We start from the raw sequence: 55,693 nt of genomic DNA on the forward strand, positions 1-55,693 counted from the left end.
CCCGCGGGGCTCGTCTTCCTCTTCGCCCAGCGGCATCTGGTGACCGGCATGTCCGCCGGCGCCGTCAAGGGCTGAGAAGCCGTATGAAGCGGCGGGGGGGGGGGGGGGGCCCCCCCCCCCCCCCCCCCCCCCCCCCCCCCCCCCCGCTCTGTTGCGGACCTTCACAGGTAGAGCTGTCGCTGACAGGCCCGGCAGCAGGTCTTGCCGTCGCGCTTCTCGGTCTGCCGGTGCTCGCACGTCCTGGTCGTGGCGGGAGGTGGTGCGTGAACGGGCACGGCGTACGTCGCAGGTTCCCGCTCGGTGCGGTTCTCGGCCCCGTCGCGGACGTGCGACTGGACGCGCACCATGTGGGCGAGCTCCGCGATGCACGGGCCGCAGGCGTACACATCACCCGTCGCACCGGGGGTGTTCACGGAGCCGACCCACAGCACGCGCACGCCGTCGCGTCGGCAGTCCAGCCAACAGACGCCCGACACCCACGCGTTACCGTCGTCCGTCCGCGCGGCAAGCGGCCACGCATCGCGCCATGGACGCTCGACGACAGGAGGGAACATCACGCTCCACCGCCGTCCGGCGCTACGAGTCCGGCCCGCTCGCCCGGCGGTTGCACGACCGCGTAGTCGCCGAAGTTCCGGCGGTAGCGGCGGTGCCCGGTCTCCTGCGCGTGCCTGCACTGCCACCGTTCCACCGGCCCGGGCGCGCTGTGCGTACCGGACCGGGCCCCGCACTCGGTTTCGTCGCCGGACACGCAACGGGCCTCGTACTCCGGTTCCGCCGTCGCGTCCTGCTGGATGGAGAACGGGACGTAGCGGAACACGCGCCGAGTCACCGCGTCGCCCCCTGCCCGTGCCCCGCGCCCTCGTGCGCCGGCCGGAGCGCGGCGGCGAGTGCGCGGGCCGTCGCCACGTTGCAGCGCCCCAGGTCGATCAGCGCGAGCGGGGCGGACCCGGCGCAGGAGACGGCGTCAAGGGACAGCGACGGCAGCTTCACCCCCGCCGCGTCGAGCGCGTGCCGTAGTTCGTCACGCGCCCGTTCAGCGTCTCTGACCCTGTCCGTAGCCGTCTGCCGCCTGCCTGCCGTCGCCATGTCCGCCGTCTCTCCGTACACTGTTGGTCGTTCTTCCCCGCTTGCTCTGTGTGACTACCCACTCACACCATGGCCTCGGAGTGCGCACGCCCAACAGGTCTGGGGCCATTCCAACGCAAGCGGAATACCGGGGAGTTGAACAGGTGAGCGAGCAGGCTGACCAGGCACAGGAGCCCGCCGACGGTGCTGCGTACTTCGGCGAGGAGACCAAGGCTCTGCGGGAAGCCGTGGGGCTGTCCCAAGAGAGATTCGCGGACCAACTGCACTACCGGCAGGCACAGGTCAGCAAAGTCGAGAACGGCGCCGTGCTGGCGTCAGAAGCCTTCGCGGAGGCCATGGACCGTGTGGCCGGCACGCCCGGCGTGTACGCCCGGCTTCGTGCCAAGCTGAGCAAGCAGGGGCACCCTGAATGGTTCGTGCCGTACATCACCCTCGAGGAGTCCGCGAGCGGGATCACGGACTACTCGTGCACGTTCCTCATGGGCCTGTTGCAGACTCCGGAGTACGCGTCGGCCGTCATCCGTGCTGCCTTCCCTCGCGAGACAGAGGAACAGATCAAGGCGCGCGTGGAGCTGCGCATCAGGCGGCAGGCCGTCATAGAGCATGACGAACCACCCCTCTTGTGGGTCGTGATCCATGAGTCCGTCCTGCGCACCCGCGTCGGTGGCCGGTCCGTCATGATCGGACAACTCGAGCATCTGGCCGCACAGATGACATCGCCCCATGTCACGGTTCAAGTGCTGCCGTACGAAGCGGGTGCCGCGCCCAGCAACCTGCCGTTTACGCTGCTGTCGTTGCACGGCGCACCCCACGCGGTCTACACCGAGACCCCCACCCATGGTGGTCAAGTGGACGAGGCGTCTAGCGTGGTGGCGACAGCCGTCGGCATGTTCGATCGGCTTCGCATGGCGGCACTGTCCGAGCAGGTGTCGCTGTCCCTGGTTCGCAAGATCATGGAGGATCACGCCAAATGAGCAGCACGCCCGGCCCCCAGCCGATGCGGTGGGTCAAGAGCACCTACAGCGGCGGCGAGGGACAGTGCATCGAATGGGCGCCCGAACACGCGCGCGCAACCGGTGAGTTCCTGATCCGCGACAGCAAGAACCCGTACGGCCCGCACCTGACCCTGACCCATGAGGGGTTCGCCGGTCTCGTGGAATTCGCCAAGCACCACCGGTGATCCGCTTCCCTACCGATCCCTCAGCGACCGGCCCCCGCCGCATGACGGGGGTCGTCGTCATGTCGGGGTCGACCTCGTCCGGACCGGAACAGTCGATAGGTTTTCGGGGGCCGGCTTCTGTGACGCCCCAGCGAGGAATGTGACCGATGGACGAGAACGCAGCGCTGCTCGACCGCTTCGAGGAGGACCGGACCCGGCTGCGGGCCATGGCCTACCGGATGCTCGGCTCGGCCGGCGAGGCCGACGACGCCCTACAGGAGGCCTGGCTGCGCGTCAGCCGCGCCGACACCGGCGGCGTCGAGAACCTCGGCGGCTGGCTGACCACGGTGGTGTCGCGGGTCTGTCTGAACATGCTGCGCCAGCGCGAGTCTCGGCGCGAGGACCCGCTCGAGGCACGGCTGCCCCAGCCGGCCACCGGCCCCGAGGGCGGGACCGATCCCGAGGAGGAAGTGCTGCTGGCCGACTCGGTCGGGGTGGCACTGCTGGTGGTGCTCGACACGCTGGCGCCGGCCGAGCGGCTCGCGTTCGTGCTGCACGACCTGTTCGCCGTGCCGTTCGACGAGATCGGCCCGCTGATCGAGCGTTCCCCGACGGCGGCGAGGCAGCTCGCGAGCCGCGCGCGCCGCCGGGTCAAGGGCGGGGGCGCCGCCGCGCCCGACGCCGATCTGGCGCGGCGGCGCCGGGTCGTCGACGCGTTCCTGGCAGCGACGCGGGGCGGGGACTTCAGCGCGCTGCTCGCCCTGCTCCACCCCGACGTGGTGCTGCACGCCGACAAGGCGGTCGTCCCCAGCCCTGAGCCGATCTCGCTCCACGGCGCCCGTCCTGTGGCCCAGAGCGCGGCGTCCGCGATGGCCCGCGCCCAGTACACCGGCGTCGCGCTCGTGGACGGGGCGGTCGGGCTGGTGATGGCGCCGCAGGGTCGGCTGGCCGTGGCGCTCACGTTCACCGTCGTGGACGACCGGATCACAAGGATCGAGATCATCGCGGAGCGGGACCGGCTGGACGCGTTGGAGGTCGCGGTCCTGGACGCGTGACGGGCGGGTTGGGTGCGGGGTGGCTGCCTCTGCGTGGGGCTCGCCCCCTTCCCGAACCGGGGCAGGCCCCGGGCCCCGGTACGCCCTCGCCTCCGAGGCGTCTTGCCTGCCCAACTGCTGTTTCTCAGCTCGTGGTCACACGTTGACCGGCTCCGGCCCCCACGACCAACGGCCCTCTTTTCCGGCCCCCGAGGCGTGCCGGTGGGCGCGGACGACGGTGGAGTCGACCGACACGAGCCAGTCGCTGTCTACCCCCGACGCAGCGACAGCACCTCCGGTGTCGCGAACGTCTCCCCCCGTGGCCGCCCCGCGAAGTACGGCGTCAGGACCTCGTCCAGTTCCGCGTGCGTGAAGACGTCCTTCGCCGTGTCGTACTTCGCCGCCACCCGCGGGCGTTCCATCACCGCCACCATGCCGCCGTGGACCACGAGGAGTTGCCCGTTGACCGCGGCAGCCGCCGGGGAGGCCAGGTAGCCGACCAGAGGAGCCACGTGCTCCGGGGAGAGGGGGTCGACGGCCCCGGCCGGCGGGGGCGAGCCGGCGAAGACGTCCTCCGTCATCCGCGTCCGCGCCCGGGGACAGATGACGTTCGCCGTGACGCCGTACTTGGCCAGTGCCGACGCCGTCGAGGTCGTCAGTCCGACGATTCCGCCCTTGGCCGCCGCGTAGTTCGGCTGACCCGCCGAGCCCGCGAGGAACGCCTCCGAGGAGGTGTTGACGATCCGCCCGTACACCGGACCGCCGCCGTCCGGCGACTTGGCGCGGGCGCGCCAGTGCTCGGCGGCGAAGCGGGTGGTGTTGAAGTGGCCCTTGAGGTGGACGCGGATGACCGCGTCCCATTCGGCCTCGGTCATCGAGAAGACCATCCGGTCCCGCAGGATGCCCGCGTTGTTGACGAGGACGTCCAGCTTGCCGTACTCGCGGACCGCGAGGCCGATCAGTTCCCGTGCCGCGTCGAAGTCGGCGACGTCGCCGTGGTGGGCGATCGCGCGGCCGCCCGCCGCGCGGATCTCCTCGGCGACGGACTCGGCGGGCGTGCCGGACGCCGCGCCGCTGCCTCCCCCATGGCCTTCGGCATGGGAGGTGCCCCCATGCCCCGGCTGCCCGTAGTCGTTGACGACGACCGCCGCGCCGAGCCGGGCCAGCTCCAGCGCCTCGGCCCGGCCGAGACCGCGGCCGGCGCCGGTGACGACCGCGCTGAGACCTTCGAGGGGGAGGCGCATCGCGGGGCTCCTCACAGTTCGACGCAGGTGCGCAGGGCCTCGCCGCTGCGCATCTGCGCCACCGCGTCGTTGATCCCGGCCAGCGGCACCCGGTGGGTGATGAGGCCGGCCAGGTCGATCCGGCCGGCCCGCCACAGGGCGATGGCCCGTTCGTAGGAGCGCAGCACGTCCCCGCCGCCGTACAGGGACGGCAGGATGCGCTTCTCGTCGAAGAACAGCTCGAACATGTTGAGCTGAAGGTGGTCGTCCATGGCGCCGGCGCCGACGACGCACAGGGTCCCGCCGCGCCTGGTCGTCTCGTAGGCGGTGCGGGCGGTCGCGGACCTGCCGACGACCTCGAAGACGTAGTCGAAGCCCTCCCCCGCGGTGACGCGCTGCTTGGTGTCGGCGAGGCCGTCGGGCGCCACCGCTTCCGTTGCGCCGAACCGCAGGGCCGCCTCCCGCCGGGACGCCACGGGGTCGACGGCGACGATCTGCGCCGCGCCCCGGACCTTCGCGCCCTGGATCGCGGAGATGCCGACGCCGCCGCAGCCGATGACGGCGACCGACGAACCGGCCTCCACCTGCGCGGTGTTGATGGCGGCGCCGAGCCCGGTGGTGACGCCGCAGCCGATGAGCGCGGCGATGTCGAAGGGCACGTCGTCGGGGATCGGCACGGCGCAGCCGGCGGCCACGACGACCTCCTCGGTGAAGGTGCCGGTGCCGGCGAAGCCGAAGACGTCGCCGTCGCCCCGGCGGAAGTTGGGGGTGCCGGCGTTCATGAACCCGGCCAGGCAGAGGTGGCTCTGGCCGCGCCGGCACGCGGCGCAGCCACCGCACGCGGGCAGCCAGCACATCAGCACCCGGTCGCCGGCGGCGAGGCCGGTGACGCCGTCGCCGACGTCGAGGATCTCGCCGGCGCCCTCGTGGCCGGGGACGAACGGCGCGGGCTGCGGCAGGACGCCGGTCATCGCGGAGATGTCGGAGTGGCACAGTCCGGTGGCCCGGACACGGATCCGCACCTTGCCGGGGCCGAAGCCCACCGCCTCGACGTCGTCGAGGACTTCGAGTTTGTCCTGGCCGATCTCGTGCACTACGGCTGCGCGCATGACGGGTCCCTTCAGCAGGCGGTCACAGGGTCTCTACGAGGGTGTCGGCGAGTACGGGCGCGTCGCCGCGTTCGACGGCGGTCACCGTCGCCTGGACGCGGCCGTCCCCGTCCGCCCACATCCGGACGCGGAGCGTCTCGCCGGGGAGGACGACGCCGGCGAAGCGTGCGGTGTACGAGCGGACGCGGGTGACGTCCCCGCCGAGGAGCGTGTCCACGACCGCTTTGAGCGTCATGCCGTATGTGCACAGGCCGTGCAGGATCGGCCGCTCGAACCCGGCGCGCTTCGCGAAGTCCGGGTCGGCGTGGAGCGGGTTCCAGTCGCCGGAGAGCCGGTAGAGAAGGGCCGCGTCCTCGCGCACCCCGCGCTCGACGGTCCGGTCGGGCGCCCGGTCCGGGGTCTCCAGGCGCTCGGAGGGTCCGCGTTCGCCGCCGAAGCCGCCTTCGCCGCGTACGAAGAGCTGGGACTCGCTGGTCCACAGCGGCCCGTCGCCGTCGGCCGCCTCCGTGCGCAGGACGAGGACCGCGGCCTTGCCCTTGTCGTACACGGCGGCGACGCGTGAGGTGGACGTGGCCGTGCCCTTCACGGGGAGGGGGCGGTGGAGTTCGACGCGCTGGCCGCCGTGGAGCACGGAGGCGAGGTCGATGTCGAGGCCGGGTGCGGACAGGCCGCCGACGACGCCCGTGCCGGCCCCGGCGACGGTGGCGAAGCTCGGCAGCACCTGCAGCCGGGACTCGAGGGTGTAGCGCAGTTCGCCGGGGTCGGTGGCGGGCCGGCCGGCGCCGAGGCCGAGGTGGTAGAGCTGAACGTCCTTGTGGTCCCAGCTGATGGTGGTGGAGCGGGGTCCGGCGGCGACGGCTTTCGCGGCATCGATGGGCATGGGGCTGCGGCTCCTCGAGGAGGGGAAGACCTCGGCGCGACCTTCCGCACCGTCGGCCGCACCGAGGTCGTACGGGACCGGCCGGGCGAGCCCGTTCTAGAACGCGTTCTAGGCCGATGGCGTCCATGTATAGCGCGGCCTCCGGAAGTTGTGAAGGCGACTGACGGTATGTCAGACATGCCGGTTCCGTGCGAGCCCGGCCCGGGACATTTGTCACCGGCGGGTGAGTACATGCGGATCTGCCGGGGCCCCCGCCCCGGTCCGTAGCGTCGTGGCCATGAACAGCTCCGGGACACTTTCCAAGACGCTCCACGGCGACAGGCCCGTGGCAGTCGGTCCGCCCAGCGGGTTCACGATGCTGCCGTGGCTGCTGATGGGCCTCGGCGCCGTCGCCAACCTCCTCCAGGGCGAGACGCCCACCCCCTGGGTCGGCGGCATCGGGGTGCTGGTCTTCAACTCCCTCTACATCGCCGTCGTCTTCCGCTCCTTCGACGACACCACACGCGACTCGGCCCCGACCCGCTGGGCCCTGGCGGCGCTGACCGCGGTCACCTTCGCCCTCGCCGCCGGCTACGGCGGCAACTGGCTCCTCTTCTTCCCGCTGCTCGGCCTGGCCGTCGGCGCGGCCCTGCGCGGCCCGCGACGGCTGGGATGGGCGGTGGTCCCGCTGTGCGCCGCGGCGGGCGCCGTCGCGATCTGGCGGGACGGCTGGGGCGCGATCGGTGTCGTGTACGGCACCTTCATCTCGACGATGGTGACCGCCGCCGTGCTGGCGCTCTCCGACACCGTCGGCGAACTGCGCGCCACCCGCGCGGAGCTGGCGCGCGGCGCGGTCGAGCAGGAACGGCTCCGGTTCTCCCGCGACCTGCACGACCTGCTCGGCCACACCCTGTCGGTGATCGTGGTCAAGGCGGAGGCCGCCCGCCGCCTCGGCGAGCGCGACATGCCCGAGGCGCTGACCCAGGTCCGGGACATCGAGGCGGTGGGACGCCATGCGCTCACCGAGATCCGCGAGGCGGTCACCGGCTACCGCGAGGGCAGTCTGACGGCGGAACTCGGCCGCGCCCGCGACACCCTGACGACGGCCGGTGTCGAACCGGTCGTGCGGCTGTCGGGCCCGCTGCTGGAACCGGCGGCGGAGGCACTGCTGACCTGGGTGGTACGGGAGTCGGTGACCAACGTCGTACGCCACGCCGGGGCGTCGCGCTGCGAGATCGCCCTGACCGGTACCGCCGAGCACGTCCGCCTCACCGTCACGGACGACGGCCGCGGCCCCCGCCCCGGCCACGGCTCCAGCCCCGGCGATGTGTCCGGTCACGTGTCCGGCAGCGGGCTGCGGGGCCTCACCGAACGACTGGCCGCGGCGGGCGGCACGCTCACCTCGGGCCCCGGCCCGGGCGGCGGGTTCCGCCTGAGCGCCGAACTGCCGGTCCGGTCGTAACCTGAGGCCATGAACGAGATGCCCCGCGAGCACAGGCCCACCAGGTCGGTACGGGTGCTGCTCGCCGAGGACCAGGGCATGATGCGCGGCGCGCTCGCGCTGCTGCTGGGGATGGAGCCGGACCTCGACGTCGTCGCGCAGGTGGGGCGCGGCGACGCCATCGTGGACGCGGCGCTCACCCACCGGCCCGACGTGGCCCTGCTGGACATCGAGCTGCCGGGCCGCAGCGGTCTGGACGCCGCCGCCGATCTGGCGCGGGAGGTCCCGGACTGCCGGGTGCTGATCCTCACCACCTTCGGCCGGCCGGGCTATCTGCGGCGGGCCATGGAGGCGGGGGCGGCGGGCTTCCTCGTCAAGGACGGGCCGGTGGAGGAACTGGCGCAGGCGATCCGCCGGGTGCTGACCGGCGAGACGGTCGTCGACCCGGCGCTCGCGGCGGCCGCGCTCGGCGCCGGTCCCAGCCCGCTCACCGCACGGGAACGGGACGTGCTGAACGCGTCGGTGGACGGGGCGACGGTCGCCGACATCGCGGTGGCGCTGCATCTGTCGGAGTCGACCGTACGGAACTATCTGTCGTCCGCGATCGGCAAGACCGGCACCCGCAACCGCATGGAGGCGATGCGGGCGGCCCGTCAGCAGGGCTGGCTGTAGCCATTGCTGCGGGAGGCGGCCCTACGCCCGGTCCGCCGCCGGTCGCGGCAGGAACAGCAGCATGACCACGGCGGCGGCCAGCAGCACTCCCGTGCCCGTACGGAACGCCAGCGCGTAACCGGCCGTCAGCGACTCGGCGTCGGTGGCACCGCCGGAGCGGGAGGCCGCGACCGTGGTGAGGATCGCCAGGCCCAGCGCGCCGCCCATCGTCCGGGAGGTGTTGATCAGGCCGGAGACCAGACCCCCGTCCTCGGGGGCGGCCCCGGAGGTGGCGAGGGAGGCGAGCGGGGTGGCTACGAGGCCGATGCCGGCCATCATCAGTACGCCGGGGCCGGCGATCGACGTCAGATACGCGCCGTGGGCGTCCATCGTCGACTGCCAGCCGAAGCCGGTCGCCGCGATCAGGGCGCCGAGGGCGGCGACGTTGCGCGCCCCCGCCCTCGCCATCAGCGGCGGCGCGACCTTCGAGCCGACGATGATGCTGACCGAGCTGGGGATGAGCGCGAGCCCCGCCTCGAGGGGTGTGTAACCGAGGACGTTCTGGGCGTAGACCGTCATGAAGAACCACATGGCGAACGAGGCCGAACCGGTCACCAGCATGGCCACGTTGGCGGCCGAGACCGCCCGCGAACGGAATATCTTCAGCGGCATGAGCGGGGCCTTCGCACGGGACTCCACCGCCAGGAACGCGCCGAGCAGCGCGAGTCCGCCGAGCAGCGGCAGCAGGGTCGCGCTCTCGCCCCAGCCCGACTGCTCCGTCTGCACGATGCCGTACGCGACGGCGGCCAGGCCGCCGGTCACGAGGACCGCGCCGGGCAGGTCGAGCCTGCGGCTCCCGCCGGTCCGGCTCTCCGTCAGCCACAGGGCGGCGACCGCCAGCACCAGCACCCCGACGGGCACGTTGATCAGCAGCACCCAGCGCCAGGACAGCAGGTCGGTGAGCACCCCGCCGACGAGTCCGCCGGCCGCGCCGCCCGCCGCGCCGACGGCCGCCCAGGTGGCGATGGCCCGGGTGCGGGCGGGTCCTGGCGGCACGGCCGCGGTGATGATGGTCAGCGTGGCGGGCGCCAGCACGGCGGCTCCCAGCCCCTGCACCCCGCGGGCCGCCAGCAACTGCCAGCCCTCCTGCGCCAGTCCGCCCGCGACGGACGCGGCGGTGAACAGGCTCAGCCCGACCAGGAACATCCGCTTGCGGCCGAACATGTCGGCCGCCCGGCCGCCGAGGAGCATGAAGCCGGCGAACGCGATCGAGTACGCGTTCAGCACCCACTGCAGCCCGGCCGGCGACAGCGCCAGGTCCGCGCGCATCGACGGCAGCGCCACATTGACGACGGACACGTCGAGCACGACGAGGAACTGTCCGGCGCACGCGGCAGCGATCACCGCCCAGGTGCGCGGGGACGGCGTGACGGGCGCGGGCCGGACGGGCTCTTGTGTCTTCGGTGCGGGACGGACCATGGGTGTCATGGTCGCAGCCCGCGGGCGGTCCGTACATGAGGACTTCGACCGGAGCCGCTGAGACCTGGGTCCTAGGACCGCCGCAGCAGCGTGACCACCGCCGCGCCGCCCAGCCCGATGTTGTGCGCCAGGCCGGTCCGGGCGCCGTCGACCTGCCGCGGCCCGGCCTCCCCGCGCAGCTGCCGCACCAGCTCGGCGACCTGCGCGAGCCCGGTCGCGCCCAGCGGATGGCCCTTGGAGATCAGGCCGCCCGACGGGTTGACCACCCACCGCCCGCCGTACGTCGTCGCGCCGCTCTCGATCAGCTTGCCGGACTCCCCGTCCGGGCACATGCCCAGCGCCTCGTACGTCAGCAGTTCGTTGACGGAGAAGCAGTCGTGCAGCTCGACCACGTCCACGTCCTCGATGCCGAGCCCCGACCTCTCGTACACCGCCAGCGCGGCGGCGCGGGACATCGGTCTGCCGACGGCGTCGATGCACGAGCCGGAGGCGAAGGACTCCTCGGTGTCGGTGGTCATCGCCTGGGCGGCGATCTCGACCGCCCTGCCGTGCAGGCCGTGCCCGACGACGAAGCGTTCGGAGACGACGAGGGCGGCGGCCGCGCCGTCGGACGTCGGCGAGCACTGGAGCCTGGTCAGCGGCGGGTGGACCGGCGGGGCGGCGACGATCTCGTCGGCGGAGTACACGTCCTGGAACTGGGCGTCGGGGTTGTCCGCCGAGTGCCGGTGGTTCTTGGCGGCGACGGCGGCGAGCTGCGCCGCCGTCGTCCCGTACCGCTCCATGTGCTCGCGGGCCGCGTTGCCGAAGATCTGCGCGGTGGGCGGGGAAGGGGCGAAGCCGTGCCGCGCTGCCATGACGCCGTAGTGGCGGGCGACGGGCGAGGCCGCGAAGTCGCCCCGGCCCGCCCCGCCGCCGAGCGCGCCGCGGGTCATCTTCTCGAAGCCGAGCGCCAGTACGCAGTCGCCGGCGCCGCCCTCCACGAACTGCCGGGCCAGCATCAGCGCGGTCGCGCCGGTGGCGCAGTTGTTGCTGACGTTGTAGACGGGCACGCCGGTGAGCCCGAGTTCGTACGCGGCCCGCTGCCCGGCGGTGGACGGCTGGAAGCAGTACCCGGCGGCCACCTGGTCGACCTGCCCGTACGCCACGCCGGCGTCGGAGAGCGCGGCGGCGCCGGCCTCCCGCGCCATGTCCCAGTACTGCCAGTCACGGGTCTCGGGCTTCTCGAACTTGGTGGTGCCGACGCCGACGACGTACGCCTTCATCTCCGGCACTCCTTCCGTCGCGCGGACAGGCCGAGAACGCGTGCCAGAGTAGAACATGTTTCAACCTGACGGAAGGTCAGGAGAGACGGGTCTCGTCAGGGAGCCGGGAGCTCCACCCGCACCGGACCGCAGCCGATGCGTTCGGCCTCTGCCGCCACGTAGGCCGGGAGAAGCTCGGCGTGGAGCGTCGAGCCGCCGGAAAGGTCGTGCTCGACCATGAAGACCACCTCTCCGGACGGGCACTTCGCCCAGTACGTCGCCCGGTCGGTGCTCAGCATGCCGGAGCCCTTGGTGCCCTCCAGCCTCGTACCCGGCCCGAACATGCCGGCCCGGTAGATCGCGGTCAGGCCGGCGGCCCGCACCGTCAGCAGCCGCAGCGCGTAGCTGTCGCGGTCCTGGCCCACCTCGCAGACACGGGCGGTGCCGTCACCGCCGCCGAGCCTCGTCCGCCTGTGCGTTTCGCGAAGGTCGGCGGGCAGATCCAGCCCCTTGACCCCGCACACGTCGCCCTTGGTCAGATCCTGCCACTCGGCCACGTCCGGGAACGACTCGGGCACGGTGTACGTGTCGGTGCAGCCCAGTCGGCCCATGACCCCGTTGGCCGCGCGCACCAGTGCGCGGCCGAGCGCGGCGCGGTCCGGCTCCGAGTACTCGGCGTCGGCGAACGCCGCGCCCGTCGCCACGTCCACCACGACGGGGCCCGTGTCCTCCCCCGTCTTTCCGGTGCAGTTCTCGGGCAGAGCCAGCCAGCCGCGCGTCCCCGAGACCTGGCCGGGCAGCCCGCCGCCCAGCTCCACCATCCGCGAGGCCAGGTATTCGCCGGGCCACAGCTTCGTGTCCCGGCCGAAGAGCCCGTCCAACTGGTGCACCCGCAGCCTGAGCTGGCGGCTCGCGTTGTCTCCCCGGTAGCCGGTGATCCGGCAGGACGCCCATGCCCGCGTGACGTAGTCGCGCGGATCCGGCTGCAGCTTCTGCTCCTCGACCTCCAGACGGCGGTCGCCGAAGAAGCCCGTGAGCACCTTGTCGTCCAGCGAGTCCCAGCAGGGCGCCGGCTTCAGGAGCGGCAGCGTGTCCGTCTGCCAGGCCACCGTCCCCGCTCCGAGAAGCACACCGACGACGCCGGCCGCGGCGGCCGCCCGCACGGTGCGGCTGCGCAGAACGCGGCGCAGCCAGGAGCCCCGCGAAGCGGTCTCTCCTTCGCCTTCTCCCGCCGAAGCGCCCGTCCCGCCACGCTCTTCGCTGCCCTCGGTCATCGCCCGCCCCCGCATCACGGCCCCGGTCACAGGGGCACAACACAAACGGACCCGATGCTACGTGCCGGTGCCACGAGACCCGCCGGGTGGGCGGCCGGAGGCGGGTGGCAGCCGCCGCGCAGGCCGTGGGGTGGTGCGCGCGGGAGCTACCGGCGCGTAGGGCACGATGGCCTCCCGTCCGTACGCCCCCGTACGCCCTCCCGGAGGAACCGATGCCCGCCGCCGTCCCCGAGCCGAAGACCCTCGCCGCCTTCGAGGCCGCCAAGGGCTTCATGCCCGTGAAGGAGGGCCTCGCCCTGTACGCCGCCGCCGTCGAGGCGGGTGCGCTCGGGCTGCCGCTGCTGGAGGTGGGGACGTACTGCGGGCGCTCGACGATCCTGCTGGCGGACGCGGCCCGCGCGGCCGGGACGGTCGCGGTGACCGTCGACCACCACCGGGGCAGCGAGGAGCAGCAGCCCGGCTGGGACTACCACGACCCGGAGACCGTGGACCCGGAGATCGGGCTCATGGACACGCTCCCCACCTTCCGCCGCACCCTGCACAGCGCGGGCCTGGAGGACCACGTCGTCGCGATCGTGGGCCGGTCGCCGCAGGTGGCGAAGGTGTGGGCCGGACCGGCCGGGCTGGTCTTCATCGACGGCGGCCACACCGACGAGCACGCGACCAACGACTACGAGGGCTGGGCCCCGCATGTCGCGGAGGGCGGCCTGCTGGCGATCCACGACGTCTTCCCCGACCCGGTCGACGAGTGGACCGGCCAGGCCCCGTACCGCGTCTATCTGCGGGCCCTGGCGTCCGGCGCGTTCACCGAGGTCTCGGCCACGGACTCGCTGCGCGTCCTGCGCCGCACGGGGCAGGGCATCTGAGCGGCGACTGCGGGCCGGGGACCCGGTGGGCGCCTCATGAAGTGCTCGGCACGCGTCGGCGCCGCCGCGCCGGGTCGAGGACGGGCAGTCGGCGGAATCATGCCGCCGGCGTGCGGGTCAGCGGTTGATCATGTCGCGGGTCTGGGCGTACACCGTCGCGTCGGTGAGCAGACCCGTGTGTGAGACGCAGCTGGTCTTGGTGTTGACCGCGCCGGACAGGGACACGGAGCTGTCCGGGTTGATCACCGTGTCGCAGGGCGACCACCAGGTCGCATAGCGGGGCGCGCCCGGGGTTTCGTCACCGGAGTTGAGGGCGGTGAGGAAGCTGGAGCCTATGCGCATCTCGGGGCAGGACGTGTCGAAGCATGCGTTGGCGGAGTCGGTTCCGTGGTTCGGGCCGCCCAGCGACACCCAGGCCTCGGTCTTGGCGGTCCCGTCGAGGTTCTTGAGGTAGTAGCGCGAGGAGAGGCCGCCCATGGAGTGGCTGACGATGTCGACCTGGTCGGCCCCGGTGGCCGCGAGGACACGATCGACCTCGGTGGACAACTGCTGGGCGGTGATGGTGTTCGACTGACGCGAGTCGTAGTTCCACTGGTGCAGGTGGGAGGACGGCCAGCCGTCGGCCCTGAAACGGTCGGCCATGGTGTTCCAGTTGCTGCTGCCACCGTTGTAGCCGTGCACGAACAGGATGGGGTTGCTGTCCAGGGTGAAGCCGGAGGTGCTGGACGCCTGGGCAGGAACCGACGCTTGCACGGCGAGAAGGGCGCCGGCTGCGGCCATGACGGATTTCTTCATGCGGTCCTCGACTCGAAGGGTGGGGGTGGGGAGAAACGCTCGACGGCGCGTCGCGGTGGGGAGCGTGCGCGCTGGGCTCTTCCCGGATCGCAGGAAGCGGTACCTGCGGGCGTGCCGGGCGTGCCGGGCGAAGGATTGGCCGCGGCTTCAAGGGGAGGACACCGGTGTCGTTGCGGGGGTGCGCAGAGCGTACTGACCGGTAGGTGCGCATGGTCAAGAGGTGTGCGCCAAGTTCCTCGACCGTCCGGCCGGGGGCGGCAGCATCGCGGAGCGCGGGCTGCCGGTGATACACGACACCTTCCCGGATACGGGCCCGCACCGGCACCGCAGGCCGGGGATCCGCGCCAGGGCTCCGCTCCATAACCGCGGGACCGGTCGGGTGCTACACCGTCGGCCAGGCCGACCACCGGCCCCGCCGCCCGCTAGCATCGCGACCGTGTCGTACGACGAGAACCAGCACCATGCCCCCCGGCCGCGCCCTTCCCGGCGGGCCCTCGTCGCCGTGGTCGCGGGCGCGGCGCTCATTGCGGGTGGTACGGGCGGATGGCTGGTGTGGCAGGCCGAGGGTTCCGGGAGCGGCGGCGCCCCCACCGGGTCCGCCACCTCCGCGGGCAAGCCGGGCGGCTCCGAGGCCCCGTCCACCTCACCGACCCCGTCCGGGTCCAAGTCGGTCACGCCGCCCGGCTCGTCTCCCTCGGCCTACCAGTCGAAGAAGACCGGCCCGCTCGCGGGCAAGGTCGTCGTCGTGGACCCGGGGCACAATCCCGGCAATTTCTCGCACACCAGCGAGATCAACCGGCAGGTGGACATCGGAACCAATCGCAAGGAATGCGACACGACGGGCACGGCGACCAACGCCGGATACCGGGAAGCCGATTTCACCCTCGATGTTTCACGACGTCTTCGCACACTCCTCGAAAAGCAGGGTGCACGGGTCGAATTCACCCAGGACGCCGATCGTCCGTTCGGTCCGTGCATCGACAAACGGGCACGATTCGGCAACGAAGCAAAGGCCGACGCGGTCGTCTCGGTCCACGCCGACGGCTCCGCGGCCGGCAACCGCGGGTTCCATGTGATCCTCCCCGATCGGGTAAAAGCGGGCGCGGCCGACACCTCGCGGATCGTGGGCCCCTCGCGCGAACTCGGCGAGCGGATCGCGGGCCGGTTCCTCCGCGCCACCGGAAGCTCCCCCTCCAACTACGTGGGCGGCGGCACCGGCCTCGACGTACGCGACGATCTGGGTGGACTCAACCTTTCGACCGTGCCCAAAGTCTTCATCGAATGCGGCAATATGCGGGATCCTGAGGATGTCGCTCTGCTCACCAGCCCGAGCTGGCGGCAGAAGGCAGCCCAGGGAATGGCGGACGGGATCAGCAGCTACCTGACGCGGTGAGTGCGATACCGGGCGGACGTCCGGAACCGTCAGACGATAGATTCACCTCTACGATGGGGAGTCACCCCCGAGCTCCGCGTCAGCGCACACCGCCGACAGGCGGCGGCGAAGACCGCCCCGATGATGAGACGACGACGAAGGATTCTTACGTGAACATCCGCTCCCTCACTCGAGGCGACGGCGTGGTGATCGGAGCAGCGGTGGTGCTGTTCATCGCCTCGTTCCTCAGCTTCACCAGCTACGAATGCCCCGGCGGTGGCGACTGCGGCGCGAGTTACAACGCCTGGGACTCCCTGAGCACGGTGATGTCGATCTACATCGCCGGAATCATCGGCGCCGGGCTGCTGGTGCTCAGTCGCGCCATGCCGGGCCGCAAGGTCGCGGGCCTCGAGCTCGGGCAGTTCGGTGTCGCGCTCACCATCTTCGCGCTCTGGACGATGTTCTGGACGATCATCGACATGAACAGCGCGGGCGCGGGCGCCATCCTCGGACTGCTCGGCACGATCGCCCTCGCGGGCGGCGCCGTCGCCACCCCGCTGGTCCCGGCGCTCAAGGCCCCGCTGGTCGGCGCCCCGAGCCCCGCTCCGATCGCCGGTCAGCAGCCGTACGGCATGCAGCCCCAGCCGCAGGGCGGTTACGGCTACCCGGGCGCCGGCGCGCAGCAGCAGCCGTACGGGGCCCAGCCCCAGCCGGGTCAGCCCCAGCCCTACGGCGCCCAGCAGGGCGTCCCGCAGGCGCACGACGCCGGCCAGCCGGCCGCCGCCGCGGCTCCGGCCGACGCCTCGCAGGGCGGTGCGCCGTCGGACTTCACCCCGTTCTGGTTCGCCGTGCCGGTGGCCCGTCCGCTGTACGGCGAGGACGGTTCGCCGACGCCGATCGCCGAACTGGCGCCCGGCACCTGGTACCTCGCGGTCGAGCAGCGCGGTCCGGGCCTGGTGGCCCAGACGCAGGACGGACGTCGCGGCGTCCTCCAGGACACCACGGGCATTCAGCGCGGCTGACCCCGCCCGTGCACCGCACGGCCCCTCGCCCTTCCGGGCCGGGGGCCGTTGCCGTACCCTGACGCCCCGTCAGTCGGTGGTGTCGGACCACGGGGACCACGGGAGGCAGACGTGCGACTGGGACTCGCCCTCGGCTACTGGGGCCGCGGCCCCGACCCCGGCCATCTCGAACTGGCCCGCGAGGCCGAGCGGCTCGGCTACGACTCGGTGTGGACGGCGGAGGCGTGGGGGTCGGACGCCTTCACCCCGCTCACCTGGATCGCCGCGCACACGTCCCGCATCCGGCTGGGCACGGCCGTGGCGCAAATGGCCGCGCGTACGCCGACGGCCACCGCGATGCACGCGCTCACCCTGGACCATCTCTCCGGCGGCCGGATGACGCTGGGCCTCGGCCTGTCGGGCCCGCAGGTGGTGGAGGGCTGGTACGGCCGCCCGTTCCCGAGGAGCCCGCTCACCGCGACGCGCGAGTACGTCGACGTCGTCCGCCAGGTCCTCGCCCGCGCGGGACCGGTGGAACTGGCGGGGCGCTTCCACTCCCACCCGTACGCGGGCGGCGACGGCACCGGAACCGGCAGGCCGCTCAGGTCCATCACGCACCCGCTCCGGGCGGACCTGCCGCTCCTCCTCGGCGCGGAGGGCCCGAAGAACATCGCGCAGACCACCCGTATCGCCGACGGCTGGCTCCCGCTGTACTGGTCCCCGCTGCGGACCGACGTGTACGCGCCGTCCCTCGCGGACCTCCCGGAAGGCTTCATGGTCGCGCCGATGGCCCGCGCCCGGGTCTGCGACGACGTCGCGGAAGGGCTGCTGCCGGTGAAGGCGATGCTCGGCTTCTACATCGGCGGCATGGGCCACGCGGCCCGCAACTTCCACGCCGGCCTGATGGCCCGGATGGGCTTCGAGGAAGAGGCCCGGCGGATCCAGGAACTGTTCCTGGCGGGCCGCAGGGAGGAGGCCGTACGCGCTGTGCCGGACGCCTTCGCCGACGAGATCTCGCTCGTCGGGCCGCGCGAACGCATCGCGGAACGCCTCGACTTGTGGCGTGCCGGGCCGGTGACGGACCTACTGGTCACGGCGCCGGATCCACGGACGCTGCGGGTGCTGGCCGAGCTGAACGCGTAGCGCGGCGGGCCCCGGGGCGTTTCACGCACGCACAAGCGGTAACACGCCGTACATGACAACACGCGCAAGCACCACCACTACCGCGGCGAGGATCATCGCCGTCGTCGCGGACGTCATCGCCTTCGTCATCGGGCTGTGGATCCTGATGTACCTGCTGGACGCCAACCGCGCGAACGACCTCGTGGAGTTCGTCCGCGCCACGGCCCGATGGCTGGCGGGCTGGTCGCACGACCTGTTCACGTTCGACGAGGAGTGGGCGCGGGTCGTGTCGGGCTACGGCCTGGCGGCGGTCGTCTACCTCTTCCTGGGGCACGCGGGTGCGAGGGCGCTGCGACGCCGCTGACGCGTGTGCGCCGGGACGCGCCCGGCGTCCCGGACCGGGCACCGCGCGGGCCCGTCCACCGCGGCGGGTGACGCCTGCGGCGGGCGTGTTCCCCTACCCGCCCCTCCCCGTAACCGGGGCAAGCCCCGGACCCCGTACGGCCTTCGGCCGTGCCCTCAAGGCCGCCCGGCGATTGAGGGGCAGAGCCCGGGGAACGGACCCGCACCGCAACCCGCCCGCCTCAGCGGGCCCCGCAGCAGTCCGGGGTCAGCCCCCTCGGCAGCCGCTCTCCGCCGAACACCGCCACCGTCGCCTCGTCGCCCCCCAGCGCCGCCACCGCCAGCAGGAGCGAGCCGGCCGTCCAGGTGGTCAGCTCTTCGGGCCAGATCGCGGGCTCACCCTCGAAGACGTAGCCCGTCCAGTACAGGCCGCCCTCGGCGCGCAGGTGCTGGACGGACTGGAGGATCTCCAGGGCGCGGTCGGACTCGCCCATCGCCCAGAGCGCGAGGGCCAGTTCGCAGCTCTCGCCGCCGGTGACCCACGGGTTCGGCAGGACGCAGCGCACCCCGAGACCCGGCACCACGAAGTCGTCCCAGCGTGACTCGATGCGTTCCTTGGCCGCCACGCCGGTCACCGCGCCGCCGAGGACCGGGTAGTACCAGTCCATGGAGTAGCGGTCCTTGTCGAGGAAGCGCTCCGGGTGGTGGCGGACGGCGTGGGCCAGCGCGCCCGCGGCGAGTTCCCAGTCCGGCTGGGGCTCCTCGCGTTCCTCCGCGACGGCCAGCGCGCAGCGCAGCGCGTGGTGGACGGAGGAACTGCCGGTCAGCAGCGCGTCGTCGACCGGCGTGCCGTCCTGCTCGCGCTTCCAGCCGATCTGCCCGCCGGGCTGCTGCAGCGCGAGGACGAACTCGATCGCCGCGTACACGACGGGCCACATCCGGTCGAGGAAGGCCTCGTCGCCGGTGGCGAGGTAGTGGTGCCAGACGCCGACCGCGACGTAGGCGCAGAAGTTGGTCTCGCGGCCGTGGTCGGTCACGGCGTCCGCGTCGCCGTCGTGGTAGGCGGCGTACCAGGAGCCGTCGCCGTTCTGGTGCCGGGCGAGCCACTCGTAGGCGCGGGCCGCGGCGTCGTGTTCGCCGGCGGCGTCGAGGGCCATGGCGGCCTCCGTGTGGTCCCACGGGTCGAGGTGGTGGCCCCGGAACCAGGGGATCGCACCGTCGGCGCGCTGCGCGGCGAGGATGCCGGCGACGGTCTCCGCGGCCTGCTCCGCGCTCAGGACCCCGGGCAGGACAAGGTGGTCTGTACGTCCCGGCAAGGTCACTTGGCGGCGTCCACGGCGTCGGAGGGAAGGTGCGGCTTGGTCGCGTAGGCCACGAAGCTCTTGCCGATCAGCGGGTTCAGCGCCTGCTCCGCGACCCGGGTGGCCAGCGGTTTCTTCATGATGTCCCAGACCAGGAGCTTGTGGTACGCCTTCACCGGCAGCGCTGCGTCGTCACCGTCGCGGCCGACTCCGAAGGCGCACTTGAGCCACCAGTACGGCGAGTGCAGCGCGTGCGCGTGATGGGTGCCGTAGGGGCGCAGACCCGCCTGCTTCATCTTGCCGAGCAGTTCGTCGGCCCGGTAGATGCGGATGTGGCCGCCCTCGACCTCGTGGTACGCGTCGCTGAGCGCCCAGCAGACCTTCTCGGGGCCGTAGCGGGGGACGGTGACGGCGATACGGCCGCCGGGCCGCAGCACGCGGACCATTTCGGCGAGCACGCCCTTGTCGTCGGGGATGTGCTCCATCACCTCGGAGATGATGACGACGTCGAACGACTCGTCGGGGAAGGGCAGGTTGAGGGCGTCGCCCTCCATCGCGGTGGCCGTCGCGCCCGCCGGAGCCTCACCGGCCTCCTTCATCGCGGCGAACCACTTGGCGACCTCGCGGATCTCCTCACCGTTCTGGTCCAGGGCCACGACCCGGGCACCGCGCCGGTAGCACTCGAACGCGTGCCGGCCGGCGCCGCAGCCCAGGTCGAGCACACGGTCGCCCGGGGCGAGCGGGAAGCGGGAGAAGTCGACGGTCAGCACGGGGAGTCTGCCTTCCTGCGGGGCGGGGCGAGGGGGATGTCAGGAGGTACGGACCGCGGCGGGGGACGCCGCGATCGCCTCTCGGTAGCGCTCGGCGGTGCCGATGGCGGCCTGTTTCCAGGTGAAGCGCGCCAGCACCCGGGCCCGGCCCGCGTCGCCGAGGCGCGCCCGCAGGCGCCCGTCGCCGAGGAGCCGGCGCAGCGCGGCGGCCAGCGCCTCCGCGTCGCCGGGCGGGACGGCCAGGCAGGTCTCGCCGTCGGCGCCCGCGACTTCGGGGATCGCGCCGCCGGTGGTGGCGACCAGCGGGGTGCCGGTGGCCATGGCCTCGGCGGCGGGCAGCGAGAAGCCCTCGTAGAGGGAGGGCACGCAGGCGATCTGGGCGCTGCGCACCAGGTCGACCAGTTCGGCGTCGGTGATGCCCTTGACGAACTCGATGGCGTCCTGGAGCCCGTAGCGCTCGATGAGCTGTGCCACCGGGCCGTCCTCGGCGCGCTTGCCGACGACGACGAGGTGGGCGTCCGGGTTCTCGGTGCGGAGCTTGGCGAGCGCCTCGACGAGGTGGACGAGCCCCTTGAGGGGGACGTCGGCGCTGGAGGTGGTGACGATCCGGCCGGGGACCTCGGCGACCGCCGGGTCGGGCGAGAAGAGGTCGGTGTCGGCGCCGATGTGGACGACGTGGACCCGCTCGCGCCGTACGCCGAGGTGGTCGACGATCTCCTGCTGCGACGAGCCGGAGACGGTCAGCACGGACGGCAGCCGGCGGGCGACGCGCTTCTGCATCCGGGTGAAGCCGTACCAGCGGCGTACGGAGGCGCGGCCCTTCCAGTCGGCGGCGGCCCGGAGGTCGAGCTGCCGGTCGACGGTGATGGGGTGGTGGATCGTGGTGACGAGCGGTGCGCCGACGTCGCCGAGCAGGCCGTAGCCGAGGGTCTGGTTGTCGTGGACGACGTCGAACTCACCGCGCCGGGCGCGCAGATGGCGGCGGGCGCGCAGCGAGAACGTCAGCGGCTCGGGAAAGCCGCCGGTGCGCATGGTGGCGACCTCCAGCGCGTCGACCCAGTCGCGGTACTCGTCGCGCTTCGGCGTGCGGAACGGGTCGGGGCTGCGGTACAGGTCGAGGCTGGGCAGCTCGGTCAGCGGGACGCCCTCGTCGAGGACCGGGTAGGGCTGGGCGCCGATCACCTCGACGTGGTGGCCGAGGCGCGCGAGTTCGCGTGACAGATGGCGTACGTAGACGCCCTGGCCGCCGCAGAACGGGTTCCCTTTGTACGTCAGGAGCGCGATCCGCAGCGGAGCGTCGCCACCGCGGCCGGACCTGCCGGACGTGCCCGCTCGGGGGCCGGCCTCTATGGCCTCTGCGGTCACCCGTGGCCCCCTTCTCACTGCGTTTCGGCGGAGCGTAATCGGTCGCGCTAATCTAGAACAAGTTACAGACTTGATCGTTCAAGGAGCTTCGAATCTACCCGGCGGTAGCGCAACTGTGACCGGCGGATCAGGTGATTCCCGCCACGGCGGGCGCGCGCAGGAACGGACTACGGGACTGATGACAGCGGAAGGCGGGCCGGTGCTCCCCGCGATGCCGCCCCTCACGGAGCGGCAGGAGGCGCGCCGCCGGCGCATCCTCCACACGAGCGCGCGGCTCGCGAGCCGGGGCGGATTCGACGCGGTGCAGATGCGTGAGGTCGCCGAGTCGTCGAGCGTGGCGCTCGGCACGCTCTACCGCTACTTCCCGTCCAAGATCCATCTGCTGGTGGCGACCATGCAGGACCAGCTCCAGCACCTGCACACGACACTGCGCAAGCGCCCGCCGGGCGGCGACAGCGCGGCGGAGCGGGTCGCGGAGACGCTGATGCGCGCCTTCCGCGCGCTGCAGCGCGAGCCGCATCTCGCGGACGCGATGGTACGGGCGCTGACCTTCGCGGACCGCAGCGTGAGCCCGGAGGTGGACACGGTCTCGCGGCAGACGACGGCGCTCATTCTGGACGCGATGGGCATCGAGCACCCGACGCCGGAGCAGCTGTCGGCGGTCCGCGTGATCGAGCACACCTGGCACTCGGCGCTGATCACCTGGCTGTCCGGGCGGGCGTCGATCGCCCAGGTGAAGATCGACATCGAGACGGTCTGCCGGCTGATCGACCTGACGGAGCAGGGCGCTCCGGCGACGCCGGCCGCGCCCGCGAAGGCCCGGGCGCGGAGGGCCGCGCGGTGACCTGACCCCGGATCACGGGACACGGACCCCGGATCGCGGGACACGGGACACGGATTGCGGGTCGCGGGTCGCGGGTCGCGGGTCACAGCAGCAGAACGGCGGTCCCCCACAGCACGGCCGCCGCCAGGACCACCGGCCCGAGCGGCATGCCCTGCTCGGCCGCCGTGGCGTCACGCGCCGGGCGCAGGGCCGGGTCCTGCCACAGGGCGCCCGCCTCCTCCGCGGCACGGACGGCGGCCGGGTGACGCCCCAGTCTGCGTTCGAGCCAGGCCCAGCCCGTCGGGGACAGGTTGACGTCCTTGCCCTCCGAGACGGAGACCCGGATGCCGTCGTCGGTGTGCTGGACTCCGGTGATCCGGTTCCAGGGGACACGGCTGACGCGCCAGGCTCCGTTCAGCCACAGACCTCCGTGGTCGGCGGTCACCCGCCAGTTGAGGGCGGTGGAGACGGAACCGATGAGCCACGGCATCCCGAGCACGAGGAGGACGAGCCACTGCCATGCGAGTTCGTCGCCGAGTGCGGCCCAGGTGCCGCCGCCGTGCACGAGCAGCAGGAACAGGCCCACGGCCCGCGACCCCCGGCCGGCGGACCAGGTGAGCGGGTCGACGGTGGGCTCCATCGAGGCGCCGGCACGGCGGTCGTCCGGACCGACGGAACCGCCGGAGAGGCGGCGGGAGCGCCCCGGGACGTCGAACAGCTTCGCCGTCGCGGGCCGTACGGGCGTGACGCTGCACTCCACCGACACCTCCCCGTCCTCGTCCGCCGCGATCAGGACGACTTCGGCGCCGGCGAAGGGAGGGCCGAACAGGACGGCCTCGCACAGCGGCGGCACCGGGTCGGCGCCGCCCAGGGCGGCGACGGCCTTGGCGGCCTCGGCGGCCCACTCCTCCCTCGCCGCCTCCGCCTCGAAGGCGAACCGCTTCTCGTCCTCCGCCCCGTCGTCCTCCTCCTCCTCGTCGTCGTGGTCGGCGGCGTACAGGGACTGGAAGTGCAGCACCGGACGCTCCGCCGCGAGGTCGTCGGCCGCGTACACCCAGGTCCGGCTGTCCGTGTGCCCCTCGCGGACGAGGACCCTGAGCGCCGGCAGCGGTGCGCGGCGCAGCCGGAGCGCGCGCAGGTGCCCCGTCGCGCCGTTGGCCAGGAAGGCGAGTCCGGGCACGGCGGTCACCAGCAGCAGCAGTTCCCAGCCGAAGACGTCGTACGGCTCGGCGGCCAGGGTCGCCCATTCGCCGTCGACGACGAGTTCCACGGTGCTGCCGACCGGGTGGTCCTCGGGGTAGGCGGTCTCCACGGTGTGCGAACCGCCGTCCGGTGACGCCACCTTGAGGGCGGTGACGTCCTCGTCGTCGGTCACCCGCGTGACCTCGGCGGCGACGCGGGAGCCGTGCGCGGCGTGCTCCTCGTACGCGTCGACGACCTGCTGGACCCGCAGGAGGGCGAACATGCCCACCGCCAGCAGGAGTGCGGCGAGCGCGAAGCTGAGGCGGCCGCGCCGGAAGTGGCCGGCTGCCGCGGGGAGGGTGTGCCTGGCGGGTCCGGCGGCCTGTTCGGCGAGCAGCCGCTGCCGGCTCGCGGCGGCCAGCCGGTGGACGATGGTGACGACGGCGTAGGCGAGGGCCAGCACCATCGCGAGGTCGGCCGCCCCGTCGAACGCGGCGACGAGTCCGGCGTCGAGAAGACCGCCCGCGACGGTCACGCCCAGGCTCACCAGGGCGAGCCGGGGCAACCGCCAGATCCAGTACAGCGACAGCAGCCCCACGCCGGCGAGTGCGGCTCCCCACCAGTCGGTGCCGCACGGTTCGGCCGGGGTGCAGGCCGCCTCCGGGGCTGCCGCGACCGACCACACCATCGCCACGACGAGCGCGCACACCGGCCACAGGGGATGCGCCCAGCGCGCGGGGGCGGCGGCCGACCATCCGGCGGCGTCGGCCGACCGCCAGGCGGGCACGCCCGGGGGTGTCCGGTCGGCCGGCAGGGGAAGAGGGAGTTCGCTCACCCGCGCATTATCACCGGGCCGGAATGCGGTGTGTACGGCGGTACGTACGACGTGGCCGTGTCGTCCAACTCATCTCGTTGCGCCGCTCTTTGCCTACTCCTCCGGGGGGAAGACCGTCTCGCCGCTGTCCGCCAGCGTCAGTGTGATCGCCTCGACGGGGCAGTTCTCCGCCGCCGCGAGGAGCTTCTCGCCCGCGTCGGCGGTCGTGGCCCGCGCGTGCGACTGGCGGGCGGAGTCCAGGTCGAAGGCGTCGGGGGCGTGGCCCACGCACATGCCGGAGCCGATGCACACGCTGCGGTCCACCTCGATGCGCCAGCGGTCGCCCATCAGTTCCCCCCGTGTCCGGCGGGCAGGTGGATCATCTTGTGCTCGAAGTACTCGCCGTACCCCTCGGGCCCGAACTCCCGGCCCATGCCGCTGTTCTTGTAGCCGCCGAAGGGGCCGAGCATGTCGAGGCTGAAGGTGTTCACGTTGTACGTGCCGGTCCGCACCCGGCGGGCGAAGTCGACGCCGTGCTCGACGTCGGAGGTCCAGACACTGCCGCTCAGGCCGTACTCCGAGTCGTTCGCGATCGCGGCGGCCTCTTCCTCCCCGTCGTACGGCAGCAGGCAGACCACCGGGCCGAAGATCTCCTCGCGGGCGATGCGCATCGTGTTGTCGACGCCGCCGAAGAGCGTCGGCTCGACGTACCAGCCGCGTTCCCGGCCGGCCGGGCGGCCGCCGCCGCACAGGACCTTGGCGCCCTCATCCTGGCCGATCCGGATGTAGTCGAGCGAGCGGCGCCGCTGGCGTTCGGCGACGAGGGGGCCGACCTGGGTGGCCGGGTCGAGCGGGTCGCCGACGACGAGCGCGGAGGCCGCGGCGGTGAACGCCTCGGCGATCTCGTCGTAGCGGGCGCGCGGCGCGAGGACCCGGGTCTGGGCCACGCACGCCTGGCCGTTGTTCATCCAGGCGGCGGGGACGATCCCGGCGACGGCGGCGTCCAGGTCGGCGTCCGGGAGAATCACGGCGGCGGACTTGCCGCCGAGTTCCAGCGTCACGCGGGTGAGGTTGCGGGAGGCGACCTCCATGACCCGGCGGCCCGCCGCGACCGAGCCGGTGAAGGACACCTTGTCGACGCCCGGGTGCCCGACCAGGTACTCGCTGACCTCCCGGCCCGCGGGCAGGATCGACAGCACCCCCTCCGGCAGCCCGGCCTCGCGGGCCATCTCGCCGAGGAGATACGCGTCCAGCGGCGTCTCCGGCGACGGTTTGAGGACCACGGCGCAGCCCGCGAGCAGCGCCGGCGCGAGTTTGGCGGCGGCGGTGAACTGGGGCACGTTCCACGGCACGACGGCCGCGACGACGCCCACCGGTTCGCGCCGCACCAGGATCGGGCCGAGGACGCCGGCGCGGCGCTCCTCGTACGTGAAGTCCCGGGCGACGGTGATGGCCGAGTCCCACACCATCATCGCGCCGAGCGCCTGCGCGAGGACGCTCCACGCGTACGGGGAGCCGTTCTGGGCGCTGATGATCCGGGCGATCTCCTCGTGCCGCAGCGCGATCGCGTCCTTGATCCGGCCGACGACCTCGATCCGTTCGGCGAGCGCCATCCGCGGCCAGGGCCCTTCGTCGAAGGCCCGGCGCGCGGCGGCCACCGCGCGGTCGACGTCCGCCGGGCAGGCGTGCGGGACGCGGCCGACGACCTGCTCGGTGTGCGGGGAGATCACCTCGATCACGTCCGTGCCGAGCGGAGCCGTCAACTCGCCGCCGATGAACAGTTCTCCGTGTTCCACGAGCTCGGTCATGACTGCTGCCTCCCGCCGGAGCGCGCTATCTGACACAGTTTCAGAACTGATACCAGTTCCAGTTACAGGGGGCAATGGTGATGGCGCCGACGACAGACGAGGCCGCGGTCCCGCTCGCGTACGACCACGGCGGCGGTGTCCACTCCCTGCGCGTCCCGATCCCGGACAATCCGCTCGGGCACACCCTGGTCCATCTGCTCGACACCGACCGCGGTCCGGTCCTCGTCGACACCGGATGGGACGACCCCGCCGCCTGGGACGCGCTCTCGGCGGGCCTGGCCGCCTGCGGCACCTCGCCCGCCGCGATCCACGGCGTCGTCGTCACCCACCACCACCCGGACCACCACGGCCTGTCCGGCCGGGTCCGTGAGGCGTCCGGCGCGTGGATCGCGATGCACGCCGCGGACGCCGGCGTCGTCCGCCGCACCCGCGAGGCCGAGCCCGGCCTGTGGCTCGACTACCTCGCCGGCAAACTCGAACGCGCCGGGGCGCCCGAGGCACACATCGCGCCCCTGCGCGCCGCACGCGCCTCGGGCAGCACCGGCGGACTCCCCGGAACGCGCCCCGCGCTCCCCGACCGGGAGATCGTCCCCGGTGAGCTGCTCGACCTGGCGGGCCGCAGACTGCGGGCCGTGTGGACACCCGGCCACACCCCCGGCCATGTCTGCCTCCATCTGGAGGAGGCGCACCCGGCGGGCCGCCCCGGCAACGGCCGCCTCTTCTCCGGCGATCACCTGCTGCCCGGCATCACCCCGCACATCGGCCTCTACGAGGACCCCGACGACGCCACGGTCACCGACCCCCTCGGGGACTACCTCGATTCGCTGGAACGCGTCGGCCGCCTCGCCCCCGCCGAGGTCCTCCCCGCCCACCAGCACGCCTTCACCGGCGCCGCGGAGCGAGTCCGGGAACTGCTCGCCCACCACGAGCAGCGCCTCACCGGCCTGCAGACGCTGCTGGCGGAGCCGCTCACGGCGTGGGAGGTGGCGGTGCGCATGGAGTGGAACCGGCCGTGGGAGCAGATCCCGTACGGCTCGCGGAACATCGCCGTCTCCGAGGCGGAGTCCCATCTGCGGCGGCTGGTGAAGCTGGGCCGCGCGGAGCTCGCGCCGGGCGGGGACCCGGTCCGGTACGTGGCCGTGTGACCAGTGCCCCACGTTCACATGTGCGACCGGCCGGTAGAGTGTCGGCGTCGTCATCATTACCCGTACGGGGGGAAGCCGGTGCGAATCCGGCGCTGATCCCCTCCCCTCGCCATGCGCTTCGCGCAAGCTGGGGATGCCCCATGCCGTAAGCCGCCTGTTTTCCGAGGCGGCGAGCCGGAATGCCCCGTACGCGGTCGTGACCGGCTCGTGTCACCGGCAGCCCGCCGGTGACCGGCACCGTCGAGGCATACGGAGCCGGAGCCCAGGTGCGTGAGCGTGCCCGTGCCCGGTTTCCCGCCGGGAGTATCGCAGGAGAGGCACCGCCCCGCCATGAACACCGTTCGCCGCTGCGCAGCCGCGCTCGTCGCCTCCGCCGTGCTCGGCCTGACCGCCGCGCCCGCCGCCCTCGCCGCACCCTCCCCGACGCCGTCCCCCGAACCGCCCGCGGGCCTCTACGGCAAAACCGACCCGACGTACGACGGCGTGTGGCGCCAGTCCCTCGCCCTGCTCGCCCAGGACACGGCCGGCGTGCGACCGGCGGACGCGGCCGTCGCCTTCCTGACCGGGCAGCAGTGCGCGAGCGGCGGCTTCCCGTCGTATCGCGCCGACACCGCCAAGGACTGCGACGCCGCGCTGCCCCTGGACACCAACGCCAGCGGCGCCGCCGTGCAGGCGCTCGCCGCGCTCGGCGGGCAGGACGCCGCCGTGAAGAAGACCGTCGACTGGCTGAAGTCGGTCCAGAACGAGGACGGCGGCTGGGGCTACAACCCCGGCGGCGCGAGCGACGCCAACTCCACGTCCCTGGTGATCGGCGCGCTCGCCGCGGCCGGCGAACGCCCGGCCGACGCCAAGGCCAAGGGCGGCAAGACGCCGTACGACGCGCTGCAGACGTTCGCGAAGCCGTGCGGCGGCGAGGACGGCGGCGCCTTCGTCTACCAGGTGAAGTCCCCCGGCATCGTCGCCGACTCCACGGCCGCCGCCGTGCTCGCCTCCCACGGCAAGGGCCTGGCGGCGACCGGCGGCAACGCCGAGGACGACAAGGGCACCACCTGCGAGAAGACCACGACCCTCGACGGCGCGGCGCACAACGGCGCGGCCTACCTCGCGAAGGGTCTGGCGAAGAAGGGCCACTTCGACACCCCGCCGATGCCTGGCGCCGAAGACTCGTCCCCCGCGCCGGACTTCGGCAACACCGCCGACGCGGTGGTGGCGCTGTCCGTGCAGGGCCTCTCCGAGCAGACGGCGCAGCCGCTCGAGTGGCTGCGGAAGAACTCGGCGTCGTGGGCGCGGGAGAACGGCCCCGCCGCCTACGCCCAGCTGATCTTCGCCGCGCGGGCGGCCGGCGCCGACCCGAAGGACTTCGGCGGCACGGACCTGGTAGCCGCGCTGTCCGCGACCGGCCCGGCGCCGAAGGCGGCGGCGTCCGAGTCGCCGGCCGCGAAGGACGAGAAGAAGTCCGACGACGGCTCGTCCTCCTTCAACACCTGGTGGATCGTGGGCGCGTTCTTCGTCGCAGCCATGGGCGCGGGCTTCCTGCTCAGCGGCCGCAGGAAGAACCAGAGCTGATGCGACGCACCCGCTTCCTCCTCGTCCTCCTCGGCCTCGGCGCCCTGCTCACCGTGCTGGTCGCGGCTCCCGCGCAGGCGGCGGGCTACCGCTACTGGTCGTTCTGGCAGAGCACCGACGGCCGGTGGACGTACGCCACCGAGGGCCCGGCCACCGCACGCCCCGCCGACGGGTCCGTGCACGGCTTCCGCTTCTCGGTGAGCGAGGACAGCGGGGACTCGGCGAAACCGCGCACGGCCCCCGACTTCGAGGCGATCTGCGCGAAGACGCCCGCGAAGGACGGCGCCAAGCGGATCGCCCTCGTCATCGACCCCGGCACGGCGACGGACGCCCCCCGGGGCGAGGCCCCGCCGGCGCCGCGCACCGCCTGCGTCCAGGCCGACGAGGCGGCGACGACGGCGGAGGCCCTGGCGCGGGTCGCGAAGCCGCTGCGGTACAACGGCCAGGCCCTGCTGTGCGCGATCTCGGGCTACCCCAAGTCGGGCTGCGGCGAACAGGTCTCCGGGCAGGAGCCCGCGGCCGCGGACGCGGCCGCGTCCGAACCGGAGCCGGACGAGGGCCCGTCCGTCGGCCTCTACGCGGGCCTCGCGGCGGTGCTGGCCCTGGCGGCGGCAACGGTCCGGCAGTCCCGCCGCCGCAACCGATGACCCCGGACGACGGGGCGATCCCGGTCCCGCCGGCCTCAGCCCCGCCGGCGTCCGAGGCGCGGGGGTCCCACCCGGCCCCGCCGGCGTTTGAGGCGCCGGGGTCCGGGGGCAGAGCCCCCGAAAACGGGACCCGGGCTGTAGCCCCGGTTCCGGAAGGTGGCGGTCCCCCCGCGGCCGCCAGGCCGCAGGGGGAGGGGAGGGGACAAGCCCCGCGCAGCGGCCCCGCACGCTCCCACCCCCTCCGTCCCCCCACCGCCACCCGCGCCAACGCCCTCCCCGCCACCGCCTGGTGGATCTGGGCCCTCGGCCTCGCCGTCGCCGCGTCCCGCACCACCAACCCCCTCCTCCTCGCCCTGCTCGTCGGCGTCGCCGGTTACGTCGTCGCGGCCCGCCGCACGGACGCGCCCTGGGCCCGCTCGTACGGCGCGTTCGTGAAACTGGGGCTCGTCGTCATCGCCGTACGCGTCGTCTTCTCCGTCGTCCTCGGCTCCCCCATCGGCGGCACGCACGTCCTGTTCGCGCTCCCCGAAGTCCCGGTGCCCGACTGGGCGGACGGCATCCGGATCGGCGGCCGGGTCTTCGCCGAGCAGATCGTCTTCGCGCTGTACGACGGCGCGAAGCTCGCGTCCCTGCTGATCTGCGTCGGCGCCGCCAACGCGCTCGCGAACCCGGCGCGACTGCTCAAGTCGCTGCCGGGAGCGCTGTACGAGGCGGGCGTGGCCGTCGTCGTCGCGATGACCTTCGCGCCGAACATGGTCGCGGACGTGCTCCGGCTGCGCACGGCCCGTCGGCTGCGCGGCCGCCCCACCGGCGGCGTACGGGCGGTCGCCCAGATCGGGCTGCCGGTCCTGGAGGGCGCGTTGGAGCGGTCGGTCGCGGTCGCCGCGTCCATGGACGCCCGGGGTTACGGGCGCACCGCCCAGGTCCCGCCCGCCGTGCGCCGCACCACGAACATGCTCACCCTCGGCGGGCTGCTCGGGGTGTGCGCGGGGTCGTACGGGCTGCTCGCCGCCGCGGGCGCCGAGTACGGGCTGCCCCTGCTGGCCGCGGGACTCGTCGCGGCGGCCGGCGGTCTGTGGCTGGGCGGCCGGCGTTCTGTCCGTACCCGTTACCGTCCCGACCGCTGGGGCGGGCGGGCCTGGCTGGTGGCCGGTTCCGGCGTGGCCGTCGCCGGGCTGATGATCCGGGCCGCCGTGTACGGGGGTGAGGCGCTGCACCCCGGCGTCGTACCGCTGACGGCGCCCACGCTGCCGCTGTGGCCGGCGCTGTCCGTACTGATCGGCCTGCTGCCGGCGTGCGTCGCGCCGGTCCCCGCAGGAGCCAAGGAGTCGACCCGGTGATCCGCTTCGAGAACGTCTCGGTGACGTACGGCGATGCCGCCGGGCCCACGCTGGAGAACGTCGATCTCACCGTTCCCGAAGGCGAACTGGTGCTGCTCGTCGGCCCGTCGGGAGTCGGCAAGTCGACTCTGCTGGGCGCGGTGTCGGGGCTCGTCCCGCACTTCACGGGCGGCACGCTGCGCGGCCGGGTCACGGTCGACGGCCGTGACACGCGTACCCACAAGCCCCGTGAACTGGCGGACGTGGTCGGCACGGTGGGCCAGGACCCGCTGGCCCACTTCGTCACCGACACCGTCGAGGACGAACTCGCCTACGGCATGGAGTCGCTCGGCCTCGCGCCGGACGTGATGCGCCGCCGGGTCGAGGAGACGCTCGACCTGCTGGGCCTGGCGGAGCTGCGGGACCGGCCGATCGCGACGCTGTCGGGCGGCCAGCAGCAGCGGGTCGCGATCGGCTCGGTGCTGACGCCGCACCCGAAGGTGCTGGTCCTCGACGAGCCGACGTCCGCGCTGGACCCGGCGGCGGCGGAGGAGGTGCTGGCGGTACTGCAGCGGCTCGTCCACGACCTCGGCACGACGGTCCTGATGGCGGAACACCGCCTGGAACGGGTCGTGCAGTACGCGGACCGGGTCGTCCTGCTGCCGGCGCGCGGCGAGCGCCCCGTGGTCGGCGACCCGGCGACGGTGATGGACGTGTCGCCGGTCCACCCGCCGGTGGTGGCGCTGGCCCGGACGGCGGGGTGGGCCCCGGTGCCGCTGTCCGTACGGGACGCACGCCGCCGCGCGGGCTCGCTGCGGGAGCGGCTGGAGGGCCTGTCGCCCGCCGACGGCCGCCCGGCGTCGGCGGACCCGGTGCACGGCGTGGTGCGCGGTCCGGTGCCCGGTCCGGACCAGGGGGCGGGACCCGCCCGCCGCCTGTTCGCCCGCTTCCGCCGCCCCGCACCCGCACCCACCCCCACTCCCGCACGCACCGAGCCGGCAGGCCCCGTCGCCACCACGACCCGGCTCACCGTCCGCCGCGGCCGTATCGAAGCGCTGCGCGACATCGGCCTCGGCGTCGCCCCGGGCGAGACCGTCGCGCTCATGGGCCGCAACGGCGCCGGAAAGTCGACCCTGCTGTCGACGCTGGTCGGCATGATCGAGCCCACCGGCGGCGCGGTGGAGATCAACGGCCGCACGCCCCACCGCACGCACCCCCGTGAACTGATCCGCCATGTCGGACTCGTCCCCCAGGAGCCGCGCGACCTGCTCTACGCGGACACGGTCGCCGCCGAGTGCGCGGCGGCGGACACCGACGCGCAGGCGGCGCCCGGCACTTGCCGCGCGCTCGTCAGCGAGCTGCTCCCCGGCGTGCCGGACGGTACCCATCCCCGCGATCTGTCCGAGGGGCAGCGGCTGGCTCTCGCGCTGGCGATCGTCCTCACCGGCCGGCCGCCGCTGCTGCTCCTCGACGAGCCGACGCGCGGCCTGGACTACGCGGCGAAGGCACGGCTGGTGGGGATTCTGCGGGGACTCGCCCGCGACGGGCACGCGATCGTGATGGCGACCCACGACGTGGAGCTGGCGGCCGAACTGGCACACCGGGTGGTGATCCTCGCCGACGGCGAGGTGGTGGCCGACGGCCCGACGGCCGAGGTCGTGGTGTCCTCCCCCGCGTTCGCCCCGCAGGTGGCCAAGATCCTCGCGCCGCAGCAGTGGCTGACGGTCACGCAGGTCGAGGCGGCCCTGGAGAGGGCACGATGAGGAGAGAGACCGAGCGTCCGAAGAGGGCGGTCAGCACCGACCGCCCTGTCCGCCTGGGCCCGCGTTCCGTCGCCGCGCTCGTCCTGATCAGCGGCATCGGCGTCGCCTTCTTCGGCTGGCCGCTGCTCGCCGACGCGCAGTCCGGCCTGGCGGCGCACGCCGGTGACGCGCCGTGGCTGTTCGCCGCGATGCTGCCACTGCTGGTCGCCGTCGTCGTCGCGACGATCGCCGACACCGGGATGGACGCGAAGGCGGTGGCGATGCTGGGCGTGCTGGCCGCGGTCGGGGCGGCACTGCGCCCGCTGGGCGCGGGGACGGCCGGGCTGGAGCCCATGTTCTTCCTCATGGTCCTCAGCGGGCGGGTCCTCGGCCCGGGCTTCGGTTTCGTGCTCGGCGCGGTGACCATGTTCGCGTCCGCGCTGCTGACGGGCGGCGTCGGGCCCTGGATGCCGTTCCAGATGCTGTCGATGGGCTGGTTCGCGATGGGCGCGGGCCTGCTGCCGGGCCCGGACCGTATCCGGGGGCGGCTGGAGCTGCTGATGCTCGCCGCGTACGGGGCGGTCGCGGCGTTCGCGTACGGCACGGTGATGAACCTGCACGGCTGGACGATCATCACGGGCATGGCGTCGGGCATCTCGTTCCAGGCCGGCGCCCCGCTCCACGAGAACCTGGTGCGCTTCGTCGCGTACTGCGCGGCCACCTCGCTCGGCTGGGACCTGGGCCGTGCGGTCCTTACCGTCGTCCTGACGCTCACCCTCGGCGCTGCGCTCCTCAAGGCGCTGCGCCGGGCGACCCGACGGGCGGCGTTCGACGCGCAGGTCACGTTCGAGACCGATGCGGCGCGGGCGTCCGATGGGACCGCGCGCGAGGCGACGGGGCGGGGAGCTTAGCCCATGGTGGCCTTCTTACCGCCCGCGCTGGACGGAGTCGCCGCCAACCCGGCCCTGCCCACACCGCTGCTGCTGCGGCTGATCGCAACGGCCGGGCGCAGTTGCACGCAATGGATGTCCTGACTCCGAGCAGGCGCACTCCCGCGCAACGCCGCGCCGCGGACCGGCGGTCAGGCGCATGCTTGTGGTCCGACCGGCGAGAACGGAGCACCCCACGACGCTCAGGTTCATCGGCACCACCTCGGAGCACGGCAACTGCCCCACGCTGTACGAGGTCGTCGAGACAGGGGACATCGAGGTCCAGGGGGACCGGCTGAGCGCCCCCGGGTCCCCTGACCCCCGCGCCCGCCGTCGGTCGCCTCGGCGGGCGCGGTGATCGAGGCCGTCCGTCATCACCCGCCGGCGCGTCGCGGGGAACGTCAGATCCGCTGGATGATCGTCCCCGTCGCCTGCGCGCCCCCCGCGCACATGGTGATCAGTGCGAACTCCTTGTCGCGGCGCTCCAGTTCGTGGAGCGCCGTCGTGATGAGGCGGGCGCCGGTCGCGCCCACCGGGTGGCCGAGGGCTATCCCGCCGCCGTTGACGTTGACCTTCTCGAGGTCCTGGTCGAAGACCTGCGCCCAGCTCAGCACCACGGACGCGAACGCCTCGTTGACCTCGACCAGGTCGATGTCCTTGAGCGACATCCCGGCCCTGCCGAGTACCGCGCGGGTCGCGTCGACGGGCCCGTCCAGGTGGAAGTGCGGGTCCGCGCCGACGAGGGCCTGGGCGACGATACGGGCGCGGGGCTTCAGTTTGAGCGCCCGCGCCATGCGCTTGGACGCCCACATGACGGCGGCGGCGCCGTCCGAGATCTGTGACGAGTTCCCGGCGGTGTGGACGGCTGTCGGCATGACCGGTTTCAGTCCTGCGAGCGCTTCGAGCGAGGTGTCGCGGAGCCCTTCGTCCCGGTCGACGAGGCGCCACATCCCCTGCCCGGCGGCCTGCTCCTCCTCCGTCGTCGGCACCTGCACGGCGTACGTCTCACGTTTGAAGCGCTCTTCGCTCCACGCGGCCTGGGCCCGCTGCTGGGACAGCAGCCCGAGCCGGTCCACGTCCGCGCGCGTCAGGCCCCGGCGGCGCGCGATGCGCTCCGCGGCCTCGAACTGGTTGGGCAGGTCGACGTTCCACTCCTCGGGGAACGGCTTGCCGGGCCCGTGCTTGGACCCGCTGCCGAGCGGCACCCGCGACATGGCCTCGACGCCGCAGCTGATGCCGATGTCGATGACCCCGGCCGAGATCATGTTGGCGACCATGTGGCTCGCCTGCTGCGACGATCCACACTGGCAGTCCACGGTCGTCGCGGCGGTCTCGTACGGCAGGCCGACGGTCAGCCAGGCGGTGCGCGCGGGGTTCATGGACTGCTCGCCGGCGTGGGTGACGGTGCCGCCGACGATCTGTTCGACGCAGTCGGCGTGGATGCCGGTCCGGCCGAGGAGTTCACGGTAGGTCTCGCCCAGCAGATAGGCGGGGTGGAGATTGGCGAGCAGCCCTCCCCGCTTGCCGATGGGGGTGCGTACGGCTTCGACGATGACGGGTTCCGCGGCCATGAGCTCGTCCTCTCTGCGGCCGTACGGGCGTCCCGGCGCCCTTACGGGCCGAACTCTGGGAGACTCTCGAACTAGTACGCGTTCTAGTTCTGTCAGAAGTCTTATGAGTGCTACCGCCGGTACGCAAGGGTCTTGCACGCCTCTTACCGGGACCCTCACCCGCAACAGTTCCGGCCGCGGGCCTTGCTACTTGTAGAACCCGTTATTACCTTTCGGCCACTTCCTGATGGTCCATCAGGTGATCCGACCGCACCCCGACGCCGAAGCGGGAGCTGCCGATGTCCTGCCCCCACATCCCCCCAGGGTTCGACTTCACCGACCCCGACCTCCTCCAGGCCCGCGTCCCCCACCCCGAGTTCGCCGAGATGCGGCGCACCGCGCCCGTCTGGTGGTGCGAACAGCCCGCCGGCGTCTCCGGCTTCGACGACGAGGGCTACTGGGCCGTCACCCGGCACGCGGACGTCAGGCATGTCTCCACGCACCCCGAGCTGTTCTCCTCCCACACCAACACCGCCGTCATCCGCTTCAACGAGACGATCAGCCGTGACCAGATCGAGGTCCAGAAACTGATCATGCTCAACATGGACCCGCCCGAGCACACCCGCGTCCGCCAGATCGTCCAGCGCGGCTTCACCCCGCGCGCGGTGCGCTCCCTGGAGGCCGCACTGCGCCGCCGCGCACGCTCGATCGCCGAGACGGCGGCGGCCGGCGCGGGAGCGGGAGCCGGCGCGGGAGCAGGAGCGGACGGCAGCTTCGACTTCGTCACCGACATCGCGGTCGAACTCCCCCTCCAGGCCATCGCCGAACTCATCGGCGTCCCCCAGGAGGACCGGTCCAAGATCTTCGACTGGTCCAACAAGATGGCCGCGTACGACGACCCCGAGTACGCCATCACGGAAGAGGTCGGCACCGAGGCGGCGATGGAGATCGTCTCGTACGCGATGAACCTGTCGGCCGCGCGCAAGGAGTGCCCCGCCGACGACATCGTCAGCCGGCTGGTCGCGGCGGAGGGCGAAGGGAACCTGTCCTCCGACGAGTTCGGCTTCTTCGTCATCCTCCTGGCGGTGGCCGGAAACGAGACCACCCGCAACGCGATCAGCCACGGCATGCACGCGTTCCTCACCCACCCCGAGCAGTGGGAGCTCTACAAGCGGCTGCGCCCCGAGACGGCGGCCGAGGAGATCGTGCGCTGGGCCACGCCGGTCGTCGCCTTCCAGCGCACCGCGACCCAGGACGTGGTGCTGGGCGGCGCCCGCATCAGGAAGGGGGACCGGGTCGGCCTGTTCTACTCCTCCGCCAACAACGACCCCACGGTCTTCGACCACCCCGAACGCTTCGACATCACCCGCGACCCCAACCCGCACCTCGGCTTCGGCGGCGGCGGCCCGCACTTCTGCCTCGGCAAGTCCCTGGCGGTCATGGAGATCAACCTGATCTTCGACGCGATAGCCGACGCCCTCCCCGGCCTCCGCCTCGCGGGCGAGCCGCGCCGCCTGCGCTCGGCCTGGCTGAACGGCATCAAGGAACTCCGGGTCACACGGGGTTGAGCGGACGAAGGACGCCCCCTCACCTCGGCACGAAGGCCACCTGGAACATGCGGGGCCACAGCTTGCCGGTGAGCAGGAATTCGTCGGTCCCGGGTACGGCTGCGATGCCGTTCAGTTCCCGGGCTCCGCGGCGTTCGGATGCTGTCAGCAGTCCGGCTGCGTCGATGTGCGCGATGACGGCTCCGGTACGCGGGTCGATGCGCACGATCGTGTCGGTCCGGTAGACGTTGGCGTAGAGAGAGCCGTCATAGGCGCATTCGAGTTCGTTGAGTCGTGTCACGGGTCTGCCGTCGTGACGCACGTGGACGGCGCCCGTTGCGGTGAAGGTGTCAGGGTCGCGGAAGACGAGCCGGTCGGAGCCGTCGCTCATCACCAGCCGGTCCTGCCCTGCGCCGCGTTGGTGGCACAGGCCCCAGCCCTCGCCCTGGTAAGCGACCCGACGACGTTCCATGAGCGAGACGGGGTCGCGTTCGACGGCGATGCCGTCACGCCACGTGATGTGCCAGAGCTTGTCGCCGGCGAGGGTGATGCCCTCCCCGAACAAGGGCGTCGGCAGCTCGGCGTACACGGTGGGCGGCTTGCCCGGCGGTCCGGCGCGCACGGAGGACTCACCCGACAGCCCCGTACTCTCGTAGAGCGTCCCGCCACGGAATTCCAGGCCCTGGGTGAAAGCTCGCGAATCGTGGGCGAGCGTCTTCCGCACGTCCGTCCGCAGCAACCGGACCTCGTGCGTGCCGGGACCGAGGGGTGTTCCCAGGTCCGGCAGGACCGCCGGCCGCGCTGCGTCGTCCTGGTGGCCGGTGCCGAAGACCCCGACCGCACCGGGCAGCAGCGCGCCGACCAGCATCGCCGCCATCACTGCCCGTGCGAGGGTGCCCGATCCGGTTCGCCGGCGGCGCGCGGCACCGAGCGTTCCTCGCGCCGACAGGGCCGACGAGACCTCACGCGGTGACCGGACTGCTCCCGGACCGCGGCTCTGCGTGCTGCGGTCGCCGGAGTGGGGGCGCATCGGGCTCTCCTTCTCGGCCGGCCTGGATGCCGCGCGTGAATGAGGTTCAGGAGAACATGACAGAACACCGCTTCAGCGGTGTGTCGGGCCCGGGGTGCCGGATATCGCCCAGCCGGTCGAGCGCCGCGCATGCCGCCTCAGGTCGTGAGCCCTCTTCGAGGCGTGGTCGGCGCGCATCCCGACGGAGGCGCGCCCGCTCGGGTCCTGTTGTGACGGCGACGCCCGGTCAGGGGACATGCTGCTCGGAGTCCGGGCCCCGGCCACCCTCGGCCGGCCGAGCGGACATCCTTGCCCCTCACCTGCCGTGCGGCCGGCCCGTGCCCCAACAGGCGCGGCCGGACGACGAGTCCGGCCGGCGGACATCGCGCCGCTGGACGCCGTCGTGGACGAATGGGACGAAGACGTCACGCACGGGAAGCCGGGCAGGACGGTCCGGTTCGAGGTCCCCCGAGTGGCGGAACCGGCCGCGGTGGCGGACGATTACTGGACGCGGCGATCCACCCGGCGGGTGCGGACCTGGCGCCCGTGCCCGCCGGGCCTCATGCGTTCTGCGCCGCCGCCTCCTTGCCGTCCGCATGCGCGTCGTCCGCGTGCGACCTCGCCCCCGGCACCGGGCGCGCCGGCACCGGGTCCGCACCGACCTGCAGTTGTCTGCGCCCCGCCAGCAGGTACGTGAGGCCGAAGCCCGTGCCGACGACCACCGCGCCGCCCGCCGCGTCGAGGACCCAGTGGTTGGCGGTGGCGACGATCGCGCAGACGGTGAACAGCGGGTGCAGCAGCCCCAGCAGCTTCATCCACAGCCTGGGCGCGAGCAGCAGGACCACCAGTCCGCACCACAGCGACCAGCCGAAGTGCAGGGACGGCATCGCCGCGTACTGGTTGGTGACGGCGGTCATCGCGCCGTAGTCGGGGTTGGCGAGATCCTGAGGGCCGTGGACCGTGTCGATGAAGCCCATGCCGGGCATCAGCCGCGGCGGCGCGAGGGGGTAGAGCCAGAAACCGAGGAGCGCGAGCAGCGTCGCGAAGGCGAGCGACGAGCGCGCCCAGCGGTAGTCGGACGGCCGGCGCACGTACAGCACGCCGAGGACGGCCAGCGGGACCGCGAAGTGGAACGACGTGTAATAGAAGTCGAGGAAGGTCTCGGCCCATGCCGCCTTCACCACCGCCTGGTTGACCCAGTGCTCGATGTCGATGCCGAGCGCGGCCTCGACGGAGAGGATCTGCCTGGCGTGTTCCTCCGCCGCCGCCACGCCGCCGGTCGCGGCGGCACGGATCTGGGCATAGACGGAGTAGCCGACTCGGATGACCAGCAGTTCGAGCAGCAGGTTGGGGCGGCTGAGGGCGCGCCGCCAGAAAGGCAGCAGCGGCACGCGCGCCCAGCGGGCGGGCAGCGGTGCGGCGTACGCGGTCGGGACGGGCCGGCGGAAGTGCGGCGAGCCGAGCGGCAGGAACGGCACCGCGCAGGCTGCCACCAGCGCGGCGACGAGGAGCACGTTGTCCCGGACCGGGTGCAGGACGGGGACGTTGGGCAGCAGCATCGTGCCCGGCAGCGTGATCGCGAGGACGACGAGCACGGGCCACAGCATCCGGTCCGCGGCGCGCCTGCCGACCCGGCCGACGACGGCGAGCAGCACCCACAGGAGCTGGTGCTGCCAGGCGGTCGGTGAGACGGCGACGGCGACACAGCCGGTGACGGCCACAGCGAGCAGCAACTGCCCGTCATGGGCGTAACGGACGGCACGGCGCAGACCGAGGAGGACGACGCCGGCCGCGAGCAGCAGATAGACGGCGATCTCGGCGCCGCCCTGGAGCCCGAGCCGCAGGAGGGCACCGTGCAGGGACTGGTTGGCGAGGCTGTCCGGGCTCTCACCGAGCCCCGCGCCCGCGACGTGGTGCACCCAGTACGCCCATGAGTCGCCGGGCATCGCGGCCCAGGCGAGTACGGAGAGGGCGGCGAAGGCGCCCGCCGAGGTCACGGCGGCCCGGCGGCGGCCGGTGAACCACAGCAGCGGTGCGAAGAGCAGGACGGTCGGCTGAAGGGCGGCGCCGATGCCGATGAGCAGGCCCGCGGGCCGCTCAGCGCGTACGGCGAGGCAGCCGAGGAGAACCAGCAGGACCGGGATGACGCTGGTCTGGCCCAGGTGGAAGCTGTTGCGGACAGGCAGCGACAGCATCAGCAGGCTGATCGCGACGGGCGCGGCCAGCAGGGTGCTGCGGCGGGACACGGGGATCGGCAGGGCGCGGGCGGCGACCAGGCCGACGAGCACCACGAGCAGCAGGGTGCCGAAGGTCCAGGCGACGCCGAGACCCTGCTCGGCGGAGTCGGCGAGCGGTCTGAGCACGAGCCCGGTGAACGGGGTGCCGGTGAATCTGCCCTCGTCGTAAAGGGAGCCGGGGACGTGGAGGACGCCGTTCCGCCCGGTCCAGGCGCCCAGGTCGAGGAGCCGCTCGCCGGGCGGCAGGGTCAGTACGGCCGCCGCCTGCCGTATGGCGAGGACGGCGGCGAAGAGCCACAGCGCGGCCCTGGCGGTGCCGACCCTCGTGTCCGTCGCCACTGCCACCGCCACTGCCGCCGCCGCACCGCTGCGCGGGCTGTGTTCCGCGTTCGCCACGTCGCGCCGAGCCTCCCCACCGGTTCACTTGTCCCGTTGTGTGCCGCCCAGGTGTCCACCGGGCGTCCGTGGAGCGTCGTACCGCCCCGTGGAAAAGACCCACTGAACTCCCTGTTCGCCTGACTGTCACCGTTCCTGTTCAGTGAGCAGGAGTGGGTCTTGGGCCCATTCCTGGTCGCTGCGGACGCCCCGAACGGTTCTGGGTGTCCTGGTCGCCCGCGTTCGCTCCGTGTCCGGTGGCAGGGGTCGTGTCCGTGGTCCGGGAACACGGGGGCGGGCTTCCTCACGCCCTGGGGTGTCCGGTGGGGCCTGGACGGTCCGATGCCCGCATCCATCGCTCCGGTGGGTGCGGGGCGGTGCCGTCCGACGCCGGACCGGACAGCCCTGGGCGCGTCGCCCGGTCGCGATGCTCGCCGCATGGTGACGGGTCGTCTTCCGGGTAGTGCTGGTGAGCGGCTTCTGCCAGTGCTGGGCGCCCCACGTGGAGGTGTGGGCCGGGTCGACGGCGATGATGGTGATGCCGGTCCGGCCGGCCATGGAGGACAGGCGCGCGCGGAGCCGGCCGGTGGGCATACCGGAGACCAGCCGGCGGAACCGTTTCCTGCGGCCGTGCTTCTCGCGGGTCTTCTCGGCGGTGAAGTCGAGGTCCTGGACGGCGATCGCCTTCACGCCGCAGGATGCGGCCCGGTGCAGCAGCCGGGTCGGGGCATGACGGACCTGAGCGTCCCGGTGGTCGGGGGTGCCGGTGAGGTCGCAGGGGAAGAGGCGCGGCTCACCGCACGGGTTGCCATGGGTGTCCAGGCGCCAGGCGGCCAGGTGGTCGGCGCTCATGTCAACCCCAACCGCCCCCCGACACGTCCCGAACAGCCACTCCCCATACCCAACGAGCACACCAGTCAAAGGTCACACATTCGACCCACGCACTCCCGTTCCCTCCCCAGCCGCACATTCCCCCGACCGCACCCCGCACTCACCCACACACGCCAGAACACACGCATGCAAAGCCAAAGGCCACCAGTTCCCAATCCCGTCCGTCCCCACTCAACGGCCGGAATGCGGTGTCCGGTCACGGGAGAGGAACAGATCCGTCCGGACGGGAACCACTGGTGTCATGGCGCCGTCACAGAGGCCATGCGGGGGAACATACAAGAATTCGGGTCACGCGCGCGCGTGCTCACCGTGCTGCTGGCGCTGCTCATGCTGCAGGTCGGTTCGCTGGTCGGACCGGCCCATGCCTGCGGGTGCGGGGCGATGGTCGTCGACCCGAACGCGCAGTTCTCGGTGCACCGCGAGACCGCTGTGGTCGACTGGGACGGCCGCACCGAACAGATCGTCATGCGCTTCACCGTCGACTCGGACGCGCCGGAGGCGGCGTGGATCATGCCCGTGCCGGGGCGGGCCACCGTGGAGCTCGCCGACGCCGCGGTCTTCGACGAACTGGTGCGGATCGCCGCGCCGGTGCACCGCACGCGCCACTATTTCTGGCCCCGCAACGGCGACTGGCCCTTCGACCACGGGGACGGCGCGCCGGGCGCGGCCCCGGGGCAGGGCGCGGACGGTTCCGGGGTCGGCGTCGTCGGCCGGGAGAGGCTCGGCGACTTCGACGTGGCCCGGCTGACGGCGACCGACCCGGACGCGCTGGGCGACTGGCTCACCGCGAACGGCTTCACGATGCCCGACGGGCTCGGCGAGGACCTGCGGCCGTACGTCGACCAGGGCTCGGAGTACGTCGCCGTACGCCTGGCGCCGGCCGAGCAGGGCAAGGTGCTCGACGGCACGCTCGACCCGCTGCGGCTGAGCTTCGCGAGCGAGACGCTGGTCTATCCGATGCGGCTGTCCCGGCGGGCCACGACGGCCCAGTCGCTGGGCCTGTTCGTGCTCGCGCAGCACCGGATGGAGCCGCGCGGCGCCATCGGCGGCTCCGAGCCCGAGGTGACGTACGCGGGGCAGATCGAGCCCAAGGGTGCGGTGGGCCGCCTCACCGAGGAGCAGGACCGTTTCCTCACCGTACTCGACCAGCGCTTCCCCGATCCGGGCCGGATCGACGGGGACCACGAGCTGGTGCCCGCCGCCTCGGACACACCCTTTCAGCGGGTGGTGTGGGACGACGACCTGCTGACGGTCGCGGACGTGCCGGTGTGGCTGATGGCGACCGGCCTGCCGGTGCTCGCCGTGGCTCTGGTCGTGTGGCGTGTACGGGTGAGACGACGCGGGGCGCTGCCGGTGGCGGCGCCGGGAACGTAGGTTTCCCCGTATGACTCAGGATCAGTGGCAGGCCGTCGACGGATACATCAGCGATCTTCTCGTGCCCCAGGACGAGGCCCTGACCGAAGCGCTCGCCGCGAGCGACGCGGCAGGGCTGCCCGCCATCAATGTGGCGCCCAACCAGGGGAAACTGCTGCATCTGCTGGCCCGTGTGCAGGGCGCCCGCACGGCGCTGGAGATCGGCACGCTCGGCGGCTACAGCACGATCTGGCTGGCGCGGGCGCTGCCGGCGGACGGCCGGCTGATCTCGCTCGAGTACGACCCGGCCCACGCCGACCTCGCCCGCGCGAACATCGCACGGGCCGGCCTGGACCAGGTCGCGGAGGTCCGCACCGGCGCGGCCCTCGACCTCCTGCCGCGCATCGCGGCGGAACCGGGCGCGGGCCCCTTCGACCTGGTCTTCATCGACGCGGACAAGCCCAACAACCCGCGTTACGTGGAGTGGGCGCTGCGCCTGACCCGCCCCGGCAGCCTGATCGTCGTCGACAACGTGGTGCGCGGCGGGGCGGTCGCCGACGCGTCGAGCGAGGACCCGGCGATCGTCGCGACGCGCGAGATGTTCGAACTGGTCGCCAACGAGCCGCGGCTGGACGCGACGGCGCTGCAGACGGTGGGCGGGAAGGGCTACGACGGCCTGCTGGTGGCGCGGGTCACGGCGTGACGGTGGCGCGCCCGGCGTCCGGGGCGGCGGCAGCCGGGCCGGACTCGTACGGGAGGATGGCCGCATGAGCATCGTGAAGATCAACGTCCTCACCGTCCCCGACGAACAGCGCGAGGTTCTGGAGAAGCGTTTCGCGTCCCGCGCCGGCGCCGTCGAGGGGTCCGACGGGTTCGAGTGGTTCGAGCTGCTGCGGCCCGTCGAGGGCACCGACCAGTACCTGGTGTACACGCGGTGGCGTGACGAGGCCGCGTTCCAGGCGTGGATGGAGGGGCCGATGAAGGCCGCCCATCAGGGCGGTGGCGCGCAGGGCGGTGGCGGCGAGCGTCCCAAGCCCGCCGCCACCGGGTCCACCGTGTGGTCGTTCGAGGTCGTGCAGCAGGCCGCGCCCAGGGCCTGACCGCCGGACACCGGGTCCGCGGTCAGATCCGCAGCAGCCGCTCCGTCGTCTCGCGGTACTTCCGCAGCGCGACCCGCAGTTCCTCGGTGTCGTCCGCGGAGCCGGGCCCGGACGCGGCGCCGGACGCGGACTCCCGCAGCGTCCGCCGCTGTTCCGCCAGGGACGCCGTGATCCGGTCGCCGGCGTCGTCGAGGACGGCCGCCGCCTCTTCGACGGCGTGGCGCGGGTCGTCGACGAAGCCGGCCAGCGCGTGCTGCAGGCGCTGTTGGAGCCGTTCACGCTCGTCCGGCGGGAGCAGCGGCGCGGGCGCCGCCGCCCCCGGGTCGAGGACGGGCTTCAGCGGCTCGTCCACCGGCCCCGGCCGGGTCGTGTGGGACGCGCTTCGTTCGCTGCGTTCCGCGGTCTGCTTGCCGTCCCGCCCGCCCGACGCGGCGGGGGCGTGGGTTTCACCCGCGGCGCCGAAGGAGCCGGGCGGGACGGCAGTCGGGGGGAGGTCGTCGCCGGACTGGTTTCGCATCACGCACCACTCCGCCCGGGCTTCAGCAGGTGCCCTCGCCCGTGGCCGCGCCCCTGCCCGTGTCCGGGGCGGTGGCGGCCGTGGTCGACGGAACGGTCCGCGACCAGGTCCTCGAAGAGGTCGCGCGCGTCGACCATCGCCTCGCGCAGGTCCTCCGTGCCGGCGCCGGAGTCGGCGCGTGCGGCGCGGTGCACCTCGCGGTAGCCCTCGATGTGGCGGGGGTGGTGGACGGAGAGCGCGGCGAGCTGCTCCTCGTAGCGGCCGGCGGCCGGGAAGCCCCGGTCGGCGGCGAGGCGGCCGAGGAGCTGGTCGGCCTCGGCGACCGCGCTGCGCGGGGAGTCCACGAAGCGTTCCTGCACGGCGGCCCATTCGGCGTCGTACTGTTCGCGCACGCCGGGCGGCAGCGGCTGCGGCGTGAGGTCTTTGTGGCGCCGGACGCGGTCCTGCAGTTCGCGGTCCGTCGCCTTGGCGTCGCCGTCGTGGCGGGCCAGGACCCTCTCGTACTCGGGTCCGAAGCGCCTGCGCAGCGCCCCGCGGCCGCCGACCTGTGCGCGGCGGCGTGCGTAGAGCGCGCCCGCGGCGATCAGGAGGACGACGACCACCGCGACGACGATCAGAACTGTGGTCAGTGTTGACATGACTCACCTTCCGGGTCTGACCCGTGGGCGGACGCTCGCGGTTGGCGAGCGTGCATAGCTGCGAGTAACCGGGAAATGGTTGGCCAAACAACGACCGGCCGGGATACAGAGGGCTCATGACTGCCTGGACCCTGGCCGCCGAGCCCTTCGACTCCCCCGATGCCACCGGGCTGCGGCGCGCGTACTACCACGATGTGGCGAGCCGCTACTGGGGCTGGTCCGCGACCGCGGAGGAGGTCGACGACGGGCTGAGGGACGACGGCGCGGAGCTGCTGACGCCGCCGACGGGCCGGTTCGCCGTGGGCCGGTACGGCGGTGCGGCGGCGGCCTGCGGCGGGGTGCTGATGCTGGACGAGAAGCGGGCCGAGCTGACCCGGGTGTTCGTGCGGCACGAGGTCCGCGGGCGGGGCGGCGCCGGTCTGCTGATGGCGCGGCTGGAGGACGAGGCCCGCGCGCTCGGCGCCGTCCGGATGGTGCTCAACACCCGGCTGGACCTGGTCGAGGCGCGAGCGCTGTACGTCCGGCACGGCTACGCGGAGATACCGGCGTACTGCTCCGGCCCGTATATGGAGATCTGGTACGGCAAGAACCTCTGAGCCGCACCGCGGGACGGTCAGACGAGGGGGCGCCGCCCGTGCGGGGGCTCGTGGTCGCGGCGCGGCTCGGGGCTGTGCGGGGTCTCGTCGTCGGAGCCGCACAGCTCCAGGTTCAGCTCGTGGACCAGCTGGACGAGGTCGGTCGGGCGGTCCGGGCCCCACCAGTCGCCCAGCAGTTCGGCCAGCGAGTCCTCCCGCGCCTGCGCCAGATCGACGGCCACCTCCGCTCCCCGGTCGGTGAGCATCAGGCCGAGGCCCTCGCGGCGGGCGAGCCCGCGCCCCTCCACCTCGCGGGCGGCCTCGGTGATCGCCCGCAGGGGTACGGGGGTGGACTCGGCGAGCAGAGCCGGTTCGACGACGCCGTGGCGCTTCATGCGCAGCAGCAGCCAGCTCGAGGCGGGCAGCAGGTCGTGACCGGCCCGTTCGGTGATCTTCTCGTAGATGTGGCGCCGGCCCTCGCGGGAGCCCAGCACCGACAGGGCCCGTGCGACCTCGTCGTGGGAGGAGCGTTCGACGGGGTTGGAGGCCAGCGTCTCCGTCGGCTCCGGCGCGGTCACCGAGGCGCGCAGCTTGTCCTCCTTGAGGAACCAGGCGATGAGGAAGGCGAGCAGGACGACCGGCACGGCGTACAGGAAGACGTCGGTGATGGCGGTGGAGTACGCGTTCAGCACCGACGGGCGCAGACCGGCCGGCAGCCGGCCGATGGCCCGGGGGTCGGCGGCCAGCTCCGCGGGCCCGGCGCCGGGCGGGATCTGCTGTCCGGCGAGGGCGTCGGTGAGCTTGTGCTCCAGCCGGTTGGTGAAGATGGTGCCGAAGATGGCGACGCCGAACGAGGCGCCGATGGAGCGGAAGAACGTCGCACCGGACGTGGCGACGCCGAGGTCCTCGTAGCCGACGGCGTTCTGGACGACGAGGACGAGGACCTGCATGACGAGGCCGAGTCCGGCGCCGAAGACGAAGAAGAACGTGCTCATCAGCCAGGTGGAGGTGTCCCGCTCGAGCTGGTGGAGCAGCAGCAGCCCGAGTGCCGTGACCGCCGTTCCGAGGATGGGGAAGACCTTCCAGCGGCCGGTGCGGCTGACGATCTGCCCGGACGCGGTGGACGTGAGCAGCAGGCCGAACACCATCGGCAGCATGTGCACGCCGGACAGGGTCGGTGAGACGCCCTGGACGACCTGGAGGAACGTCGGCAGGTACGTCATCGCGCCGAACATCGCGAAGCCGATGACGAAGCTGATGACGGCGACGAGCGTGAAGGTCCTGATCCGGAACAGCTTCAGCGGCAGCACCGGTTCGGCCGCCCTGCGTTCGACGGAGACGAACACGACGAGGAGTACGGCTCCGAGGACGGCGAGGCCGATGATCGGTGCCGAGCCCCAGGCCCACGTCGTGCCGCCGAGGGAGGCGACGAGCACGAGGCAGGTGGCGACGGAGGCGATGAGGAAGGTGCCGAGGTAGTCGATGGTGTGGCGGGTCCTGCGTACCGGGATGTGCAGTACGGCGGCGATGACGAGCAGGGCGACGACGCCGATGGGCAGGTTGATGTAGAAGACCCAGCGCCAGGTGAGGTGTTCGGTGAAGAAGCCGCCGAGCAGCGGACCGAGGACGCTGGTGGCGCCGAACACCGCGCCGAACAGGCCCTGGTACTTGCCGCGTTCGCGGGGCGGTACGAGGTCGCCGACGATCGCCATCGACAGCACCATCAGCCCGCCGCCGCCGAGTCCTTGGACGGCGCGGAAGATGATGAGCTGCGGCATGTTCTGGGCGATGCCGCAGAGGGCGGAGCCGATCAGGAAGATGACGATGGCCGTCTGGAAGAGTTTCTTGCGGCCGTACTGGTCGCCGAGCTTGCCCCACAGTGGGGTTGCGGCGGTCGCGGCCAGCATGTACGCGGTGACCACCCACGACAGATGGTCCATGCCGCCGAGTTCGCTGACGATCGTGGGCAGTGCGGTGGCGACGATCGTCTGGTCGAGCGCGGCGAGCAGCATGCCCAGCAGCAGCGCGCCGATGGCGACGAGGATCGTCCGTCGTGCCTGCCCCCCGGGGGCGGGCCCCACCTGAGCGGTGCTCACTTCCTGGGCCATGCCGTTCTCCTCGGTCGGTGACGCGGTGTTCCCTCCCATCGTGGTGGTTCTGTCCGCTTATGGCCTGCCGAGAGGTGCGCTGAGGCCGGTGGGGCGTTGGGCGTCGCTTGGGGCGGCTGCATAATCGGCGGCAGTTCGATGGGGAGGGGAACCGGCAATGACCGGAAGCAGATGCCCGGAGTGCGCGAGGCCGCGGAACCCGGACGGCAGCGCCGCGCCGGGGTGCGACTGCGCCGCGCGCGCGGGGGCCGCGCACCGTGCGCAGCGGGAGGCGGACGCCTCGGCGGCGGAGTTCGATCCACTGCGGATCAGGCCGTACGTGACGCTGGAGAGCCTCCAGTACGAGCCGCCGGCGGGCGCGGGGCCGGACGGGTACGCGCCGACCGCCGACGGCGCGCCGCCGCGGGTGCGGGCGGCAGACGCCGCGGGCGCGCAGGCCGCGGGGGCCGGTAAGGACGCCGCCCCGACCGTGGCGTTCACTCCGCCCGCGCAACGGGGCGGTGCGGGGCATCCGGAGGGCGTGGCCGGGGCCGTGGACGACGACACCACGGTGCTGCGGGCCATCGCCGCCGGGCCGCCGCCGGACACCATGGGGGGCGCCACCGAGGAGCTGGACCTGTACGTCGCCCGTCCAGGCGCGCAGCCCGAACCGCGGCCCCGGCGGCGCCGTGCGCTCGCGGGGATCGTCGTCGGCGTGGCGGCCGTCGCCGTCGCGGGCACGGCGACGTTCGCCGGCGGATTGCTCTCCGGCGACACCGAGCGGGACCGGGCGCTGCACACGGATGTCCGCAGCGGCTCCCCGAGCGCCAGCGCCGAGCCGGACGCGCCCGCGGAGTCCGTGTCCGCCGCCGCGTCGGCGTCCCCGTCACCGTCCGCGTCGGCCTCCGCGTCCGCCTCGGCGTCGGCGTCCCCGTCGGCCTCCGCCTCGCCGTCGCCGTCGGACGGCGGGCCGAGTACGGGCCCGAGCGCCGGCGACGCCCCGGCCGCCCCCTCGGCGCCGCCGTCGACGGCGGTGGCCACGGGCACGGTCTCGCAGGAGCCGACGCAGCGGCCGGGAGGCGGCACCCTGCGGCGCGGCGACAGCGGCCCGGCGGTGACCGAGCTCCAGCTGCGGCTGCGGCAGCTGTGGCTGTATCCGGACGATTACGCGGCCGACGGGCGGTTCGACGAGGACGTGGAACAGGCCGTGAAGATCTACCAGTGGGACCGCGGCATCGACCGGGACCCGCTCGGGGTCTACGGCCCCCATACGCGCCGCTCGCTGGAGGCCGAGACGCGCGAGCCGTGAGACGGGATTGGCGTCACCGCCCCCGTTTTTGTATCGTGAAGGAACAAAGTGGTTCCGCCCGTACTCCCTGACCGGCGGGCGGAGCCACTTCGTCCTCTTTTGTCGCGCCCTGGAGCCCGTATGACGACCGCCCTGACCGCGAACGCTCTCCTGCTGGACATGGACGGGACCATCGTCAATTCGGACGCCGTGGTGGAGCGCGTCTGGCGGACCTGGGCGACCGAGCACGGGCTGGACGCCGACGAGGCGCTCAAGGTCGTCCACGGCCGGCAGGGCTGGGCCACGATGGCGGCGCTGCTCCCGGACCGCCCCATGGAGCGGAACCACGCCGACAACCGCGTCCTGCTCGCCCAGGAGACGGCCGACACGGACGGCGTGGTCGCCGTCGCCGGCGCCCCCGCCTTCATGGCCGCCGTCGCCGCCCTGCCGCACGCCCTGGTGACCTCGGCCGACCTGGCGCTGGCCACGGCCCGCATGGAGGCGGCCGGGCTGCCGATGCCGCGGGTGCGGGTGACGGCCGAGTGCGTCGGCGCGAGCAAGCCGGACCCCGAGGGCTTCCTCAAGGGCGCTGCCGAGCTGGGCTTCGCTCCCGCGGACTGCGTGGCGTTCGAGGACTCGGACGCCGGCATCACGGCGGCCCGCGCGGCGGGCATGCGCGTGGTCGGCGTGGGGCCCCGCGCCCTGGCGATGGCGCCGGACCTCCACGTACCGGACCTCACGCACCTCGCGGTGACCGCGCACGCGGACGGCGCGATCGAGCTGCGCCGCGTCTCCGCGTAGCTGCCCGCGTCCGCGTGCCGGTCACCGGCCGGTGACCGGCACGGTCAGGGCCCCTCGTTCGGAGCTTGCCGGGCTCGCGTGCCCTGGCACCGCACCTCGCCGCGCCGTCGTCAGTCGCCGACTCCCCCGGCCCTTCGGGCACCGGAGGCGCCCCACCGCGTGGACTCTCCCCCTGCCTTCGGCGGGGAGGGGGAGCCCCATTCTCCGGCCTTGCGCTACGTCCCCTCGGCCCTGGGGGCCTGGGGGCCTGGGGGCCTGGGGAGACCCCCCACGCCTCGACCCCGGAGGGCCCGGGGAGACCCCCACGCCTCAGACTCCGCTCACCGATCCGGCCTGATCCGAACGAAAGACGCTAGCCGGTGACCGCCTCGAAGAGGCTGAAGCCGGCCAGGGCCAGCATCAGGCACGCCGCGACCTTGGTGATCAGCTTCAGCGGCACGTACTTCATCAGCGTCCGGCCGCCCACGATCCCGATGCCGGCGACCGCCCAGAGCGCCAGCACCGCGCCGACGCCCACCGAGACCGGGTTGTCGTAACGGGCCGCGAGATTGGCGGTCATGATCTGCGTCAGGTCGCCGAACTCCGCGACGAGGATCAGCATGAAGCCCGCCCCGGAGACCTTCCAGAAGGACTGGTCGGCCGGGGCCTTGATGGTCTCCTCATCGCCGTCGTCCTTCTTCAGCAGCAGCATCAGCGCGCCCCCCAGGAACAGGACGCCCACCACGGCCTGCACCAGGCGGTGCGGCAGCAGGGTCAGCACGCTGCCCGCCGCGATGGCGAGCGCGACATGGACGGCGAACGCGGCCGCGACACCGGCGAAGACGTACGAGGCGCGGTAGCGGGTGCCGAGCATCAGACCGGCGAGCGCGGTCTTGTCGGGCAGTTCGGCGAGGAAGACGACGCCGAAGGTGATCGCCATGACGGTGAAGCTGATCACGGGTGGAACCTCAATCGGTCGGGCGCGGCCCTGCCGAGAGTCCTGAGCGTTTCAGGGGTCGCTTCGGCACGGCAGCGCCATGAACACGTACATGGGCACTGCGGCCGAAGGTCTCGCTGGCGAGTCTCTGCGACGAGACCGCCTCCGGGCGCCGGCCGGGCACGAGGCCCAGCAGTATGTCGACGGTCCGGCGAAGAGCTACTCCCCTTCTGCACCGCACAGCCTACGCGATGCACCCGTTCGGCCGTCAGGGACCTTGGTCCCGGGGCGAGCGGTGCAGACGTCCCCTCGCGACCAGCTCCAGCACCAGCGCCACGGCGACGGCCTGCACGGCCATCAGCGCGACCAGCACGAAGAGCTGCACCGCGCCCGCCTCCACCGGTGACGCGCCGCCCAGCAGCATGCCGACGAACGCGCCCGGGAGAGTGACGAGGCCCACGGTCCTGGTCTGGTCGAGGCCGGGGAGCATCGCGTCGGACGCGGGCCCGCGGGCGACCTCGAGGCGGGCGTCGCGGTCGGCGAGGCCGAGGGCCAGGCCGGCCTCCACCTCCCCGCGGCGCTGCTCCAGCTCGTCCAGCGCCCGCCGGCCGCCGAGCGCCGTCACGGTCAGGGCCCCGCCGATGAGGATGCCGGTCACCGGAACGAGGGTGATGCCCTTCACCGGGACCAGTCCGGTGAGCAGCAGCGCGGTCACGACGGGCAGCACGCCCGCGGCGATCGGCAGGCCGGCCCACCACCAGGTGGCGTTGGCGGTGATGCGCCGGCCGGCGGTGCGGACGGCGACCGCGTACATGAGGACGAGGAAGGCGAGCAGCAGCGGTACGGAGCGGACGACCCAGCCGATCACCGCGGAGACGGCGGCGAGTTGGACCGCGGCGCGCACGCCCGCGACGGCGATGTCGCGCGAACGCCCCAGGTGGGCGAGGGCCGCCACGGTGGCCGCGGCGGCCAGCAGGACGGCCAGTACGGCCCCGAGGGTGAGGTTGACCGGCAGCAGCACGCGGCAACCCTACGACGCGCAGCAGTCTGTGCCGGTGCGTCAGAACCCTTGATGTGACGTGCCCATGTCGTCACTCTGTTACCTGGCGCCCATCCCCAGGCAACCCGGCGCCGTCAGCATGGCCATGCCCGAAAGGCCAAGCTCCCCCCACTGCAGAGGAGTTCACATGTCAGGTGTCTACGCGCGTCGAAGCCGCGGCGCCGGTGCCGATGCCGGTGCCGGTTCCCGTGCCGTCGCCCGCCGAATAGGCGTGCTCGCCGCGGCCTCGGCCCTCGCCACGACCGGTCTGCTGGCCACCGCCCCCGCCGCCCAGGCCGCGCCCCCCACCCCCGTCAGCGCCTCCACCGCCCGCAGCTACCTCAGCCAGCTGACCGTGTCCGCGGAGGGCTCCTCCTCCGGCTACAGCCGTGACCTCTTCCCGCACTGGATCACCCAGTCGGGCTCCTGCAACACCCGCGAGGTCGTCCTCAAGCGCGACGGCACGAACGTCGTGCAGAGCTCCACCTGCGCGGCCGTGAGCGGCCGTTGGTACTCCCCCTACGACGGCGCCACCTGGTACGCGGCCTCCGACGTCGACATCGACCACATCGTCCCGCTCGCGGAGGCGTGGCGCTCCGGCGCGAACAGCTGGACCACGTCCAAGCGCCAGCAGTTCGCCAACGACCTGACCCGTCCTCAGCTGATCGCCGTCACGGACAACGTCAACCAGTCCAAGGGCGACAAGGACCCGGCGGAGTGGATGCCGCCGCGGAGCTCGTACCACTGCTACTACGCGCGGATGTGGGTGCACACGAAGTACTACTGGAACCTGAAGGTCGACTCGGCGGAGAAGAGCGCGCTCCAGTCGGTCCTGAACACCTGCTGACGCGCCGGGGCGCGGGATGCGGGGGCCGGGGCGCGGCGGCCTCGTCGGGACGCTGCCCCCAACCCCGCGCCTCAATCGCCGGCGGGGCTTGAGTGACCGGTTCCGTGCCGGATCCGGCGCCTTGAGCGCCGGGGGCTGAAGTGGCCGGACACCTCGAGCCCGGCCTGGGGGCACTCCCCCTGCGGCCTGGCTGCCGTGGGAGGCGCCCACGGCCGCCTGGCCGCAGGGGGGATTGAGGCAGACCGCGCGGAGAGCGGTACCGGGCCCCGGGCGGAGCCCCGAACCCGCCGCCCGGAGGGCGGTCACCGGGGCCCGGGGGCAGCGCCCCGGTCCGGGAAGGGGCGGGGTGGGGAACAGGGCCGCCGCAGAGCGCACCCCGTGGAACCCCTCCGCCCCCCTGATTCGTTCCGTACCGTACGGGGCGACAGGAAGGGGCGTCACATGACCCGGCTGCGCCTGGGCCCACTGCTGCGGCACGTCGACTGGGAGACGGGCACCGCCGCGACCGTCTGGGTCGAGACGGACCGCGCGTGCACCGCCGAGGTCCGCTGCGACCCGGGCGGAACCCACGGCGGCGGCGCCGGCTCCGCCCGGACGTTCACGATCGCCGGCCACCACTACGCCCTGATCCCGGTCACCGGTCTGACACCGGGCTCGGCGACCGCGTACGAGGTACTGCTCGACGGCGAGCGCGTCTGGCCCCCCGAGGGCTCCGCGCTGCCGCCGAGCACGATCCGCACCCCGGTCCCCGGGGCCGACGCCGTGCGCGTCACGTTCGGGTCGTGCCGCTGGGCGGCCCGGCCCGCCCACGGGCACGACCCGGTGGGGCCGGACGCCCTGGACACGCTCGCCGCGCGGCTCGCCCACATGCCGGAGGACGAGCGCCCGGACGTACTGCTCCTCCTCGGCGACCAGGTGTACGCGGACCAGACCTCCGACGCGACCGGCGCCCGGCTGGCCGCCCGCCGCGACCCCGATGTGCCGCCGGGCGACGGAGTGGCGGACTACGAGGAGTACACCTGGCTGTACGACGAGTCCTGGCGCGACCCGGACGTCCGCTGGCTGCTCTCCACCGTGCCCAGTTGCATGATCTTCGACGACCACGACGTGATCGACGACTGGAACACCAGCACGGCGTGGCTCGCCGACATGCGGGCCACGCCCTGGTGGCAGGAGCGGGTCGTCAGCGCGCTGATGTCGTACTGGGTGTACCAGCACCTGGGCAATCTCTCGCCCGCCGAGCTCGCCGCCGACCCGCTGTACGAGGAGGTGCGGTCGGCGCCCGACGGGACCGCCGCCCTGCGGTCCTTCGCCGAGAAGGCCGACCAGGACGCGGCCTCCGTACGCTGGAGCTACCGCCGCGACTTCGGCCGTACCCGGCTGCTGATGGTGGACACCCGGGCCGCCCGGGTGCTGGACGAGCAGAGCCGGTCGATCCTCGGTCCGGGCGAGGCCCGGTGGCTGCGTGAACAGGCGCTGGACGACCCGGAGTCGGTCGACCACCTCCTCATCGGCACGTCACTGCCGTGGCTGCTGCCGCCCCTGGTCCACCACGCGGAGAGCTGGAACGCGGCGCTGTGCCGCGGCGAGCGCGGCCCGCGCTGGTCGCGTTTCGGCGAGCGGCTGCGCCGTCTGGCGGATCTGGAGCACTGGTCGGCGTTCCCGTCGTCCTTCGAGGAGCTGTCGCGGCTGATCGCGCAGGCGGGGAGCGGCCCCGACGCGCCGGCGACGGTGTGCGTGCTCTCGGGCGACGTCCATCACGCGTACGTGGCGGAGCCGGAGTGGCCGGACGTCCCGGACGCAGAGGACCGGGGGGACGGGGCGGACGGGGCGGACGGGGCGGACGGGGCGGACGGCGACAACGCCGTGGTCCGGCCGGACGCCCGCGTGCTCCAGCTGACGTGCTCACCCGTGCACAACTCCATCCCGCGCCCGGTGAGGCTCGGCTTCCGGTTCGGCTGGAGCGGGGTGGGGCGACGGCTGGGCCTCCTCTTCGCCCGGCACGGACGCACCGGCCTGCCCCTCGTCCGCTGGCGCCGCACCGGCGGACCGTGGTTCGGCAACCAGTTGATGACGCTGACGCTCCGGGGGCGATCCGCGTCGCTGCGGCTGGAGCAGGCACGGGCGGAGCGCAAGGGCGCCGGCCGCGGCCGGCTGACGACGCTCTTCGAACGCCCGCTGACGGCCGGCGCGTCGGACACCACTGCGCCCACGGACGGTTACTGAACCTCTCGCGCCCCGCCGGAACCAGCCGCCCCAGCCGCCCCGAGCGCCGATTTCCCGCCAAACCCCGAGGCGCCTGGCCGAGGAGTCTCCCTCGGCCGGGTGCCCGATATTCCGTGCGCCGTGTCGCGAAACCGGGACGCCCCGGGACCACCCCACGTCACAGACGTACCGGCGCCCGAGCCCCCACACCGGCACCGGCGAACACGAGATGGCGGAAAGACGAACCCACGGCCGGAATCAGCCGACGAATAAATGTTGAACTTGCAAGTAATGATTAGGTCTGCCTAACGTGTGACCCCCCTCATCGGTTCTGTCCCCGAAACCGAAGGAGCCACGACGTGGCCACCCCCAGCCTTCCCACTCGCCTGAACCAGGCGCAGCCGTATGCGCTCGGCCTGTTCCGCGCCGTCGTCGGTCTGCTGTTCCTGTGCCACGGGGCCGCCTCCCTGTTCGGTGTCCTCGGCGGCGCCATGGGCGGCGGAACGATTCCGGCCGGCACCTGGCCCGGCTGGTACGCCGCGGTGATTCAGCTGGTCGCCGGCGGCCTGGTGATGCTCGGCATAGGCACCCGCAGTGCGGCCTTCATCGCCTCCGGTTCCATGGCGTACGCGTACTTCAAGGTGCACCAGCCCGAGGCGCTGTTCCCGCTGCAGAACCACGGCGAGGCGTCGGCGATGTTCTGCTGGGCGTTCCTGCTGCTGGTCTTCACCGGGCCCGGCGCGCTGGCGCTGGACCGGCTGCTCTCGCCGCGCGGCACCGACCGCCCGGCCGAGGAGGCGCCGAAGGAGCGGGCGACCACCGCCGCCTGATCCGCTGAGCACGATCCGACCGCCCGGCCCCGTCGCCTCCTCGGCGAAGGGTCCGGGCGTCATCTTGTCGCGTTCCAATCCATCCGTACGGGCGGTTTCCGCGCCGCGCGCGCCCGGGAAGCGCCCCGTGTCGATCTCCCCCGAAGCCCGGGCGTACGCTGTACAGCTGTCCGGCCGACCAGCCGCTCTCCCGCGAGAGCCGTGGCCTCGCGACGAACGGGGAGAGTCAAGGTGCTCGAGAGCATTGGGTCGCTGACCGGCAGCCCATGGATCTACGCCGTCGTGGCGTTGTCCGTGCTCCTCGACGTCTTCCTGCCCGTGCTGCCCAGCGGAGTCCTGGTGATCACCGCCGCCACGGCGGCCGCCGCCGGGTCGACCGCCGACGCGGCCGGCACCGCCGCCGCGGTCGCGGCGGGCCAGGTG

General features: G+C 73.0%; 52 protein-coding genes and 1 pseudogene (1 of these 53 cut by a window edge). 28 read left to right on the plus strand and 25 right to left on the minus strand.

Features of this window, described 5'->3' with window-relative positions; all coding sequences use genetic code 11:
- Positions 1-161: 161 nt before the first annotated feature.
- The 3 genes from ACFYOP_RS30810 to ACFYOP_RS30820 form a co-directional block, all read right to left on the minus strand.
- Positions 162-476, minus strand: coding sequence for a hypothetical protein (locus tag ACFYOP_RS30810; protein WP_356891405.1), 315 nt, complete (start codon positions 474-476; stop codon positions 162-164).
- 77 nt (positions 477-553) lie between these two features.
- Entirely contained in the window at positions 554-829 is a 276-nt protein-coding gene (locus ACFYOP_RS30815) for a hypothetical protein (RefSeq protein WP_356891403.1), read from the minus strand.
- Positions 826-1,086, minus strand: a complete 261-nt coding sequence (locus ACFYOP_RS30820; protein WP_356891401.1) for a hypothetical protein — start codon at positions 1,084-1,086, stop codon at positions 826-828. Before ACFYOP_RS30820 ends, ACFYOP_RS30815 begins: the two co-directional genes overlap by 4 nt.
- A gap of 143 nt (positions 1,087-1,229) precedes the next feature.
- Here ACFYOP_RS30820 and ACFYOP_RS30825 point away from each other — a divergent pair, with 143 nt between their 5' ends.
- The 3 genes from ACFYOP_RS30825 (at position 1,230) to ACFYOP_RS30835 (ending at position 3,300) form a co-directional block, all read left to right on the plus strand.
- Entirely contained in the window at positions 1,230-2,060 is an 831-nt protein-coding gene (locus ACFYOP_RS30825; protein WP_356891399.1) for a helix-turn-helix transcriptional regulator, read from the plus strand.
- Positions 2,057-2,266 (plus strand): DUF397 domain-containing protein, encoded by a 210-nt coding sequence (locus ACFYOP_RS30830; RefSeq protein WP_356891397.1) that lies wholly within the window; start codon positions 2,057-2,059, stop codon positions 2,264-2,266. Before ACFYOP_RS30825 ends, ACFYOP_RS30830 begins: the two co-directional genes overlap by 4 nt.
- A 146-nt stretch (positions 2,267-2,412) precedes the next feature.
- On the plus strand, positions 2,413-3,300 hold the full coding sequence (locus ACFYOP_RS30835) for a sigma-70 family RNA polymerase sigma factor (protein WP_356891395.1): 888 nt from the start codon (positions 2,413-2,415) through the stop codon (positions 3,298-3,300).
- A gap of 248 nt (positions 3,301-3,548) precedes the next feature.
- Here the strand turns inward: ACFYOP_RS30835 and ACFYOP_RS30840 are convergent, their stop codons facing one another.
- The 3 genes from ACFYOP_RS30840 to ACFYOP_RS30850 are packed head-to-tail and all read right to left on the minus strand — an operon-like array spanning position 3,549 to position 6,491.
- Positions 3,549-4,523: a 3-oxoacyl-ACP reductase gene (locus ACFYOP_RS30840; RefSeq protein WP_356891393.1), complete on the minus strand. Its 975-nt coding sequence runs from the start codon at positions 4,521-4,523 to the stop codon at positions 3,549-3,551.
- Positions 4,524-4,534: 11 nt separating this feature from the next.
- Positions 4,535-5,611 carry a Zn-dependent alcohol dehydrogenase gene (locus ACFYOP_RS30845; RefSeq protein WP_356891391.1) on the minus strand — a complete coding sequence of 359 codons (1,077 nt, stop codon included), beginning with the start codon at positions 5,609-5,611 and terminating at the stop codon, positions 4,535-4,537.
- 22 nt (positions 5,612-5,633) lie between these two features.
- Complete coding sequence (locus ACFYOP_RS30850; RefSeq protein ID WP_356891389.1) at positions 5,634-6,491, minus strand: MaoC/PaaZ C-terminal domain-containing protein; 858 nt, start codon at positions 6,489-6,491, stop codon at positions 5,634-5,636.
- Between the two features lie 277 nt (positions 6,492-6,768).
- Here ACFYOP_RS30850 and ACFYOP_RS30855 point away from each other — a divergent pair, with 277 nt between their 5' ends.
- Together ACFYOP_RS30855 and ACFYOP_RS30860 are read left to right on the plus strand one after the other, a co-directional pair.
- The gene (locus tag ACFYOP_RS30855; protein WP_356891387.1) at positions 6,769-7,932 is read left to right on the plus strand and encodes a sensor histidine kinase; all 1,164 of its coding nucleotides are present in this window, start codon (positions 6,769-6,771) and stop codon (positions 7,930-7,932) included.
- Between the two features lie 9 nt (positions 7,933-7,941).
- A complete protein-coding gene (locus tag ACFYOP_RS30860; RefSeq protein ID WP_356891385.1) occupies positions 7,942-8,583 on the plus strand; it encodes a response regulator transcription factor in 642 nt (213 codons plus the stop codon).
- Positions 8,584-8,604: 21 nt separating this feature from the next.
- Here the strand turns inward: ACFYOP_RS30860 and ACFYOP_RS30865 are convergent, their stop codons facing one another.
- The 3 genes from ACFYOP_RS30865 to ACFYOP_RS30875 all read right to left on the minus strand — a co-directional run bounded on the left by ACFYOP_RS30865 (position 8,605) and on the right by ACFYOP_RS30875 (position 12,556).
- On the minus strand, positions 8,605-10,041 hold the full coding sequence (locus ACFYOP_RS30865; protein ID WP_356891383.1) for an MFS transporter: 1,437 nt from the start codon (positions 10,039-10,041) through the stop codon (positions 8,605-8,607).
- A 71-nt stretch (positions 10,042-10,112) separates the two neighbouring features.
- On the minus strand, positions 10,113-11,303 hold the full coding sequence (locus ACFYOP_RS30870) for a beta-ketoacyl synthase N-terminal-like domain-containing protein (protein WP_356891381.1): 1,191 nt from the start codon (positions 11,301-11,303) through the stop codon (positions 10,113-10,115).
- 95 nt (positions 11,304-11,398) lie between these two features.
- Positions 11,399-12,556: a hypothetical protein gene (locus ACFYOP_RS30875; protein ID WP_356891379.1), complete on the minus strand. Its 1,158-nt coding sequence runs from the start codon at positions 12,554-12,556 to the stop codon at positions 11,399-11,401.
- 212 nt (positions 12,557-12,768) lie between these two features.
- Here ACFYOP_RS30875 and ACFYOP_RS30880 point away from each other — a divergent pair, with 212 nt between their 5' ends.
- Complete coding sequence (locus tag ACFYOP_RS30880; RefSeq protein ID WP_356891377.1) at positions 12,769-13,422, plus strand: class I SAM-dependent methyltransferase; 654 nt, start codon at positions 12,769-12,771, stop codon at positions 13,420-13,422.
- Positions 13,423-13,539: 117 nt separating this feature from the next.
- Here ACFYOP_RS30880 and ACFYOP_RS30885 read toward each other — a convergent pair whose 3' ends face one another.
- Positions 13,540-14,202, minus strand: coding sequence for an esterase/lipase family protein (locus ACFYOP_RS30885; protein ID WP_388453585.1), 663 nt, complete (start codon positions 14,200-14,202; stop codon positions 13,540-13,542).
- Between the two features lie 451 nt (positions 14,203-14,653).
- Between ACFYOP_RS30885 and ACFYOP_RS30890 the strand changes: the two genes are divergently transcribed.
- The 4 genes from ACFYOP_RS30890 to ACFYOP_RS30905 all read left to right on the plus strand — a co-directional run bounded on the left by ACFYOP_RS30890 (position 14,654) and on the right by ACFYOP_RS30905 (position 18,076).
- The gene (locus ACFYOP_RS30890; protein ID WP_356891373.1) at positions 14,654-15,610 is read left to right on the plus strand and encodes an N-acetylmuramoyl-L-alanine amidase; all 957 of its coding nucleotides are present in this window, start codon (positions 14,654-14,656) and stop codon (positions 15,608-15,610) included.
- Positions 15,611-15,759: 149 nt separating this feature from the next.
- On the plus strand, positions 15,760-16,611 hold the full coding sequence (locus ACFYOP_RS30895; RefSeq protein ID WP_356891371.1) for a DUF5336 domain-containing protein: 852 nt from the start codon (positions 15,760-15,762) through the stop codon (positions 16,609-16,611).
- Positions 16,612-16,722: 111 nt separating this feature from the next.
- The gene (locus tag ACFYOP_RS30900; protein WP_356891369.1) at positions 16,723-17,733 is read left to right on the plus strand and encodes an LLM class F420-dependent oxidoreductase; all 1,011 of its coding nucleotides are present in this window, start codon (positions 16,723-16,725) and stop codon (positions 17,731-17,733) included.
- Positions 17,734-17,785: 52 nt separating this feature from the next.
- Positions 17,786-18,076 (plus strand): hypothetical protein, encoded by a 291-nt coding sequence (locus tag ACFYOP_RS30905; RefSeq protein WP_356891367.1) that lies wholly within the window; start codon positions 17,786-17,788, stop codon positions 18,074-18,076.
- A 220-nt stretch (positions 18,077-18,296) separates the two neighbouring features.
- Here the strand turns inward: ACFYOP_RS30905 and ACFYOP_RS30910 are convergent, their stop codons facing one another.
- From ACFYOP_RS30910 to ACFYOP_RS30920, 3 genes are read right to left on the minus strand one after another with little or no spacing between them, the layout of a single operon-like run.
- Positions 18,297-19,376, minus strand: a complete 1,080-nt coding sequence (locus ACFYOP_RS30910) for a prenyltransferase (protein WP_356891365.1) — start codon at positions 19,374-19,376, stop codon at positions 18,297-18,299.
- Positions 19,373-20,125 (minus strand): class I SAM-dependent methyltransferase, encoded by a 753-nt coding sequence (locus ACFYOP_RS30915; RefSeq protein ID WP_356891363.1) that lies wholly within the window; start codon positions 20,123-20,125, stop codon positions 19,373-19,375. The genes ACFYOP_RS30910 and ACFYOP_RS30915 overlap by 4 nt, the downstream gene beginning before the upstream one ends.
- A gap of 39 nt (positions 20,126-20,164) precedes the next feature.
- The gene (locus ACFYOP_RS30920; protein WP_356891361.1) at positions 20,165-21,490 is read right to left on the minus strand and encodes a glycosyltransferase family 4 protein; all 1,326 of its coding nucleotides are present in this window, start codon (positions 21,488-21,490) and stop codon (positions 20,165-20,167) included.
- A 178-nt stretch (positions 21,491-21,668) separates the two neighbouring features.
- On the opposite strand from ACFYOP_RS30920, the gene ACFYOP_RS30925 reads away from it, so the two are divergent.
- On the plus strand, positions 21,669-22,334 hold the full coding sequence (locus ACFYOP_RS30925; protein WP_356891359.1) for a TetR family transcriptional regulator: 666 nt from the start codon (positions 21,669-21,671) through the stop codon (positions 22,332-22,334).
- Positions 22,335-22,416: 82 nt separating this feature from the next.
- Here ACFYOP_RS30925 and ACFYOP_RS30930 read toward each other — a convergent pair whose 3' ends face one another.
- The 3 genes from ACFYOP_RS30930 to ACFYOP_RS30940 form a co-directional block, all read right to left on the minus strand.
- Complete coding sequence (locus ACFYOP_RS30930) at positions 22,417-24,330, minus strand: hypothetical protein (protein WP_356891357.1); 1,914 nt, start codon at positions 24,328-24,330, stop codon at positions 22,417-22,419.
- Positions 24,331-24,423: 93 nt separating this feature from the next.
- Entirely contained in the window at positions 24,424-24,657 is a 234-nt protein-coding gene (locus ACFYOP_RS30935; protein ID WP_356891355.1) for a ferredoxin, read from the minus strand.
- Positions 24,657-26,117 (minus strand): aldehyde dehydrogenase, encoded by a 1,461-nt coding sequence (locus ACFYOP_RS30940; RefSeq protein ID WP_356891353.1) that lies wholly within the window; start codon positions 26,115-26,117, stop codon positions 24,657-24,659. Before ACFYOP_RS30940 ends, ACFYOP_RS30935 begins: the two co-directional genes overlap by 1 nt.
- 80 nt (positions 26,118-26,197) lie before the next feature.
- Here ACFYOP_RS30940 and ACFYOP_RS30945 point away from each other — a divergent pair, with 80 nt between their 5' ends.
- The 6 genes from ACFYOP_RS30945 (at position 26,198) to ACFYOP_RS30970 (ending at position 33,447) form a co-directional block, all read left to right on the plus strand.
- Positions 26,198-27,262, plus strand: coding sequence for an MBL fold metallo-hydrolase (locus ACFYOP_RS30945; protein WP_356891351.1), 1,065 nt, complete (start codon positions 26,198-26,200; stop codon positions 27,260-27,262).
- A 330-nt stretch (positions 27,263-27,592) separates the two neighbouring features.
- Positions 27,593-28,828, plus strand: a complete 1,236-nt coding sequence (locus tag ACFYOP_RS30950; protein WP_356891349.1) for a prenyltransferase/squalene oxidase repeat-containing protein — start codon at positions 27,593-27,595, stop codon at positions 28,826-28,828.
- Complete coding sequence (locus tag ACFYOP_RS30955; protein WP_356891347.1) at positions 28,828-29,475, plus strand: SCO2322 family protein; 648 nt, start codon at positions 28,828-28,830, stop codon at positions 29,473-29,475. Before ACFYOP_RS30950 ends, ACFYOP_RS30955 begins: the two co-directional genes overlap by 1 nt.
- Entirely contained in the window at positions 29,472-30,815 is a 1,344-nt protein-coding gene (locus ACFYOP_RS30960; RefSeq protein ID WP_388453596.1) for an energy-coupling factor transporter transmembrane protein EcfT, read from the plus strand. The genes ACFYOP_RS30955 and ACFYOP_RS30960 overlap by 4 nt, the downstream gene beginning before the upstream one ends.
- The gene (locus ACFYOP_RS30965) at positions 30,812-32,557 is read left to right on the plus strand and encodes an ATP-binding cassette domain-containing protein (RefSeq protein ID WP_356891345.1); all 1,746 of its coding nucleotides are present in this window, start codon (positions 30,812-30,814) and stop codon (positions 32,555-32,557) included. Before ACFYOP_RS30960 ends, ACFYOP_RS30965 begins: the two co-directional genes overlap by 4 nt.
- Positions 32,554-33,447 carry an ECF transporter S component gene (locus tag ACFYOP_RS30970; RefSeq protein WP_356891343.1) on the plus strand — a complete coding sequence of 298 codons (894 nt, stop codon included), beginning with the start codon at positions 32,554-32,556 and terminating at the stop codon, positions 33,445-33,447. The genes ACFYOP_RS30965 and ACFYOP_RS30970 overlap by 4 nt, the downstream gene beginning before the upstream one ends.
- Before the next feature lie 419 nt (positions 33,448-33,866).
- Here ACFYOP_RS30970 and ACFYOP_RS30975 read toward each other — a convergent pair whose 3' ends face one another.
- On the minus strand, positions 33,867-35,036 hold the full coding sequence (locus tag ACFYOP_RS30975) for a steroid 3-ketoacyl-CoA thiolase (protein ID WP_356891341.1): 1,170 nt from the start codon (positions 35,034-35,036) through the stop codon (positions 33,867-33,869).
- 278 nt (positions 35,037-35,314) lie between these two features.
- Here ACFYOP_RS30975 and ACFYOP_RS30980 point away from each other — a divergent pair, with 278 nt between their 5' ends.
- Entirely contained in the window at positions 35,315-36,583 is a 1,269-nt protein-coding gene (locus tag ACFYOP_RS30980) for a cytochrome P450 (protein WP_356891339.1), read from the plus strand.
- Positions 36,584-36,602: 19 nt separating this feature from the next.
- On the opposite strand, the gene ACFYOP_RS30985 is transcribed toward ACFYOP_RS30980, so the two are convergent.
- The 3 genes and pseudogenes from ACFYOP_RS30985 to ACFYOP_RS30995 all read right to left on the minus strand — a co-directional run.
- Positions 36,603-37,592 (minus strand): glutaminyl-peptide cyclotransferase, encoded by a 990-nt coding sequence (locus ACFYOP_RS30985; protein ID WP_388453602.1) that lies wholly within the window; start codon positions 37,590-37,592, stop codon positions 36,603-36,605.
- 539 nt (positions 37,593-38,131) lie between these two features.
- Positions 38,132-40,204, minus strand: coding sequence for a bifunctional glycosyltransferase 87/phosphatase PAP2 family protein (locus tag ACFYOP_RS30990; RefSeq protein WP_388453605.1), 2,073 nt, complete (start codon positions 40,202-40,204; stop codon positions 38,132-38,134).
- Positions 40,205-40,330: 126 nt separating this feature from the next.
- Positions 40,331-41,053: pseudogene (locus tag ACFYOP_RS30995) on the minus strand (IS200/IS605 family accessory protein TnpB-related protein); the annotation flags it as partial.
- 282 nt (positions 41,054-41,335) lie between these two features.
- On the opposite strand from ACFYOP_RS30995, the gene ACFYOP_RS31000 reads away from it, so the two are divergent.
- The 3 genes from ACFYOP_RS31000 (at position 41,336) to ACFYOP_RS31010 (ending at position 43,527) form a co-directional block, all read left to right on the plus strand.
- Positions 41,336-42,448, plus strand: a complete 1,113-nt coding sequence (locus ACFYOP_RS31000; protein WP_356891335.1) for a DUF2330 domain-containing protein — start codon at positions 41,336-41,338, stop codon at positions 42,446-42,448.
- 10 nt (positions 42,449-42,458) lie between these two features.
- Entirely contained in the window at positions 42,459-43,130 is a 672-nt protein-coding gene (locus ACFYOP_RS31005) for an O-methyltransferase (protein ID WP_356891333.1), read from the plus strand.
- Positions 43,131-43,194: 64 nt separating this feature from the next.
- Positions 43,195-43,527, plus strand: a complete 333-nt coding sequence (locus ACFYOP_RS31010; protein WP_356891331.1) for an antibiotic biosynthesis monooxygenase — start codon at positions 43,195-43,197, stop codon at positions 43,525-43,527.
- A gap of 22 nt (positions 43,528-43,549) precedes the next feature.
- Here the strand turns inward: ACFYOP_RS31010 and ACFYOP_RS31015 are convergent, their stop codons facing one another.
- Both ACFYOP_RS31015 and ACFYOP_RS31020 read right to left on the minus strand, forming a co-directional pair.
- On the minus strand, positions 43,550-44,044 hold the full coding sequence (locus ACFYOP_RS31015; RefSeq protein ID WP_356891329.1) for a hypothetical protein: 495 nt from the start codon (positions 44,042-44,044) through the stop codon (positions 43,550-43,552).
- Positions 44,044-44,682: a hypothetical protein gene (locus ACFYOP_RS31020; protein ID WP_356891327.1), complete on the minus strand. Its 639-nt coding sequence runs from the start codon at positions 44,680-44,682 to the stop codon at positions 44,044-44,046. Before ACFYOP_RS31020 ends, ACFYOP_RS31015 begins: the two co-directional genes overlap by 1 nt.
- Positions 44,683-44,798: 116 nt before the next feature.
- Between ACFYOP_RS31020 and ACFYOP_RS31025 the strand changes: the two genes are divergently transcribed.
- Positions 44,799-45,278, plus strand: coding sequence for a GNAT family N-acetyltransferase (locus ACFYOP_RS31025; RefSeq protein ID WP_356891325.1), 480 nt, complete (start codon positions 44,799-44,801; stop codon positions 45,276-45,278).
- A gap of 17 nt (positions 45,279-45,295) precedes the next feature.
- Here the strand turns inward: ACFYOP_RS31025 and ACFYOP_RS31030 are convergent, their stop codons facing one another.
- Entirely contained in the window at positions 45,296-47,365 is a 2,070-nt protein-coding gene (locus ACFYOP_RS31030; protein WP_356891323.1) for an MDR family MFS transporter, read from the minus strand.
- Between the two features lie 157 nt (positions 47,366-47,522).
- On the opposite strand from ACFYOP_RS31030, the gene ACFYOP_RS31035 reads away from it, so the two are divergent.
- Together ACFYOP_RS31035 and ACFYOP_RS31040 are read left to right on the plus strand one after the other, a co-directional pair.
- A complete protein-coding gene (locus tag ACFYOP_RS31035; protein WP_356891321.1) occupies positions 47,523-48,653 on the plus strand; it encodes a peptidoglycan-binding domain-containing protein in 1,131 nt (376 codons plus the stop codon).
- A 120-nt stretch (positions 48,654-48,773) separates the two neighbouring features.
- Positions 48,774-49,433 (plus strand): HAD-IA family hydrolase, encoded by a 660-nt coding sequence (locus ACFYOP_RS31040; protein ID WP_356891319.1) that lies wholly within the window; start codon positions 48,774-48,776, stop codon positions 49,431-49,433.
- A 352-nt stretch (positions 49,434-49,785) separates the two neighbouring features.
- On the opposite strand, the gene ACFYOP_RS31045 is transcribed toward ACFYOP_RS31040, so the two are convergent.
- Both ACFYOP_RS31045 and ACFYOP_RS31050 read right to left on the minus strand, forming a co-directional pair.
- Positions 49,786-50,370: a TMEM165/GDT1 family protein gene (locus ACFYOP_RS31045; protein ID WP_356891317.1), complete on the minus strand. Its 585-nt coding sequence runs from the start codon at positions 50,368-50,370 to the stop codon at positions 49,786-49,788.
- A gap of 247 nt (positions 50,371-50,617) precedes the next feature.
- A complete protein-coding gene (locus tag ACFYOP_RS31050) occupies positions 50,618-51,370 on the minus strand; it encodes an ABC transporter permease (RefSeq protein WP_356891315.1) in 753 nt (250 codons plus the stop codon).
- 166 nt (positions 51,371-51,536) lie between these two features.
- Here ACFYOP_RS31050 and ACFYOP_RS31055 point away from each other — a divergent pair, with 166 nt between their 5' ends.
- From ACFYOP_RS31055 to ACFYOP_RS31070, 4 genes are all read left to right on the plus strand, one after another.
- Positions 51,537-52,235: an HNH endonuclease family protein gene (locus ACFYOP_RS31055; RefSeq protein WP_356891313.1), complete on the plus strand. Its 699-nt coding sequence runs from the start codon at positions 51,537-51,539 to the stop codon at positions 52,233-52,235.
- Positions 52,236-52,676: 441 nt separating this feature from the next.
- Complete coding sequence (locus tag ACFYOP_RS31060) at positions 52,677-54,461, plus strand: alkaline phosphatase D family protein (protein WP_356891311.1); 1,785 nt, start codon at positions 52,677-52,679, stop codon at positions 54,459-54,461.
- Positions 54,462-54,799: 338 nt separating this feature from the next.
- Positions 54,800-55,270, plus strand: a complete 471-nt coding sequence (locus tag ACFYOP_RS31065) for a DoxX family protein (RefSeq protein ID WP_356891309.1) — start codon at positions 54,800-54,802, stop codon at positions 55,268-55,270.
- A gap of 231 nt (positions 55,271-55,501) precedes the next feature.
- Positions 55,502-55,693 carry the 5' end (the start) of a VTT domain-containing protein gene (locus ACFYOP_RS31070; protein ID WP_356891307.1) on the plus strand. 471 nt of this gene lie beyond the right edge of the window, so the window shows 192 of its 663 coding nt (coding positions 1-192); the start codon lies at positions 55,502-55,504; its stop codon lies beyond the right edge, outside the window.

The sequence above is a fragment of the Streptomyces sp. NPDC006294 genome (genome assembly GCF_042870895.1).
In the GTDB taxonomy this organism is placed as follows: domain Bacteria; phylum Actinomycetota; class Actinomycetes; order Streptomycetales; family Streptomycetaceae; genus Streptomyces.

Bases quoted from the DNA above. Each gene is read 5' to 3' on its own strand.
- ACFYOP_RS30820 (WP_356891401.1), bottom strand. From the start codon at position 1,086: ATGGCGACGGCAGGCAGGCGGCAGACGGCTACGGACAGGGTCAGAGAC.
- ACFYOP_RS30830 (WP_356891397.1), top strand. From the start codon at position 2,057: ATGAGCAGCACGCCCGGCCCCCAGCCGATGCGGTGGGTCAAGAGCACC.
- ACFYOP_RS30835 (WP_356891395.1), top strand. From the start codon at position 2,413: ATGGACGAGAACGCAGCGCTGCTCGACCGCTTCGAGGAGGACCGGACC.
- ACFYOP_RS30840 (WP_356891393.1), bottom strand. From the start codon at position 4,523: ATGCGCCTCCCCCTCGAAGGTCTCAGCGCGGTCGTCACCGGCGCCGGC.
- ACFYOP_RS30845 (WP_356891391.1), bottom strand. From the start codon at position 5,611: ATGCGCGCAGCCGTAGTGCACGAGATCGGCCAGGACAAACTCGAAGTC.
- ACFYOP_RS30850 (WP_356891389.1), bottom strand. From the start codon at position 6,491: ATGCCCATCGATGCCGCGAAAGCCGTCGCCGCCGGACCCCGCTCCACC.
- ACFYOP_RS30855 (WP_356891387.1), top strand. From the start codon at position 6,769: ATGAACAGCTCCGGGACACTTTCCAAGACGCTCCACGGCGACAGGCCC.
- ACFYOP_RS30860 (WP_356891385.1), top strand. From the start codon at position 7,942: ATGAACGAGATGCCCCGCGAGCACAGGCCCACCAGGTCGGTACGGGTG.
- ACFYOP_RS30865 (WP_356891383.1), bottom strand. From the start codon at position 10,041: ATGGTCCGTCCCGCACCGAAGACACAAGAGCCCGTCCGGCCCGCGCCC.
- ACFYOP_RS30870 (WP_356891381.1), bottom strand. From the start codon at position 11,303: ATGAAGGCGTACGTCGTCGGCGTCGGCACCACCAAGTTCGAGAAGCCC.
- ACFYOP_RS30875 (WP_356891379.1), bottom strand. From the start codon at position 12,556: ATGACCGAGGGCAGCGAAGAGCGTGGCGGGACGGGCGCTTCGGCGGGA.
- ACFYOP_RS30880 (WP_356891377.1), top strand. From the start codon at position 12,769: ATGCCCGCCGCCGTCCCCGAGCCGAAGACCCTCGCCGCCTTCGAGGCC.
- ACFYOP_RS30885 (WP_388453585.1), bottom strand. From the start codon at position 14,202: ATGGCCGCAGCCGGCGCCCTTCTCGCCGTGCAAGCGTCGGTTCCTGCC.
- ACFYOP_RS30905 (WP_356891367.1), top strand. From the start codon at position 17,786: ATGACAACACGCGCAAGCACCACCACTACCGCGGCGAGGATCATCGCC.
- ACFYOP_RS30925 (WP_356891359.1), top strand. From the start codon at position 21,669: ATGACAGCGGAAGGCGGGCCGGTGCTCCCCGCGATGCCGCCCCTCACG.
- ACFYOP_RS30935 (WP_356891355.1), bottom strand. From the start codon at position 24,657: ATGGGCGACCGCTGGCGCATCGAGGTGGACCGCAGCGTGTGCATCGGC.
- ACFYOP_RS30940 (WP_356891353.1), bottom strand. From the start codon at position 26,117: ATGACCGAGCTCGTGGAACACGGAGAACTGTTCATCGGCGGCGAGTTG.
- ACFYOP_RS30945 (WP_356891351.1), top strand. From the start codon at position 26,198: ATGGCGCCGACGACAGACGAGGCCGCGGTCCCGCTCGCGTACGACCAC.
- ACFYOP_RS30950 (WP_356891349.1), top strand. From the start codon at position 27,593: ATGAACACCGTTCGCCGCTGCGCAGCCGCGCTCGTCGCCTCCGCCGTG.
- ACFYOP_RS30955 (WP_356891347.1), top strand. From the start codon at position 28,828: ATGCGACGCACCCGCTTCCTCCTCGTCCTCCTCGGCCTCGGCGCCCTG.
- ACFYOP_RS30960 (WP_388453596.1), top strand. From the start codon at position 29,472: ATGACCCCGGACGACGGGGCGATCCCGGTCCCGCCGGCCTCAGCCCCG.
- ACFYOP_RS30970 (WP_356891343.1), top strand. From the start codon at position 32,554: ATGAGGAGAGAGACCGAGCGTCCGAAGAGGGCGGTCAGCACCGACCGC.
- ACFYOP_RS30975 (WP_356891341.1), bottom strand. From the start codon at position 35,036: ATGGCCGCGGAACCCGTCATCGTCGAAGCCGTACGCACCCCCATCGGC.
- ACFYOP_RS30980 (WP_356891339.1), top strand. From the start codon at position 35,315: ATGTCCTGCCCCCACATCCCCCCAGGGTTCGACTTCACCGACCCCGAC.
- ACFYOP_RS30985 (WP_388453602.1), bottom strand. From the start codon at position 37,592: ATGCGCCCCCACTCCGGCGACCGCAGCACGCAGAGCCGCGGTCCGGGA.
- ACFYOP_RS31000 (WP_356891335.1), top strand. From the start codon at position 41,336: ATGCGGGGGAACATACAAGAATTCGGGTCACGCGCGCGCGTGCTCACC.
- ACFYOP_RS31005 (WP_356891333.1), top strand. From the start codon at position 42,459: ATGACTCAGGATCAGTGGCAGGCCGTCGACGGATACATCAGCGATCTT.
- ACFYOP_RS31010 (WP_356891331.1), top strand. From the start codon at position 43,195: ATGAGCATCGTGAAGATCAACGTCCTCACCGTCCCCGACGAACAGCGC.
- ACFYOP_RS31015 (WP_356891329.1), bottom strand. From the start codon at position 44,044: ATGCGAAACCAGTCCGGCGACGACCTCCCCCCGACTGCCGTCCCGCCC.
- ACFYOP_RS31020 (WP_356891327.1), bottom strand. From the start codon at position 44,682: ATGTCAACACTGACCACAGTTCTGATCGTCGTCGCGGTGGTCGTCGTC.
- ACFYOP_RS31025 (WP_356891325.1), top strand. From the start codon at position 44,799: ATGACTGCCTGGACCCTGGCCGCCGAGCCCTTCGACTCCCCCGATGCC.
- ACFYOP_RS31030 (WP_356891323.1), bottom strand. From the start codon at position 47,365: ATGGCCCAGGAAGTGAGCACCGCTCAGGTGGGGCCCGCCCCCGGGGGG.
- ACFYOP_RS31035 (WP_356891321.1), top strand. From the start codon at position 47,523: ATGACCGGAAGCAGATGCCCGGAGTGCGCGAGGCCGCGGAACCCGGAC.
- ACFYOP_RS31040 (WP_356891319.1), top strand. From the start codon at position 48,774: ATGACGACCGCCCTGACCGCGAACGCTCTCCTGCTGGACATGGACGGG.
- ACFYOP_RS31055 (WP_356891313.1), top strand. From the start codon at position 51,537: ATGTCAGGTGTCTACGCGCGTCGAAGCCGCGGCGCCGGTGCCGATGCC.
- ACFYOP_RS31060 (WP_356891311.1), top strand. From the start codon at position 52,677: ATGACCCGGCTGCGCCTGGGCCCACTGCTGCGGCACGTCGACTGGGAG.